The sequence below is a fragment of the Pseudomonas sp. PDM04 genome (assembly GCF_014851765.1).
Taxonomy (GTDB): Bacteria; Pseudomonadota; Gammaproteobacteria; order Pseudomonadales; family Pseudomonadaceae; genus Aquipseudomonas.
The window spans coordinates 629,667-685,419 of sequence record NZ_JACVAI010000003.1 but is presented as its reverse complement, the minus strand read 5'-3'; the positions used below and the strand labels follow the sequence as shown (position 1 = coordinate 685,419).

Annotated in this window: 56 protein-coding genes, 4 tRNA genes and 1 pseudogene (2 of these 61 only partly in view); 16 read left to right on the top strand and 45 right to left on the bottom strand. The window is 62.0% G+C overall.

Annotation, left to right across the window (positions count from 1 at the left end):
- The 7 genes from fabF to IB249_RS15140 all read right to left on the bottom strand — a co-directional run.
- Positions 1-299 carry the 5' portion of a beta-ketoacyl-ACP synthase II gene (gene fabF, locus IB249_RS15170; protein WP_192306030.1) on the bottom strand. Its footprint begins 946 nt before the window's first position, so 299 of the gene's 1,245 nt are visible here — the first part of the coding sequence; the start codon lies at positions 297-299; its stop codon lies beyond the left edge, outside the window.
- A gap of 108 nt (positions 300-407) precedes the next feature.
- Positions 408-644: an acyl carrier protein gene (gene acpP / locus IB249_RS15165; RefSeq protein ID WP_192306028.1), complete on the bottom strand. Its 237-nt coding sequence runs from the start codon at positions 642-644 to the stop codon at positions 408-410.
- Positions 645-840: 196 nt separating this feature from the next.
- Entirely contained in the window at positions 841-1,581 is a 741-nt protein-coding gene (fabG, locus tag IB249_RS15160; protein ID WP_192306026.1) for a 3-oxoacyl-ACP reductase FabG, read from the bottom strand.
- Positions 1,582-1,597: 16 nt separating this feature from the next.
- Positions 1,598-2,536, bottom strand: a complete 939-nt coding sequence (gene fabD, locus IB249_RS15155) for an ACP S-malonyltransferase (RefSeq protein WP_192306024.1) — start codon at positions 2,534-2,536, stop codon at positions 1,598-1,600.
- A 125-nt stretch (positions 2,537-2,661) separates the two neighbouring features.
- On the bottom strand, positions 2,662-3,672 hold the full coding sequence (gene plsX, locus IB249_RS15150) for a phosphate acyltransferase PlsX (protein WP_192306022.1): 1,011 nt from the start codon (positions 3,670-3,672) through the stop codon (positions 2,662-2,664).
- A 4-nt stretch (positions 3,673-3,676) separates the two neighbouring features.
- Positions 3,677-3,859, bottom strand: a complete 183-nt coding sequence (gene rpmF / locus IB249_RS15145) for a 50S ribosomal protein L32 (protein ID WP_003179396.1) — start codon at positions 3,857-3,859, stop codon at positions 3,677-3,679.
- A gap of 13 nt (positions 3,860-3,872) precedes the next feature.
- On the bottom strand, positions 3,873-4,400 hold the full coding sequence (locus IB249_RS15140) for a YceD family protein (protein WP_192306020.1): 528 nt from the start codon (positions 4,398-4,400) through the stop codon (positions 3,873-3,875).
- Between the two features lie 105 nt (positions 4,401-4,505).
- Here IB249_RS15140 and IB249_RS15135 point away from each other — a divergent pair, with 105 nt between their 5' ends.
- Positions 4,506-5,084, top strand: a complete 579-nt coding sequence (locus IB249_RS15135; RefSeq protein WP_192306018.1) for a Maf family protein — start codon at positions 4,506-4,508, stop codon at positions 5,082-5,084.
- 64 nt (positions 5,085-5,148) lie between these two features.
- Here the strand turns inward: IB249_RS15135 and IB249_RS15130 are convergent, their stop codons facing one another.
- Genes IB249_RS15130 through rluC form a run of 3 tightly spaced genes read right to left on the bottom strand, consistent with a single transcriptional unit; the run spans position 5,149 to position 7,771 of the window.
- Complete coding sequence (locus IB249_RS15130) at positions 5,149-6,138, bottom strand: S49 family peptidase (protein ID WP_192306016.1); 990 nt, start codon at positions 6,136-6,138, stop codon at positions 5,149-5,151.
- Positions 6,139-6,162: 24 nt separating this feature from the next.
- Entirely contained in the window at positions 6,163-6,825 is a 663-nt protein-coding gene (locus IB249_RS15125; protein WP_192306014.1) for an HAD-IA family hydrolase, read from the bottom strand.
- The gene (gene rluC / locus IB249_RS15120; RefSeq protein WP_192306012.1) at positions 6,812-7,771 is read right to left on the bottom strand and encodes a 23S rRNA pseudouridine(955/2504/2580) synthase RluC; all 960 of its coding nucleotides are present in this window, start codon (positions 7,769-7,771) and stop codon (positions 6,812-6,814) included. The genes IB249_RS15125 and rluC overlap by 14 nt, the downstream gene beginning before the upstream one ends.
- A 701-nt stretch (positions 7,772-8,472) precedes the next feature.
- Here rluC and rne point away from each other — a divergent pair.
- Positions 8,473-11,694: a ribonuclease E gene (gene rne, locus IB249_RS15115; RefSeq protein WP_192306010.1), complete on the top strand. Its 3,222-nt coding sequence runs from the start codon at positions 8,473-8,475 to the stop codon at positions 11,692-11,694.
- Between the two features lie 173 nt (positions 11,695-11,867).
- Here the strand turns inward: rne and IB249_RS15110 are convergent, their stop codons facing one another.
- The 12 genes from IB249_RS15110 to IB249_RS15055 all read right to left on the bottom strand — a co-directional run bounded on the left by IB249_RS15110 (position 11,868) and on the right by IB249_RS15055 (position 23,308).
- The gene (locus IB249_RS15110) at positions 11,868-12,458 is read right to left on the bottom strand and encodes an NTP transferase domain-containing protein (protein ID WP_192306008.1); all 591 of its coding nucleotides are present in this window, start codon (positions 12,456-12,458) and stop codon (positions 11,868-11,870) included.
- Positions 12,455-13,429, bottom strand: a complete 975-nt coding sequence (locus tag IB249_RS15105) for an XdhC family protein (protein WP_192306006.1) — start codon at positions 13,427-13,429, stop codon at positions 12,455-12,457. Before IB249_RS15105 ends, IB249_RS15110 begins: the two co-directional genes overlap by 4 nt.
- On the bottom strand, positions 13,429-15,750 hold the full coding sequence (locus tag IB249_RS15100) for a xanthine dehydrogenase family protein molybdopterin-binding subunit (RefSeq protein WP_192306004.1): 2,322 nt from the start codon (positions 15,748-15,750) through the stop codon (positions 13,429-13,431). Before IB249_RS15100 ends, IB249_RS15105 begins: the two co-directional genes overlap by 1 nt.
- Complete coding sequence (locus IB249_RS15095; RefSeq protein ID WP_192306002.1) at positions 15,747-16,217, bottom strand: (2Fe-2S)-binding protein; 471 nt, start codon at positions 16,215-16,217, stop codon at positions 15,747-15,749. Before IB249_RS15095 ends, IB249_RS15100 begins: the two co-directional genes overlap by 4 nt.
- Before the next feature lie 248 nt (positions 16,218-16,465).
- A complete protein-coding gene (gene murB, locus IB249_RS15090) occupies positions 16,466-17,485 on the bottom strand; it encodes a UDP-N-acetylmuramate dehydrogenase (RefSeq protein WP_192306000.1) in 1,020 nt (339 codons plus the stop codon).
- Positions 17,482-17,943 (bottom strand): low molecular weight protein-tyrosine-phosphatase, encoded by a 462-nt coding sequence (locus IB249_RS15085; RefSeq protein WP_192305998.1) that lies wholly within the window; start codon positions 17,941-17,943, stop codon positions 17,482-17,484. Before IB249_RS15085 ends, murB begins: the two co-directional genes overlap by 4 nt.
- Positions 17,943-18,707, bottom strand: a complete 765-nt coding sequence (gene kdsB / locus IB249_RS15080; protein WP_192305996.1) for a 3-deoxy-manno-octulosonate cytidylyltransferase — start codon at positions 18,705-18,707, stop codon at positions 17,943-17,945. Before kdsB ends, IB249_RS15085 begins: the two co-directional genes overlap by 1 nt.
- A complete protein-coding gene (locus tag IB249_RS15075) occupies positions 18,704-18,889 on the bottom strand; it encodes a Trm112 family protein (protein ID WP_187677807.1) in 186 nt (61 codons plus the stop codon). The genes kdsB and IB249_RS15075 overlap by 4 nt, the downstream gene beginning before the upstream one ends.
- Positions 18,890-18,913: 24 nt before the next feature.
- Positions 18,914-19,924 carry a tetraacyldisaccharide 4'-kinase gene (gene lpxK, locus IB249_RS15070; protein ID WP_192305994.1) on the bottom strand — a complete coding sequence of 337 codons (1,011 nt, stop codon included), beginning with the start codon at positions 19,922-19,924 and terminating at the stop codon, positions 18,914-18,916.
- The gene (locus tag IB249_RS15065; protein WP_192305992.1) at positions 19,924-20,352 is read right to left on the bottom strand and encodes an ExbD/TolR family protein; all 429 of its coding nucleotides are present in this window, start codon (positions 20,350-20,352) and stop codon (positions 19,924-19,926) included. Before IB249_RS15065 ends, lpxK begins: the two co-directional genes overlap by 1 nt.
- Positions 20,349-20,987 (bottom strand): MotA/TolQ/ExbB proton channel family protein, encoded by a 639-nt coding sequence (locus IB249_RS15060; RefSeq protein WP_192305990.1) that lies wholly within the window; start codon positions 20,985-20,987, stop codon positions 20,349-20,351. Before IB249_RS15060 ends, IB249_RS15065 begins: the two co-directional genes overlap by 4 nt.
- A gap of 98 nt (positions 20,988-21,085) precedes the next feature.
- Positions 21,086-23,308: a DNA internalization-related competence protein ComEC/Rec2 gene (locus tag IB249_RS15055; protein ID WP_192305988.1), complete on the bottom strand. Its 2,223-nt coding sequence runs from the start codon at positions 23,306-23,308 to the stop codon at positions 21,086-21,088.
- A gap of 135 nt (positions 23,309-23,443) precedes the next feature.
- Between IB249_RS15055 and IB249_RS15050 the strand changes: the two genes are divergently transcribed.
- Entirely contained in the window at positions 23,444-23,962 is a 519-nt protein-coding gene (locus IB249_RS15050; protein WP_192305986.1) for a DUF2062 domain-containing protein, read from the top strand.
- Between the two features lie 144 nt (positions 23,963-24,106).
- On the opposite strand, the gene IB249_RS15045 is transcribed toward IB249_RS15050, so the two are convergent.
- From IB249_RS15045 to IB249_RS15030, 4 genes are all read right to left on the bottom strand, one after another.
- Positions 24,107-24,886 carry an ABC transporter permease gene (locus IB249_RS15045; RefSeq protein ID WP_192305983.1) on the bottom strand — a complete coding sequence of 260 codons (780 nt, stop codon included), beginning with the start codon at positions 24,884-24,886 and terminating at the stop codon, positions 24,107-24,109.
- Entirely contained in the window at positions 24,883-25,815 is a 933-nt protein-coding gene (locus tag IB249_RS15040; RefSeq protein ID WP_192305981.1) for an ABC transporter ATP-binding protein, read from the bottom strand. Before IB249_RS15040 ends, IB249_RS15045 begins: the two co-directional genes overlap by 4 nt.
- Before the next feature lie 132 nt (positions 25,816-25,947).
- On the bottom strand, positions 25,948-26,571 hold the full coding sequence (locus IB249_RS15035; protein ID WP_192305979.1) for a glutathione S-transferase family protein: 624 nt from the start codon (positions 26,569-26,571) through the stop codon (positions 25,948-25,950).
- 43 nt (positions 26,572-26,614) lie between these two features.
- Positions 26,615-27,274 (bottom strand): transglutaminase-like domain-containing protein, encoded by a 660-nt coding sequence (locus IB249_RS15030; protein ID WP_192305977.1) that lies wholly within the window; start codon positions 27,272-27,274, stop codon positions 26,615-26,617.
- A 248-nt stretch (positions 27,275-27,522) separates the two neighbouring features.
- On the opposite strand from IB249_RS15030, the gene IB249_RS15025 reads away from it, so the two are divergent.
- Together IB249_RS15025 and IB249_RS15020 are read left to right on the top strand one after the other, a co-directional pair.
- A complete protein-coding gene (locus tag IB249_RS15025) occupies positions 27,523-29,970 on the top strand; it encodes an acyl-CoA dehydrogenase (protein WP_192305975.1) in 2,448 nt (815 codons plus the stop codon).
- Between the two features lie 74 nt (positions 29,971-30,044).
- Complete coding sequence (locus tag IB249_RS15020; protein WP_192305973.1) at positions 30,045-30,452, top strand: PA2817 family protein; 408 nt, start codon at positions 30,045-30,047, stop codon at positions 30,450-30,452.
- Positions 30,453-30,599: 147 nt separating this feature from the next.
- On the opposite strand, the gene IB249_RS15015 is transcribed toward IB249_RS15020, so the two are convergent.
- Complete coding sequence (locus tag IB249_RS15015) at positions 30,600-31,601, bottom strand: LysR family transcriptional regulator (RefSeq protein ID WP_192305970.1); 1,002 nt, start codon at positions 31,599-31,601, stop codon at positions 30,600-30,602.
- 91 nt (positions 31,602-31,692) lie between these two features.
- Between IB249_RS15015 and IB249_RS15010 the strand changes: the two genes are divergently transcribed.
- The 3 genes from IB249_RS15010 (at position 31,693) to IB249_RS15000 (ending at position 33,825) form a co-directional block, all read left to right on the top strand.
- Positions 31,693-32,319, top strand: coding sequence for an alanyl-tRNA editing protein (locus IB249_RS15010; RefSeq protein WP_192305968.1), 627 nt, complete (start codon positions 31,693-31,695; stop codon positions 32,317-32,319).
- A 92-nt stretch (positions 32,320-32,411) separates the two neighbouring features.
- Positions 32,412-33,182, top strand: coding sequence for a 2OG-Fe(II) oxygenase (locus tag IB249_RS15005; RefSeq protein ID WP_192305966.1), 771 nt, complete (start codon positions 32,412-32,414; stop codon positions 33,180-33,182).
- A 1-nt stretch (position 33,183) separates the two neighbouring features.
- The gene (locus IB249_RS15000; RefSeq protein ID WP_192305964.1) at positions 33,184-33,825 is read left to right on the top strand and encodes a LysE family translocator; all 642 of its coding nucleotides are present in this window, start codon (positions 33,184-33,186) and stop codon (positions 33,823-33,825) included.
- A gap of 113 nt (positions 33,826-33,938) precedes the next feature.
- On the opposite strand, the gene IB249_RS14995 is transcribed toward IB249_RS15000, so the two are convergent.
- From IB249_RS14995 to IB249_RS14980, 4 genes are all read right to left on the bottom strand, one after another.
- Positions 33,939-34,014: transfer RNA gene (locus IB249_RS14995), tRNA-Gly, on the bottom strand.
- 3 nt (positions 34,015-34,017) lie between these two features.
- A tRNA-Glu gene (locus tag IB249_RS14990) sits at positions 34,018-34,093 on the bottom strand.
- 104 nt (positions 34,094-34,197) lie between these two features.
- Positions 34,198-34,273: transfer RNA gene (locus tag IB249_RS14985), tRNA-Gly, on the bottom strand.
- A 2-nt stretch (positions 34,274-34,275) separates the two neighbouring features.
- A tRNA-Glu gene (locus tag IB249_RS14980) sits at positions 34,276-34,351 on the bottom strand.
- A gap of 393 nt (positions 34,352-34,744) precedes the next feature.
- Here IB249_RS14980 and IB249_RS14975 point away from each other — a divergent pair.
- Complete coding sequence (locus tag IB249_RS14975) at positions 34,745-35,497, top strand: hypothetical protein (RefSeq protein ID WP_192305962.1); 753 nt, start codon at positions 34,745-34,747, stop codon at positions 35,495-35,497.
- Positions 35,498-35,625: 128 nt separating this feature from the next.
- On the opposite strand, the gene IB249_RS30210 is transcribed toward IB249_RS14975, so the two are convergent.
- The 4 genes and pseudogenes from IB249_RS30210 to IB249_RS14960 all read right to left on the bottom strand — a co-directional run bounded on the left by IB249_RS30210 (position 35,626) and on the right by IB249_RS14960 (position 40,071).
- Complete coding sequence (locus tag IB249_RS30210) at positions 35,626-36,330, bottom strand: methyl-accepting chemotaxis protein (protein ID WP_412548013.1); 705 nt, start codon at positions 36,328-36,330, stop codon at positions 35,626-35,628.
- Between the two features lie 204 nt (positions 36,331-36,534).
- Positions 36,535-36,711 (bottom strand): annotated as a pseudogene (locus IB249_RS30205) (HAMP domain-containing protein); the annotation flags it as partial.
- A gap of 987 nt (positions 36,712-37,698) precedes the next feature.
- Positions 37,699-39,075 (bottom strand): PLP-dependent aminotransferase family protein, encoded by a 1,377-nt coding sequence (locus tag IB249_RS14965; protein WP_192305958.1) that lies wholly within the window; start codon positions 39,073-39,075, stop codon positions 37,699-37,701.
- 234 nt (positions 39,076-39,309) lie between these two features.
- Positions 39,310-40,071, bottom strand: coding sequence for an SDR family oxidoreductase (locus tag IB249_RS14960; protein WP_077749218.1), 762 nt, complete (start codon positions 40,069-40,071; stop codon positions 39,310-39,312).
- A 101-nt stretch (positions 40,072-40,172) separates the two neighbouring features.
- Between IB249_RS14960 and IB249_RS14955 the strand changes: the two genes are divergently transcribed.
- Positions 40,173-40,310: a hypothetical protein gene (locus IB249_RS14955; protein ID WP_192305956.1), complete on the top strand. Its 138-nt coding sequence runs from the start codon at positions 40,173-40,175 to the stop codon at positions 40,308-40,310.
- On the top strand, positions 40,307-41,311 hold the full coding sequence (locus IB249_RS14950) for an NADP-dependent oxidoreductase (RefSeq protein ID WP_192305954.1): 1,005 nt from the start codon (positions 40,307-40,309) through the stop codon (positions 41,309-41,311). Before IB249_RS14955 ends, IB249_RS14950 begins: the two co-directional genes overlap by 4 nt.
- A gap of 71 nt (positions 41,312-41,382) precedes the next feature.
- Here the strand turns inward: IB249_RS14950 and pyrF are convergent, their stop codons facing one another.
- Positions 41,383-42,081 (bottom strand): orotidine-5'-phosphate decarboxylase, encoded by a 699-nt coding sequence (pyrF, locus tag IB249_RS14945; protein ID WP_192305952.1) that lies wholly within the window; start codon positions 42,079-42,081, stop codon positions 41,383-41,385.
- Between the two features lie 294 nt (positions 42,082-42,375).
- Between pyrF and IB249_RS14940 the strand changes: the two genes are divergently transcribed.
- The 3 genes from IB249_RS14940 (at position 42,376) to xopAW (ending at position 45,169) form a co-directional block, all read left to right on the top strand.
- A complete protein-coding gene (locus IB249_RS14940) occupies positions 42,376-43,134 on the top strand; it encodes a response regulator (RefSeq protein ID WP_192305950.1) in 759 nt (252 codons plus the stop codon).
- Positions 43,134-44,183, top strand: a complete 1,050-nt coding sequence (locus tag IB249_RS14935) for a sensor histidine kinase (protein ID WP_192305947.1) — start codon at positions 43,134-43,136, stop codon at positions 44,181-44,183. The genes IB249_RS14940 and IB249_RS14935 overlap by 1 nt, the downstream gene beginning before the upstream one ends.
- Before the next feature lie 137 nt (positions 44,184-44,320).
- On the top strand, positions 44,321-45,169 hold the full coding sequence (gene xopAW, locus IB249_RS14930) for a XopAW family type III secretion system calcium-binding effector (RefSeq protein ID WP_192305945.1): 849 nt from the start codon (positions 44,321-44,323) through the stop codon (positions 45,167-45,169).
- Positions 45,170-45,236: 67 nt separating this feature from the next.
- On the opposite strand, the gene IB249_RS14925 is transcribed toward xopAW, so the two are convergent.
- The 9 genes from IB249_RS14925 to IB249_RS14885 form a co-directional block, all read right to left on the bottom strand.
- Complete coding sequence (locus IB249_RS14925; protein ID WP_192305943.1) at positions 45,237-46,292, bottom strand: AI-2E family transporter; 1,056 nt, start codon at positions 46,290-46,292, stop codon at positions 45,237-45,239.
- A gap of 70 nt (positions 46,293-46,362) precedes the next feature.
- A complete protein-coding gene (locus IB249_RS14920) occupies positions 46,363-47,169 on the bottom strand; it encodes a DUF4892 domain-containing protein (protein ID WP_192306407.1) in 807 nt (268 codons plus the stop codon).
- A gap of 106 nt (positions 47,170-47,275) precedes the next feature.
- Positions 47,276-48,130 (bottom strand): alpha/beta hydrolase, encoded by an 855-nt coding sequence (locus IB249_RS14915; protein WP_192305941.1) that lies wholly within the window; start codon positions 48,128-48,130, stop codon positions 47,276-47,278.
- Positions 48,127-48,933: an alpha/beta fold hydrolase gene (locus IB249_RS14910; protein WP_192305939.1), complete on the bottom strand. Its 807-nt coding sequence runs from the start codon at positions 48,931-48,933 to the stop codon at positions 48,127-48,129. The genes IB249_RS14915 and IB249_RS14910 overlap by 4 nt, the downstream gene beginning before the upstream one ends.
- A gap of 120 nt (positions 48,934-49,053) precedes the next feature.
- The gene (locus tag IB249_RS14905; protein WP_192305937.1) at positions 49,054-49,497 is read right to left on the bottom strand and encodes a hotdog fold thioesterase; all 444 of its coding nucleotides are present in this window, start codon (positions 49,495-49,497) and stop codon (positions 49,054-49,056) included.
- Positions 49,498-49,529: 32 nt separating this feature from the next.
- Positions 49,530-51,197, bottom strand: coding sequence for an AMP-binding protein (locus IB249_RS14900; RefSeq protein WP_192305935.1), 1,668 nt, complete (start codon positions 51,195-51,197; stop codon positions 49,530-49,532).
- A 145-nt stretch (positions 51,198-51,342) separates the two neighbouring features.
- Positions 51,343-51,798: a phosphohistidine phosphatase SixA gene (gene sixA, locus IB249_RS14895; protein ID WP_192305933.1), complete on the bottom strand. Its 456-nt coding sequence runs from the start codon at positions 51,796-51,798 to the stop codon at positions 51,343-51,345.
- Positions 51,795-52,142 carry a DUF4389 domain-containing protein gene (locus tag IB249_RS14890; RefSeq protein WP_192305931.1) on the bottom strand — a complete coding sequence of 116 codons (348 nt, stop codon included), beginning with the start codon at positions 52,140-52,142 and terminating at the stop codon, positions 51,795-51,797. The genes sixA and IB249_RS14890 overlap by 4 nt, the downstream gene beginning before the upstream one ends.
- A gap of 26 nt (positions 52,143-52,168) precedes the next feature.
- Entirely contained in the window at positions 52,169-53,194 is a 1,026-nt protein-coding gene (locus IB249_RS14885) for an NAD(P)H-dependent glycerol-3-phosphate dehydrogenase (RefSeq protein WP_192305929.1), read from the bottom strand.
- Positions 53,195-53,390: 196 nt separating this feature from the next.
- Between IB249_RS14885 and IB249_RS14880 the strand changes: the two genes are divergently transcribed.
- Together IB249_RS14880 and IB249_RS14875 are read left to right on the top strand one after the other, a co-directional pair.
- Positions 53,391-55,514 (top strand): TonB-dependent receptor plug domain-containing protein, encoded by a 2,124-nt coding sequence (locus IB249_RS14880; RefSeq protein WP_192305927.1) that lies wholly within the window; start codon positions 53,391-53,393, stop codon positions 55,512-55,514.
- A protein-coding gene (locus tag IB249_RS14875) for an ABC transporter substrate-binding protein (protein ID WP_192305925.1) crosses the window boundary here: on the top strand, positions 55,515-55,753 show its start. 694 nt of this gene lie beyond the right edge of the window; 239 of the gene's 933 nt are visible here — the first part of the coding sequence; it begins with the start codon at positions 55,515-55,517; its stop codon lies beyond the right edge, outside the window.

The window sequence follows — 55,753 nt, the reverse complement described above, 5'->3', positions numbered from 1 at the left end:
CGTTCACGGTTGGCGTCGGTGACTTCAAGACCGGCATTGCGTACCGCCTGGAAACCGGCGGCCAGGCCGTATTGAATGAACAGGTCAAGCTTGCGAGCTTCCTTGACCGACAGGTATTCCTCGACATTGAAGCCCTTTACCGAGCCGCCAAAACGGGTGGAATAGGCAGAAAGGTCGGTGTGTTCGATCAGACCAATGCCACTGCGGCCAGCCAGAATGCCCTGCCAACTGCTCGGCACATCTGTGCCCAGTGGCGACAGCATACCCATACCGGTGACTACGACGCGTCTACGCGACACAACACTCTCCTTTTTCAAATGACGACTTTGCATCAGGCCTAAAGAAAAAACCGCACGCCGTGACGGCAGTGCGGTTTTTCCACGACAGCGAGCAACGATTACAAACTATTACGCCTGGTGGGCAGTAACGTAGTCGATTGCAGCTTGTACAGTAGTGATCTTTTCAGCTTCTTCGTCAGGGATTTCGGTCTCGAATTCCTCTTCCAGAGCCATCACCAGCTCAACGGTGTCAAGGGAGTCGGCACCCAGGTCTTCAACGAAGGAAGCAGTGTTGATCACTTCTTCTTCTTTAACACCCAGTTGCTCGGCAACGATTTTCTTGACGCGCTCTTCGATGGTGCTCATACCTTGTTTTCACTCCTAATGGACAAATTCAGGCAGCTGGCCAGTGGATAAGTGTATAGAAAGACTTTTCAGCTTTTCAACTGAAAGCTTCACTCCTCAGATCCGGCGACCCTCTGCCTATAAATAGATTGCAGCTTTATAACGGATTTTAGACAGCTCGTATGACATTTTTTTGAAGCAATCCGTCACATTTAACCTACATATACATCCCGCCGTTCACCGGGATTGTAGCCCCAGTCACGTATGCCGCACCGTCGGATGCAAGAAAAGCGACCACAGACGCGATCTCTTGTGCTTGTCCCAGACGGCCCAGCGGAATTTGCGCCTGCAAGGCTTCACGCTGTGCCTCGGGCAGTTCACGGGTCATATCGGTGTCGATGAACCCAGGGGTTACCGAGTTTACCGTAATCGAACGCGAACCGACTTCACGCGCCATGGCACGGCTGAAACCTTCCAGACCTGCCTTGGCGGCGGCATAGTTTACTTGGCCTGCGTTGCCCATGGCACCCACAACCGAACCAATACTGATAATTCGACCCCAACGGGCCTTGGTCATGCCGCGCAAAACGCCCTTGGACAGGCGATATAGACTGTTCAGGTTGGTATCGATGACGTCATACCACTCGTCGTCTTTCATGCGCATCATCAGGTTATCGCGGGTGATACCGGCATTGTTGACCAGAATCGCCGGCGCACCGAACTGTTCCTGGATGCTCGCCAGTACCTTTGCCACGGATTCATCGTTGGTGACGTTGAGTTCCAGGCCAGTGCCCTGGATACCGTTTTCCTTCAGGGTCGCAGCGATGCGCTCGGCGCCCGAAGCAGAGGTCGCGGTGCCGACAACGATGGCCCCCTGACGACCCAGTTCCAGGGCGATAGCCTGACCGATACCGCGGCTGGCACCGGTGACCAGTGCAACTTTACCTTGCAGACTCATGCAAGCTTCTCCTGATTCAGGCCAACGCTGCGCGGGCGGCAGCGAAAGCATCTGGGGTATTGAGGTTGGATGTCGATACGCCTTCGGCGCAACGTTTGTTGAGGCCAGCCAGGACTTTGCCGGGACCGCACTCGACCAGTTGGGTCGCGCCCTTGGCAGCCAGTGTCTGCACCGATTCTACCCAGCGCACAGGCTTGTAGAGCTGCTCGAGCAGATCGCGCTTGAGGGTTTCCAGATCGGCGGGCACCTGGGCACTGACATTTTGCACCAGGGGAATTTGTGGCGCCTGCCAGTCGATCGCGGCGATCGACTCGGCGAAACGCTCGGCCGCAGGACGCATCAGCTCGCAGTGGGACGGCACGCTGACCGGCAACGGCATGGCACGCTTGGCGCCACGGGCCTTGCAGCCTTCGATGGCGCGCTCGACCGCCGCCTTGGCGCCGGCGATGACCACCTGGCCCGGGGAGTTGAAGTTGACGGCGCTGACCACTTCGCCTTGCGCCGCTTCGGCACAGGCTGCCAGCACGTCAGCGTCTTCCAGGCCGAGGATGGCCGCCATGCCGCCCTGCCCGGCCGGAACGGCTTCCTGCATCAACTGGCCACGACGTTCGACCAGTTTCACCGCGTCGCCCAGGCTCAGGCTGCCTGCCGCGACCAGTGCGCTGTACTCGCCCAGGCTGTGACCGGCGACGTACGCTGGACGCGCGCCACCTTCGGCCAGCCACAGACGCCACAAGGCGATCGAGGCCGTCAGAATGGCCGGCTGGGTCTTGTCGGTTTGATTGAGTTGCTCTTCCGGCCCTTGTTGGGTCAGTGCCCACAGGTCATAGCCGAGCGCATCGGATGCTTCTTTGAAGGTTTCGAGGACCACTGGATGTTGCGCGCCCAACTCGGCCAGCATGCCGAGGGACTGCGAACCCTGTCCTGGAAAGACGAATGCGAGGGAAGCAGACATGTAACAAGCCCCTAATGATCTTGTCGTCGAAGAATTGGCGCCCCACCGGGGGACGCAAGAAACTGACAGTTTGGATGGCCAATGGAACCAAGCGGTCACATTTAAGCATTGTCCGACGAAAACGCCTAAAGCAACAAATCCTCCAGCCGACCGTGAATGCGCTCCGGCAGGTTTTCCTGAATCTCTATAAGCGCCCGTGAAATGGCACTCTGAAAGCCCAGAACACCGGCAGATCCATGACTTTTCACCACAATTCCCTGCAAACCGAGGAAACTTGCGCCGTTATGCCGCGCAGGAGCGAGATCCTCTTGCAGGCGCTTCATCAACGGCAACGCCAGTGCGCCGACGACTTTTGATGCAAAGTTTTTTTTGAACAGGGCTTCGATGCGCCCTGCAATCATGGTCGCCAGGCCTTCGCTGGACTTGAGCAGGATATTGCCGACGAAGCCGTCGCACACCACCACATCCGCTTCGCCACGGTACAGACCGTCACCCTCGACAAAACCGATGTAGTTGATGCCCCGAGCGCTCTGCAACAAGGTCGCCGCCAACTTGACCTGCTGATTGCCCTTGATGTCTTCGGTGCCAATGTTGAGCAATGCCACCCGGGGACGAACGATACCCAGGGTTTCAGCGGCTACCGACCCCATCACGGCGAACTGCAGCAGGTGCTCGGCACTGCAATCGACATTGGCCCCCAGGTCGAGCAACTGGCAATAGCCCTTCTGCGTCGGAATCGCTGCCACCATGGCCGGCCGGTCGATACCTGGCAGCGTCTTGAGCACGAACCGCGACAACGCCATCAGCGCGCCAGTATTACCGGCACTGACGCACGCCTGGACCTTGTCATCGCGCAGCAACTCCAGGGCCACGCGCATCGACGAATCCGGCTTGCCACGCAGGGCCTGGGCGGGCTTTTCGTCCATGGTGATGACTTCGGACGCCGGTGCAATCGACAGACGCGAGCGATCCACAGCCGAATGGCCAGCGATCAATTCTTCAAGAAGGGAGGGTTGACCGACGAGGGTCAGGTGCAGCGAGGGTGTAGCAGACAGGCAAGCGAGGCTGGCCTGGACAATGCTGCGGGGACCGAAGTCCCCGCCCATTGCGTCAATCGCGATGACTTGAGCAGACAAGTGATTACTCGTCAGCGCCCTTGTCGATCACTTTACGACCACGGTATACGCCTTCTGGCGATACGTGGTGACGCAGGTGAACTTCACCGGTGGTTTTTTCTACAGACAGGGTGCTAGCCTCGAGAGCATCGTGCGAACGACGCATGTCACGGGCAGAGCGGGATTTTTTGTTCTGCTGAACAGCCATAATTGATTAACTCCTAAACGTTTGGGTCACGCTTTAACTGCGCCAATACACTGAACGGGTTGGACCGCGTTACCTCGTCCTCGCTCGGTTCGGGTTCATCTGCTCCCGCCGGCTGCTGGCATTCTTCCGGATGATGAGCAGGCACAATGGGCAAGGCGAGCAGAAGCTCCTCCTCGATCAGTGACTGCAGATCCAAAGGATCTTCGCCCAGTTCCAGCACGTCATAACCTTTCGGCAACGACTGGGTATTCGCACCCTCCTTCACCACAGCATAACTGCATTCGCTATGGATCGGCAGGGTGACCAGCTCAAGACAACGCTGGCAAACCATTTTGACTTCGGTGTCGATAAAGCTGTGAATTACCACAGACTTACGTTCATCTCGTTCAAAAACGAATTTAGCCTGCACCGTACCGACAGTGTCGGAAAGCGGGTCGCAGAGTCTCTTCAAATCGGCCAGCAGCATTTCACCTTGAAGGGTGGTGCCACGGTCAGCCAATTTGCGCGGGTCAACGTGAGGTGGAATCGGGTCATTCAACATAGGCGCAGCATTATAGGGATGCCCCCGGCCATGTCAAAGGAAATTCCGCCCTGTCCGTCACCTGGAAGCCTCGCTAGAATTCGCACCTGTAATCCGGAGATGCACATGCTGCCTTTATTACTCGCTTCAAGCTCGGCCTATCGCCGGGAATTGCTGGCCCGCCTGCAACTGCCGTTCATCTGCAGCTCGCCGGATATCGACGAAAGCCGCCGGCCGGACGAGCCTGCGATCGAACTGGTCAAACGCCTCGCCCGGAAAAAAGCGCAGGCCCTTGCCGGCAGCCATCCCGCTCATCTGATTATCGGCTCCGACCAGGTGGCGGTGCTCGGCGAACGTATTATCGGCAAGCCCCATACGTTCGAGAAGGCCCGCGAACAACTGCTCGCCTCCAGCGGCGCCAGCGTGACCTTCCTCACCGGTGTGGCCCTGCTCAACAGCCAGACCGGCCATTGCCAGGTCGACTGCGTGCCATTCACCGTACACATGCGCACACTCGACACCGCACGCATCGAACGCTACCTGCTGGCCGAGCAGCCTTACGATTGCGCTGGCAGCTTCAAGGCCGAGGGCCTGGGCGTGAGCCTGTTTCAACGCACCGAAGGCGCGGATGCCACCAGCCTGATCGGCCTGCCGCTGATTCGCCTGATCGACATGCTGCTGGTCGAAGGTGTTGCAATACCCTGAGCGCCCGCCCTCCTCCATGAAAAAACCGGCCACGAGAGCCGGTTTTTTTCATGCCGCCCGCCAGTCAGCGCAGCGAAGGGCCATGGAAACCCATCCACATCGCCAATTGCTCAGCCACGCTGGCGCCGAGTTTTTTCGAGAAGCGATCGAACGGCGATTCCTGGACAGTGAAATCCACCAGCTCTTTCTCGCCAATCACATCACGCGCCACCGAACTCGCATTGCCCAGGCCATCGATCAAGCCCAGCGGCAGCGCCTGCTCACCGGACCAGACCAGCCCAGAGAACAGCTCCGGATGCTCTTTGTCCTTCAGGCGGTCGCCACGCCCCTGCTTGACGCTGTTGATGAACTGTTTGTGGGTGGTATCGAGCACACCCTGCCAGAACGCAGTCTCTTCAGGCTTCTGCGGCTGGAACGGATCGAGAAACGACTTGTGCTCGCCGGAGGTGTAGGTACGACGCTCGACACCGAGCTTTTCCATGGTGCCAACGAAACCGTAGCCGGCGGCGGTCACACCGATGGAGCCCACCAGGCTCGCCTTGTCGGCGTAGATCTGATCGGCGGCACTGGCGATGTAGTAGGCACCGGACGCGCCCAAGTCGGAAATCACCGCATACAACTTGGTATCGGGGTGCAAACCGCGCAGACGGCGAATCTCGTCATAGACATAGCCCGACTGCACCGGACTGCCGCCCGGGCTGTTGATCCGCAGGATCACGCCCTTGACCTTGTTATCCTCAAAGGCCGCCCGCAGGCTGCCGACGATATTGTCCGCACTGGCGGGCTCCTTGTCGGCGATCATGCCATTCACATCGATCAGCGCCGTGTAGCTGCCGCCGCGGCTGGCAGCCTTCTCCATGTCCATCAACGGCGTGAACAAGGCCAGCGCGACGAACAGGTACACGAAGGTCAGGAGCTTGAAGAAAATCCCCCAGCGACGGGATCGACGCTGCTCCTGCACCCCGGCCAGCAAGGTTTTTTCCAGCAGCTTCCAGCTTTTCTCGTCACCGCTTTGCGCACTCGACTTCTCGGGCGCCTTCCATTCGTCGGTCATGCCATTCACCCCAGCAAAAACGTATTAAGCCCGCTGATTCAGCCAGGCATGCAACTGTGAAAAACGATCAATGGACAACCGTGGCTCAAACGCTTTCAACGCCTCGATCGACTGAGCGCCATAGCTGACCGCCACCGACCCCATGCCGGCGTTGCGCGCCATCTGCAGATCGAACGACGAATCACCCACCATCAACGCCTGCTCCGGACGCACCTCGCAATGAGCAAGGATCTGCTCGAGCATCAACGGATGAGGCTTGCTGGCGGTTTCGTCTGCCGCGCGAGTGATATCGAAATAGTTTTCCCAACCGTGGGACTTCAGCACCCGATCCAGACCGCGACGCGCCTTGCCTGTCGCGACCGCCAGGTGATAGCCCTCGGCGCGAAACGCCTCCATCGACTCCACCACGCCTTCGAACAAGGGCGAAGGCACGGCTTCCGAAGCGATGTAGTGATCCGCGTAATGCTGGCGGAACGCCTCCATCTCTCTGTCATCGATCTCGGGATACAAGGTGCGAATCGCTTCTGGCAGACCCAGGCCGATGATGCCCTTGACCGCAAAGTCATCACGCAACTCGAACCCCATGCGGCCGGAGGCAACGTGCATCGCTTCAACAATCCGACCGATGGAATCGGCCAACGTGCCGTCCCAGTCGAAAATCAACAATTTGTAATCAGATGGGTGCACTCAGGCGCTCCACAGTTTGGGACCACATGTCATCAACCGGCGCCTGAAGCTTCAGCTCACCGCCATCGGGCAGCGGCACGGTCAGCATGTAGGCATGCAGGAACAGGCGTTTGCCGCCCAGATCACGGATTTCCCGGGTGAAATCGTCATCGCCGTACTTGCTGTCGCCAGCGATGCAGTGCCCGGCGTGCAAGGTGTGCACGCGAATCTGGTGGGTCCGACCGGTGACTGGCTTGGCCTCGACCATGGTGGCGAAATCGCCGAAGCGGCGCAGCACCTTGAACACGGTCAACGCGTCCTTGCCCTCTTCATTGACCTCCACCATGCGCTCGCCCGAACGCAGATTGCTCTTGAGCAGCGGCGCGCGCACCTGCTTGATCGATGTCGCCCAATTGCCCCGCACCAGCGCCATGTAGCGCTTGTCGACGCCATCGCCGCGCAGCGCTTCATGCAAATGGCGCAACATGCTGCGCTTTTTGGCAATCATCAGCAGGCCGGAGGTGTCCCGGTCCAGGCGATGGACCAGTTCCAGCTCCTTGGCTTCGGGGCGCAGCTGTCGGAAGGCTTCGATCACGCCGAAGCTCAGGCCGCTGCCGCCGTGGACCGCGATCCCGGCCGGCTTGTTGATCACGATCAGCGCCTTGTCTTCGTAGACAATCGAGGCTTCCAGGCGCTGCAACAGCCCCTGGGCCACTGGCACCGGCTCGTCACGCTCGGGCACGCGAACCGGCGGGACGCGCACGATATCGCCCGCCTGCAGCTTGTATTCGGGCTTGATCCGACCTTTGTTCACCCGCACTTCGCCCTTGCGCAAAATGCGGTAAATCAAGGTCTTGGGCACGCCTTTGAGCCGAGCGAGAAGGAAGTTATCAATACGTTGGCCGGCATATTCCGGCGAGACCTCAAGCAGTTGTACGCCTGGAGTCGAGGGGGCAGTAGTCGTCATGGCGCGGATGATATCAATTTTTTATGGAATTGAAGCACTTAATCATTACTGCTATAGTCGCGAACGCCGCCAAAAGCGGCCTGGACAGCGGATTAACGGTCAAAAACCGGCCCTGACCAAAGCAATTCACCAGGACGCGAGGCCGTCCTACGGGGCTTTCGCTACGTAACGGTGGAGTTTGCAGTTGTAACGAGCGCAGGTGACATGAGGCCTGAATCACGCCGCAAAGCAGAGTTTCAACTCGCCACGCGAGCTCATATTCACGGCCAGTTCACAAAGTGCAGTCAGCAGCGAATGACCCCGAGCGCAGGCTTCGGAAACAACGCCTAAATTAGCCATGATGCGTGATTTCCCCTTTCGGAGCTCACGGTAAATGCCAACCCGCTGCGGATTCTGCGCGCGGCAGCACCCGAATTATCAGGGATACGTGTAGGGTGGAGATGCACAACCGCTGGACTGTGTAGCAATAGGCTTTATCTAGACGCTTCATCTCGTCCACAGCCGCCGGTTGATTCCTCCTCCTGACTGAGTGCTTAAGTAGCCACAGCAAGCAGGACGCGTACGTCGCGACGAAGGCCCACATTGGCCGGACCTCGCTGGACACGGGACTGGCCAACCATTCCCGACGCACCTGACACCGACCGTGAGAAGTCGTGTGTGCCGAACGCCGTTTCCGGCAGCCCGGAAACCGACGGTACTACATGAAAAGAATGCTGATTAACGCAACTCAACCCGAAGAGTTGCGTGTTGCACTGGTAGATGGCCAACGCCTCTACGACCTGGACATCGAATCCGGTGCACGCGAGCAGAAGAAGGCCAACATCTACAAAGGCCGGATTACTCGCATCGAACCGAGCCTTGAGGCTGCCTTTGTCGATTTCGGCTCCGAGCGCCACGGCTTCCTGCCCCTCAAGGAAATCTCCCGCGAATACTTCAGGAAAGCGCCTGAAGGCCGCGTCAACATCAAGGACGTCCTGAGCGAAGGCCAGGAAGTCATCGTTCAAGTCGAAAAAGAAGAACGTGGCAACAAGGGCGCCGCCCTGACCACCTTCATCAGCTTGGCCGGTCGTTACCTGGTCCTGATGCCGAACAACCCGCGTGCCGGCGGTATCTCCCGTCGCATCGAAGGCGAAGAGCGCAACGAACTGCGTGAAGCCCTGAACGGCCTGGTTGCACCTGCCGACATGGGCCTGATCGTGCGCACTGCCGGCCTGGGCCGCAGCAGCGAAGAAATGCAGTGGGACCTCGACTACCTGCTGCAACTCTGGACCGCCATCAAGGAAGCCTCGCTGGATCGCTCCGCTCCGTTCCTGATCTATCAGGAAAGCAACGTGATCATCCGCGCCATCCGCGATTACCTGCGCCAGGACATCGGCGAAGTGCTGATCGACAGCGTTGAAGCCCAGGACGAAGCCCTGACCTTCATTCGCCAGGTGATGCCGCAATACGCGAGCAAGATCAAGCTGTACGAGGACAGCGTCCCGCTGTTCAACCGTTTCCAGATCGAAAGCCAGATCGAGACCGCTTTCCAGCGCGTCGTCGAACTGCCTTCCGGCGGTTCCATCGTCATCGATCCGACCGAAGCCCTGGTGTCCATCGACATCAACTCGGCGCGCGCCACCAAAGGCAGCGACATCGAAGAAACCGCCCTGCAGACCAACCTTGAAGCCGCCGAAGAAATCGCCCGTCAGTTGCGCCTGCGCGACATCGGCGGCCTGATCGTCATCGACTTCATCGACATGACCCCTGCCAAGAACCAGCGCGCCGTGGAAGAGAAAGTCCGCGAATGCCTGGAAGCCGACCGCGCTCGCGTGCAAGTCGGTCGCATCTCGCGCTTCGGCCTGCTGGAAATGTCCCGTCAGCGCCTGCGTCCATCGCTGGGCGAAAGCAGCGGCATCGTCTGCCCTCGCTGCAGCGGCACCGGCATCATCCGTGACGTTGAGTCGCTGTCCCTGGCGATCCTGCGCCTGATCGAAGAAGAAGCCCTGAAAGACCGCACCGCCGAAGTTCGCGCCCAGGTGCCGATTCCGGTGGCAGCCTTCCTGCTCAACGAAAAACGCAACTCGATCACCAAGATCGAACTGCGCACCCGTGCCCGTATCGTCATTCTGCCGAACGATCACCTCGAGACCCCGCACTTCGAAGTGCAGCGTCTGCGCGATGACAGCCCGGAAGCGGCCAACAACCAGTCCAGCTACGAAATCGCTGCGGCCGCCGCCGAAGTCGAAGAAGTCCAGCCAGCTGCCGCAACCCGCACCCTGGTTCGCCAGGAAGCCGCGGTCAAGACTGCGCCGGCCCGCGCCAACGCTCCGGTTCCAACCGACGTTCCCGCCGCACCGGTGGCTGCGCCGGCCGCCGCGCCAGAGCCAAGCCTGTTCAAAGGCCTGGTGAAGTCGCTGGTCAGCCTGTTTGCAACCAAGGAAGAACCTGCCGCGCCAGCCGTGGTAGAAAAACCGGCCGCTTCCGAACGTCCGGCACGCAACGAAGAACGTCGCAACGGTCGTCAGCAGAGCCGCAACCGTAACGGTCGCCGCGATGAAGAACGCAAACCTCGCGAAGAGCGTGCACCGCGTGAAGAGCGCGCACCACGCGAGCCACGTGAAGTCCGTGAAGTCCGCGAAGAAGCCCCGGCCGCTCGCGAAGAACGTGCTCCGCGCGCCCCGCGTGAAGAACGTGCTCCACGCGCGCCTCGCGAAGATCGCAAGCCACGTGGCGAGCGTGAAGAGCGGGTTCGTGTACTGCGCGAGCCTCTGGATGCTGCTGCGCCGGAAACCGCTGCTGCCGTGACCGCTGAAGAGCGTCCAGCCCGCCAGCCACGCGAAGAGCGTGCTCCGCGCCCACCGCGTGAAGAACGTCAACCGCGTGCCGAGCAAGCGGCTGCCGTGGCCGAAGAAGAACTGACCGGCAACGAAGAGCAACTGTCGGAAGACGGCCAGGAGAACGCCGAGGGCGATCGTCCACGCCGCCGTTCCCGTGGCCAGCGTCGTCGCAGCAACCGCCGCGAGCGTCAGCGCGATGCCAACGGCAACGTGATCGAGGGTTCGGAAGAAGCGGAATCCGCTGAAGGCAGCGAAGCACCAAGCGCCGCCGACCTGGCCGCGGGCCTGGCAGTGACCGCCGCCGTTGCCAGCACCGTGATCAGCGCTCCAGCCGAAGCTCAGGCCAACGAGCAAGCTGAACGCGCCACTGCTGCCACGCTGGAAACCGCTCCAGTCGAAGCACCAGCCGTCGAAGCACCGGTCGTCGAAGCGACCACTGCGGTGGAAGTGACGTCCGCTCCGGAAATCGAAGTGGCACCGGTTCAGGAAGCACAGCCTGAAGTGGAAGCCGCTGCCGAACCGGCCGTAGTGGTTGAAGCGCCCGCCGTGGTTGCCGAACCTGCCGCTGAAATCACTGCAGAAACAGTGACCGAACCGGTTCGCGAAGTTCGCGAAGAGCAAACCGCGTTCAACTGGGTGGCCGAACCGGCTGCTGTCGAAATCCCAGCCCCTGCGCCCGTCGCTGAGCCTGAACCCGTGGTTTCCGAACCGGTCGTGGCAGCTGCCGAACCGGCTCCAGTGGTTGAAGCGCCGGTCGTTGCCGAAGCCCCCGCTCCAGTGGTCGAAGCGGCTCCTGTCAGCGCCCTGACGCCAAGCGGCCGTGCGCCGAACGATCCACGTGAAGTGCGTCGCCGCAAGCGTGAGGAAGAGCGCCTGCAGAAGGAAGCCGAACTGGCCGCCGCTGCCGCTCCAGCTGAAGCCGTAGTCGCCGACGAGCCTGCCCCGGTGGTTGCCGAAGTGGTCGAGGCAGCCCCTGCCCCGGTCGTCGAGGCCCCCGCTGAATCGGCTGAATCGGTGATCCACGAAGCACCGCGCTCCGTACAGGAAGCGGTCGTGCAACACGAAGCCCAGGAAAAAGAACACGAGCCTAAACCGCTCGTCTGATTCTGCGGCGACTAAAAAGCCCCGCCTGGCGATGCCAGGCGGGGCTTTTTTATGCCTTTGCGAAAGGTCTGCGGCGTTTCAGGCTTCCCGTATCACCGCTGCCTGCCATCGCGAGCAGGTTCGCTCCCACATGGACAGTGTGCAGCGAATCCGCTCGCGATGGCAGGCACCGCCTATTGGAAGACGAGCGCCTCAGGCACATCGACATCCCACAGCGCCCCGGGATCCTCCACCGTCACCTCGACCACCTTGGCCGAGGCAAACAACGACCTGGCACCGCGATCCCCCGATAGCGCCATCAAACCCGGCCCGAACACGCGTCCAAATCCCACGGGATGACCGTACTCGCCATTGATCAGCGGAACACTGATCCCCTCCTCCGTCAGCCCGGCCAGCACCCGCTCGACGGTGGACGGCAGGATGAACGGCATGTCACCCAACATGATCAACCATCCCCCCAACTGCGGACACGCCGCCACCCCGGCGGCGAGGCTGTCGCCCATGCCGGTCGATTCGATCAGCACGATGTCGAAACCGTAGGCCTGGGCCATGCGAATCACCTGCGGGCGATCCTCGGTGGTCACCAGTACGCGCTTCGCCAGGTTCGCCGGTACGCTGAGCAGCACCTGCTCGATCACCGAACGAACGGCACCATCGCGCCCGGTGCAGTCGGCCAGTAATTTGTCCCTGTCGGCACCCGCGACCTGCCTGAACCGGGCGCCCTGCCCCGCGGCCAGAACGATGACACCCACAGGCTCGCTCATACGTTCTCCTTCTTCTGTTTCAACGCGACGCCATTCTTGATCGCCACGATCTCGGCCAGCAGCGACAAGGCAATCTCGGCCGGTGAATGGCTGCCGATGTGCAAACCGATCGGACCGTGCAAACGGTCGATGGCCGCTTGAGACAAGCCTAGCTGAGCCAGATTTTCCCGACGCTTCCTGCTGTTGACCCGCGAGCCCAGTGCACCGACATAAAAGGCCCTGGAGTCGAGGGCCGTGAGCAGCGCCATGTCATCCAGGCGTGGATCGTGGGTCAACGCGACGATGGCCGTGCGCTCGTCGGTCTGTATGTTCAGCACGGCTTCGTCCGGCATACCGGAGACAAAGCGGCCATGCTGTTCCTCCCAGCCGTAGACGAACTCCGTGCGCGGGTCGCAGATCAGCACTTCGAAATCCAGCAACCGCGCCATCTCGGCCACATACCGGGACAATTGCCCCGCGCCGATCAGCAACAAGCGCCAGCGCGGACCGTAGATCGCCCGCAGTGTGTGGCCGTCGAAGCTCAGTACGTCGCCCTTGGCCGCAGGCTGCAACCGGACTTCGCCGGTGGCAATCTGCAGCGTGCGCGCAACGATTTCATGGGCCTCGCAGCGCGCCAGCAGTTCAGCGACCCAGGCCGGGTCGCCGACGCGCTCCTCGGTCAGGCGCAAGGTGCCGCCGCACGGCAAGCCAAACCGTGCAGCCTCCTCGAGGGAGACGCCATAGGTGATCAGTTGCACCGGCGGCCCGTCAGGCGGAATTCGCCCGTCGTGCAGCCGGGCAATCAGGTCATCCTCGATACAGCCACCGGACACCGAGCCAATCACCACGCCATCTTCGCGCAATGCCAGCATGGCGCCAGGCGCCCGGGGCGCCGTGCCCCAGGTCTGGACCACGCTGTACAACATCACTCGCTGACCGGCCTGGCGCCATTGCAACACGCTGCGCAAGACGTTCAGATCGACGCTGTCCATTACGCTTGCGCCTTCTGCCAACCCTGCAGCTGAAAGCGAACCGGCAGGTTGCGGATGCGCTGACCCGTCGCGGCGAAGATCGCGTTGCACAGTGCCGGCGCAATCGGCGGCACACCTGGCTCACCGACACCGCCCAGCGGCACGACGCCCGGCGGCGTGACCAGGTGCACCGCGACTTCCTTCGGCGCAAGCGACATGCGCGCCACTTCATACATGTGGAAGTTGTCCTGCTGGACCTTGCCGTCCTTGAAGCTGATTTCACCCAGCACCGCGTTGCCCAGGCCCATCACGCAAGCGCCTTCGAACTGCGAGCGAATCCGCTCGGGGTTGATCTGCGGACCGCAATCCACCGCGATGTCGGCCTTGTGCACGATCAGCGTGCCGTCGTCCTTGACCTCGACTTCAATCACCGCCGCCACGTAGGTGACGAAGCTGTAGTGCACCGCCAGGCCCAGGCCTCGCCCCTTCGGCAGCTTGCGCCCCCAACCGGCGGCTTTCGCGGCGGTTTCCAGGACGGTGCGCATGCGCCCGGTGTCGATCGGATAGCGCTCGGGCGACTCGCCGTAGTTCCATTCTTCACTCAAGGTGCGTGGGTCGATCTGACGATCGGGACCGAGCAACTTGATCTGGTACTTGAGCGGGTCCTCGCCGGCCTTGTGCGCCAGTTCATCGACAAAGCTCTGCACCGCAAAACCATGGGGAATGTTCGACACCGAGCGATACCAGCCCACCCGCGTGTGCACCACGGCTTCCGGATTCTCCAGGCGCACGTTGGGAATCGCGTAGGCCATGTTGGTGAACCCCATGCCCAACTCGAAGGCGGCCTCGTGGTTCATGCCCGGGGCGAACAACGCGGTAATGCTCGGGGCCACGGTGCGGTGCAGCCAACCGGACGGCAGGCCCTCCTTGTTCAGGCCGGCCTTCAGGTATTCCGCCGAGACCGTATGGAAGTAGGAGTTATGGATGTCGTCTTCACGGGTCCATTGCACCCGCACGGCCTTGCCGGGAAACTCCTTGGCGAGTACGGCCGCTTCGATGATGAAGTCCGGCTTGGATTTGCGCCCGAAGCCACCGCCGAGCAAGGTGACATTGAAGGTGACGTTGTCGAAGGGAAGGCCAAGGCGTTCGCCGATCCGCTCGCGGGTGACCTGAGGCGCCTGGCTCGGTGCCCAGGCTTCGCAGACGCCGTCCTTGAAGCGGGCGATGGCGACCATCGGCTCCATCGGCGATTGCGACAGATGGGGCAGGTAGTAGGACGCTTCCAGGGTACTGTCGGCGCTGCTGAGCGCCTTGTCGATGTCGCCGGTGTTGCGGACCACCTTGCCTGGCTTCAGCGACGCCGCTTCCAGCTCCTTGCGGTAGGCGATCGAGTCGTAACTGGCATTGGGGCCGTCGTCCCACTCGATCTTCAGCGCCTCGCGCCCCTTGATGGCGGCCCAGGTGTTGCTGGCCACCACCGCCACGCCGCCCAGCGGCTGGAACTCCGAGGGCAATGGCCGGCTTTCGATCTGCAGGACCTTGATCACCCCGGGGACCTTCAGCGCAGCACTGTCGTCCACCGACTTCACTTTGCCGCCGTAGACCGCCGGACGGGCGATCGTGGCATAGAGCATGCCGTCGAAATGCACGTCGGCACCGTAGATCGCGCGGCCGTTGACGATGTCCGCGCCGTCGATGGCCCGGGCGCTCTCTTTGCCGATGTAGCGGAACTCCGACGGTTGCTTGAGTCGCAGGCTGTCACGGGCGGGGACGGGCAATGCGGCGGCAGCTGCGGCCAGGTCGCCGTAGCCCAGCTCTCGGCCGCTCGGTTCATGAATGACTTTATGCAGCTGTGCGTGGCATTCGCCGACCGGGACTTTCCACTGGTCGGCCGCCGCCTGCTCCAACAGGGTCCGCGCAGCGGCACCGCAACGACGCATCGGTTCGTACCAATGGCGCATGCTGCGCGAGCCGTCGGTGTCCTGATTGCCGAAGCGCACTTCATCGCCCGGAGCCTGCTGGACCTTGACCCGCGCCCAGTCGGCTTCCAGCTCATCAGCGACGACCATGGTCAGGCTGGTACGCACGCCCTGGCCCATTTCCGAACGGTTGCACATCACCGTCACCGTGCCGTCCGTCGCGATGCTGACGTAGACCTTCGGATCATCGATCCAGCCGTTGGGCATGCCGTCGGCACCGAACTTTTTCTCTTTGTCGGCGGCGAATGCGTCCTGCCAGCCCCAACTGGCGGCAATCACCAAGGCACCGGTGGCACCGACACCCTTGAGAAAGCCACGGCGGCTGAGGTTGCTCAGGGCAAAATCATTGGGTAACTGGCTCATGCCTTGGCCTCCTTCAGGTGAGTGGATGCCTGGCGGATCGCGGTCTTGATCCGGTTGTAGGTGCCACACCGGCAGATGTTGCCGACCATTGCCTCTTCGATCTGTTCATCGCTGGGGTCCGGGTTGGTCTTGAGCAGCGCCGTCGCCGACATGATTTGCCCGCCCTGGCAATAACCACACTGCGCCACGGCGCTGTCGAGCCAGGCCTGCTGGACGACTTGCCCGACGGGATCGGCATGCAGGTTATCGATGGTGGTGACATTCTGACCGGTCACCGAGCCAATCGGGGTGATGCAACTGCGCGCCGGTGAACCGTCGATATGGATGGTGCAGGCGCCGCACAGGCCCATGCCGCAACCGAATTTGGTACCGTTGTAACCCGCCACGTCGCGGATCGCCCAGAGCAGCGGCATGTCCTCGGTGACATCGAGTTGATGGTCTTGACCATTGAGTTTCAGGGTAATCATGGGCACGCCCGCATAGTGATGAAGGTTATGGGGTCGAGCAATCTGCCGCCGGGTTTTCAGCGGGTGCAATCACGCAGATCGGCTCAGGCTAATCGGGCTCTCTTGTACAGACGCGAGCGTCTGCACCGGGCCTTTGGTGGAGCAAATGGGCTGTATCGTTAGCTGACTAAGTTAACCCAGCATTAACAAAAAAGCCCTGCACAATGGAAGTTGTGCAGGGCTTACCAATCAACCCTGAAAGCTTAGCTTCAATAGCGGTTTGGCTCCATTTCCAGCTCGACATGGAAGCGTTCTGAAATGTCTTTCTGAATGCGTTGTGCCAGGTCGAGCAGTTGCAGCCCGGTGGCGTCACCATAATTGACCAGCACCAGCGCCTGGGCCTTGTGCACACCGGCGTCGGCGTCGCGGAAACCTTTCCACCCGGCGCGCTCGATCAGCCAGCCGGCGGCCAGTTTCATCTGCCCATCGGGTTGTGCGTAAGCCACCAGGTCCGGGTACTCGCCCTTGAGCTGCGCAACCAGCGTGGCCGACACCAGCGGATTCTTGAAAAAACTGCCGGCATTGCCGAGCACGGCGGGGTCGGGCAGTTTTTCGCTGCGGATGCTGCAAATCGCCCGGCTGACGTCGGTGGCGGTTGGCTGGTCGATGCCCTGTTCGGTCAGGCGCTGACGCACCGGGCCGTATTCCAGGTGCAGGTGCGCGATGCGGCTCAGGGCAAAACGCACCCGCAGGATCAACCAGCGGCCTGGCTGCTGTTTGAACAGGCTGTCGCGGTAGGCAAAATTGCACTCGTCCAGGGTGAAGTCGCGCAGCTCGCCGGTCTGGCGATCCAGCGCGGTCAGGCCGGCGAACACGTCCTTGATTTCCACGCCATAGGCGCCGATGTTCTGCATCGGTGCGGCGCCAACCGTGCCTGGGATGAGGCTGAGGTTTTCCAGCCCCGACAACCCCTGCGCCAAGGTGTGCAGCACAAACGGATGCCAGGGCTCGCCTGCTTCGGCTTCAATGACGACGCGGCGGCCGTCATCCTCAAGAATGCGAATGCCACGGCTGGCCATGCGCAGCACCAGCGACGGGATATCGGCCGTCAGCAACAGGTTGCTGCCACCGCCGATCACCAACAGCGGCACGCCCTGTTCCTCGGCGTAGGCCAGCGCCTGGCGTACGTCGGCGTCGCTATGGGCCTGGGCGAACAAACGGGCCCGGACATCCACGCCAAAGGTATTGAACGGCTTGAGGGAAACCTCGCGCTGTACCTGCAAACTCATAACCGGCCCTTCAATTCGATCAGCAACTGATCGCTGGCACGCTCGATCAAGTCGAGCACCTGATCAAAACCCTGATCGTCGTAATACGGATCCGGGACCTCGTCGATCTCCGATTGATATCGACGCAGGAACAGGTCCAGCTCGGCCTTGCCCGTGGCAGGCTGCAGAGCCTTGAGGTGGCGCAAGTTGCTGTGGTCCATGGCCAGGATCAGGTCATAGGTGGCGAAATCGGCACGGGTCACTTGCTGCGCACGCTGGGCAGACAGGTCGTAGCCACGACGCCTGGCCGCAGCCTGGCTGCGCTTGTCCGGCGCTTTGCCGACATGCCAGTCACCGGTGCCGGCCGAAGCCACTTCAACCCGATCGGCCAACCCTGCTTCACGCAGCTTGTGGCGCAACACGCCTTCGGCCGTGGGTGAACGGCAGATATTTCCCAGGCAGACGAACAGAACCCGCATCAGGCCTCCAGCAGGCGACGAACGCGCTCGAGGTCTTCGACGGTATCGACGCCGGCAGGCGGAGCGATCAGCGCATCGGCAACGTGGATCCGCACGCCGTGCCACAAGGCACGCAACTGCTCCAGCGATTCGGTGTTTTCCAGCCAGCACGGGCCCCAGCTGACGAAGTCATGCAGGAAACCGGCACGGTAGGCGTAGATACCGATATGACGGCGATACGGCACGCCTTCAGGCAGTTGCTCGCGAGTTTTGGCAAACGCATCGCGGGCCCAGGGCAAGGTCGCGCGGCTGAAGGTCAGCGCCAGGCCGTCAAGGTCGCTGACCACCTTCACCACGTTGGGGTTGAAGAGGGTTTCCACGTCTTCGATCGGCTCGGCCAGGGTGGCCATGCGCGCTTCGGCGTGGGCCGCCAGATTGACGGCGACCTGGTCGATCACGCTCGGCGGGATCAGCGGTTCGTCCCCCTGAACGTTGACCACGATGGCGTCCGGCGCCAGGCCGAGCTGGGCGGCGACTTCGGCCAAACGGTCGGTGCCGGAATTGTGATCTTCGCGAGTCAGCACCACTTCGGCGCCAAAGCCCTTGCAAGCTTCGACAATGCGCGCATCGTCGGTGGCCACCACCACGCGCTGGGCACTGCTCTTGCTCGCCTGCTCCCAGACATGCTGGATCATCGGCTTGCCGGCGATCAGCAGCAGCGGCTTGCCCGGCAAGCGGGTGGAGGCATAACGCGATGGAATGACAACGGTAAAGGCAGCGGTCATTTATCCAGGCGCTCGTCGGTCGTCAGGGTGCGGGCTTCGGTTTCGAGCATCACCGGGATTCCGTCGCGGATCGGGTACGCCAGGCCGGCGCCCTTGCTGATCAGTTCGGTTTTGTCGGCGCTGAGCTTGAGCGGGCCTTTGCAGATCGGGCAAGCGAGGATGTCGAGCAGTTTGGTGTCCATGAGCATTCCCTGGAGAACAACGGTTTAAGGCAAAAGACGAGCCGGCAACAGACGCATCAACTGCGTATCGAACCAGGCCACGAAGGCCGGCGATGGCGCAGCATCGACCGTCAGGTACCACCAATCGGCGGCGGCGAAGGCGCGGCACTTGACCGCGTCCTTTTCAGTCATCACCACGGGCAATGACGGTGTGAAATTCAAGGCCTGCACGCTGTATTCGGCGTGATCGGCAAACGCATGGGGAACAGGCTGCCAGTGTAGCGTTTCGAGGGTGGTGAAGAAACGCTGCGGATTGCCGATTCCGGCGACCGCATGCAGCGCCTGGCCTGCGGGGAAGTGATCCAGGGCACGCCGTTCGCCGCTCTGCAGGTTGACCAGTGCGCCGGGTTGCAAGGTAAAGGCAAAACCGTCCGCACGGTCATCGGTGGCGCCGTTGTACAACACCGCGTCAACGCTGTGCAGGCGCTCGACCGGCTCGCGCAGGGGGCCGGCGGGCAGGCAACGTCCATTGCCCAGGCCACGGGCCGCGTCGATCAGCACCAGTTCGAGGTCCCGCGCCAAGCGGTAATGCTGCATGCCGTCATCGGACAGGATCAGGTCCAGCGGCTCGCTCGCCAGCAGCGCCTTGACCGCGCGGCTGCGATCCGGATCGATCATCAGTGGCACGCCGGTACGCTGGACGATCAGCAACGGTTCGTCGCCCGCCACTGCGGCGTCCTGGTCGGCTTCGACGCGCCATGGCAGCTGTGGCGGTTGGGCACCGTAACCGCGACTGACCACGCCGACCCGCAGGCCGCTGCGCTGGCAATGCTGGATCATCCACAGAATCAGCGGGGTCTTGCCGGTGCCGCCCACGGTGATGTTACCCACCACGATCAGGGGCACCGGCGGCTGATAGATTTCACCCTCTCCCGCCAGAAAGCGTTCGCGCTTGCGGGTGACCACGCGCCGATACAACCATTCCAGCGGCTGCAACAATTTCAGGGCCGGATGCCCCTGATACCACGCGGCGAGCAAACGATCGGACATGGCCATCAGGGCGCGGGCGGCGCCGCCTCGACTGTGGTCATGCGCAGATGGCTGAAGCCCAGTTTGCCGGCGGCATCCATGGCCGTGATGACCGACTGGTGCTGGGTCTTGCCGTCGGCGCTGATGGACAATGGCAGGTTGGTATCGCCACCGGACTCCTTCTGCAAGGCGTCCATCAGGGTGGCGAGATCGTTCTTTGGCAGGATCTGGTTATTCACCGAGAACACGCCATCGGCACTGATGGTCACATCCAGGTGCCTGGCCTGGTCTTCGGCAGGCGAACCGCTGACCGCCTCCGGCAGGTCCACGCGCAACTGGGTTTCACGGGTGAAGGTGGTGGTCACGACGAAAAACAGCAGCAGGATAAACACCACGTCGATCAGCGACGCGAGGTTGATGTCCACGTTCTCCCGTTGCTTGCGACGGAATTTCACGCTTTTTTGCCCTCTTGCAGGTCCACGTCGCGGTCACCCTGCACCACCTCGACCAACTTGATCGCTTCCTGCTCCATGCCCACCACCAGTTCATCGATGCGGCGTTGCAGGAACCGGTGGAAGAACACCGAAGGAATACCCACCATCAAACCCGCCGCCGTGGTGATCAATGCCTTGGAAATACCCCCGGCCAGTACGGCGGCGTTGGTGGTCATGCCCGTGCCCATGAAGGCGCTGAAAATGTCGATCATGCCCAGCACCGTGCCGAGCAGGCCCAGCAACGGCGCCATCGCAGCGATGGTGCCCAGCGCATTGATGTAACGTTCGAGTTCATGAATCACCCGCGCCGCGGCTTCCTCGATGCACTCTTTCATGATCTCGCGACCATGCTTGGAATTGGCCAGGCCCGCCGCCAGAATCTCGCCCAAGGGTGAGTTGGCCCGCAGTTCCTTGAGCTTGTCCTTGTTGAGCTGCTTGTCCTTGATCCACACCCAGACCTGGCCGAGCAGATGCTCCGGGGTCACGCGGCTGGCTCGCAGGGTCCACAGACGCTCGGCGACGATCGCCATGGCAGCGATGGAACTCAGAATGATCGGCAGCATCATCCAGCCGCCGGATTTGACCAATTCCCACACAGTGTCAGCCCCCTCGAAAAAGTGCGCCACTCTAACATAGGGGGTCGGCTCACCGAAGACCGTGATGTCGCATCCGGTCGGGCGTTGACAGGCGGCCCTCATGGCACGACACGCCAGAAACGCCGCTGCTGACGCATCGTCCAGGCCGGCTCGAATCGCCCCAGGCGCAGACGAATGGCACCCTGCTCGGCGCTGTCATGCACGGACATGCCCCGTTTGCGATACCGGGCCATGACCGTGGGATGCGGGTGGCCGAACGAATTGCCGTGGCCTCGGGAAATCAGCACCGCTTTGGGTTGCAGCGTCGCCAGCAAGGCCATCGAGGACGCACTGCGGCTGCCGTGGTGCGGCGCCTGCAACCACTCGGTGGGCACGCCCAGCGGACTGTCGAGAAGGGCGCGCTCGGCTGCGCTGTCGATGTCGCCGCTCAGCAGCAAGCGTTCACCCTTGGCCTCGACCTGCAGGACACAGGACTTCTGGTTGCTGTCCGATGCCTGGGGCCATTGCCAGAGCTGGAACCTCACGCCGTCCCAGGTCCATTGCTGCCCGCTTTCGCAAGGCTGCGCGTGCAACTCGTCGGGCAATGCCTCGGGGTCGCCGCTGATGACCCGCGTCACCGGCAGCCCCCCGGCAATCGCCCGCGCGCCGCCGGCGTGATCGGCGTCCGCATGGCTGATCAGCATCAGGTCGAGCCCGTCCACGCCGAGCTTGCGCAACGCAGGCAGGACGACGCGCTCGCCGAGGTCGACGCCACGCAAGCGCGGGCCGCTGTCGTACAGCAGGGTGTGATGGCGGGTTCGCACCAGGATCGCCAGCCCCTGGCCGACGTCCAGTTGCCAGACTTCGGCGATGCCTTCGGCCAACGGAGGCCTGGGCGCAAACACCAACATCAGCAACAGCGGCCAGCCCAACGGACGCAGCGGTACGCCACGGGGCAGTAACAGGAGCAGTGCGCCAAGGCTTCCCAGCGCCCACGCCCAGAATGGAATCGCCACCGGCACCCACGCAGGCATTTGCCCGGCCAGCCATGCCAGGCCTTTGAACAGCCCGTCGATCAGCCCGCCGGCCAGCCACAGCAAGCCTTCACCCACATAAGGCAGCGGCAGCAACAGCGTGCCCGACAGGGCCAGCGGCAACACCAGCAGGCTGATCCAGGGCACCGCCAGCAGATTGGCGAGCGGGCCGCTGAGGCTGATCGGCAATCCCAGCACCAGCAACAAAGGGCACAGGCCGATTGCGATCAACCATTGCGCACGGGTCCAGGTCTGCCACCATCGCCAGGGGCCGAGGCGACCGCCGAAGGTGAAGATCAGCACCGCCACCGCCGCGAAGGACAGCCAGAACCCCGGCTGCAGGCTCACCAGCGGATCGAACAGCAGCACCGCATTCAGGGCCAGCAACAGGGGCCACCAGCTGCCGAGGTGGCGAAAGCGCAGGCGCCACAACAACACCAGGCCGATCATCACGCAGGCTCGTCGCACCGGCACTTCGAACCCCGCCAGCAGCCCGTAGCCAAGCGCCGAGGTGAATGCCAGCCCGCACGCCCAGGGCAACCACGGCAAACGGTGCGGCCACAGGCCGTAGCGAGCCAGCCCGGCGATCATCAGGTACACCACACCGGCCAGCAGGCCGATGTGCTGTCCGGAAATCACCAGCAGGTGCACGGTGCCCGTGTCTTGCAGCACCTGCCAATCGTCGCGACCGAGTCCGGCACCGTCGCCCAGCACCAGCGCCGCCAAAGCCCCGGCCCGGCCCTGGGCGTCCACCGCCTGCAAGCGTTTGCGCACGCCGTCGCGCCAGGCCCAACGGGCTTCGGCGAGGCGCTGGCCATCCTTGATGGTACCGGTGGCACCGATGCGTTGCGCCAGCAGCCAGGCGTCGTAGTCGAAGGCATGGGGATTGAGCAACCCGGCCGGACGTTTCAACTTCACCGCCAGCCGCCATTGTTCGCCACTGTTGACCGGCGGCCCGCCATACCAGGCCAGGCGCATGCGCTGGGGCACCTGTGCCTGCCGCGCGCGAATGTCGGTCAATTCGAACCGCACCACCCCTTCGCTGTCCTGGGGCAAACCCACCACCCGTCCGTCGAGCCAACGGGTTTCCCCATCGAGATCGATCGGCAGACGATCATCCAGCGCCCATTGCGCATTCGCGCAGGCCCAACTGAGGCCGAACAGGAAAAACGCCAATGGATAAGCCCTGAACGGCATCAACATCAAACCCGCCAGGGGCAACACCAGCCACAACCAGACCGGCGGTAATACCGGTACAAAACCCAGGGCCAGCAAACCCAACGCCAGCGCCATCATCCCTGTGCGCATAAGCCCGTCCTTGAGAGTCCCCTCCTAGTCATAGCCGGCTGACGGCACGAGCGTGGTCAATAATTGTCACAAACTCTGAATAGGCGACTCATAGAATCCAGACATACTTGCCGCCTTAACCGACCGAGAAGCCTTATGCCCCGGCGATTATTCAAACGCTACATGCCAGACCCGACGAGCATCAGGGAACATCAATCCTTACGCTTTCTCGGCACACTGCTGCATGACCCGAACCTCTGGCACCTCAATCGACACTCGGTGGCGCGGGCCATGGCGGTGGGGTTGTTCGCGGCGTTCCTGCCGATTCCCATGCAGATGCTGGTGGCCGCCGCCCTGGCCATCGTGGTACGCGGCAATATGCCCATCGCCGTCAGCCTGGTCTGGCTGACCAACCCGATCACCATGCCTGCGGTGTTTTTCTGTACCTACCAGATGGGCGCTTGGCTGATGAACGTGCCCGCCCGGACCTTGCCTGACGAACTGACCTGGGAATGGATCAGCGGCGAGTTATCGACGTTGTGGCAACCCTTCCTGCTGGGGTCGGTGGTGACAGGCCTGCTGCTGGGCGCACTCGCCTATTGCCTGGTGATGGTGTACTGGCGATGGTGGGTCAGCCGGCAGTGGGCACGGCGCAAGAAAAGGCGGATGGGGTGACCTCGGTTCTGTTTTGGACTGGGTGAATATCCGTTTTTTGGGTGATGGCGGATTATGGTTCCGCCAGCCGCCCTCACAAATAAAATGGATCTACACCCGTGAAATGGATACGCGCACAGACCCATAGCCCCCCGAAGAAATCCCTTAAGTCCGCATCCCCCGCCCACTCACCAGCAACCGCGCGCAGCCGATATAAAGCACCACCGTGGCCACCAGCATGAAGGTGATCGCCACGCTGATCCTGATGTCCGACACCCCCAGGATCCCGAAGCGGAAGGCATTGACCATGTGCAAGACCGGGTTCGCCAGGGAGACGGTCTGCCAGAACGGTGACAACAACGAGATCGAATAGAACACACCGCCCAGGTAAGTCAGTGGCGTCAGCACGAAGGTCGGGATGATCGAAATGTCATCGAAGTTGCGCGCAAATACCGCGTTGATAAAGCCCAGCAACGAAAAGATCGTCGCCGTCAGCACCACGACCAGAATGGTGATGCCCAGGTGATGCACCTGCAGGTGGGTGAAGAACATCGATAACAGCGTGACAATCAGCCCGACCATCAACCCGCGCAGCACACCGCCAAGGGTGAAGCCGATCAGGATGGTGTGCGGCGACACCGGCGACACCATCAATTCCTCGATGGAGCGCTGGAACTTGCTGCCGAAGAAGCTCGACACCACGTTGCCATAGGAGTTGGTGATCACCGACATCATGATCAGCCCCGGCACGATGTATTCCATGTAGGTGAAACCACCCATGTCACCGATCTGCCGGCCAATCAGGTTACCGAAAATAACAAAGTACAGAACCATCGTGATGGCCGGTGGCAGCAAGGTCTGCGGCCAGATCCGGGTGAAGCGCCTGACCTCACGGTAAACGATGGTGTTGAGGGCGACGAGGTTGGGTCGCAGCTCGGAATTCATACGGCCACCTTCGACAGATTTTTCTCCACCAGGGACACGAACAACTCCTCGAGGCGATTGGTTTTGTTACGCAGGCTCAATACTTCGATGTTCTGCTGCGCCAGCTGGGTGAACAGCGCGGTGATGCCCATGGTCTTCTCGACCTGGACCTCAAGGGTATGCGCATCGAGCAATCGGCACGGGTAACCGAGCAACTGCGGCGCGACACTCAGTGCGTTGCGGGTGTCGAGCAGGAAAGTTTCCACATGCAGCTGGCCCAGCAGCTGTTTCATGCTGGTGTTCTCGACGATGGTGCCGTGGTCGATGATCCCGATATGACGGCACAACTGCTCAGCCTCCTCCAGGTAATGCGTGGTGAGGATGATGGTGATGCCTTTCTGGTTCAGTTCGGTGAGGAAGGTCCACATCGAACGACGCAGTTCGATATCCACCCCCGCCGTCGGCTCGTCGAGGATCAGCAGGCGCGGTTCGTGGACCAGCGCACGGGCGATCATCAGGCGACGCTTCATGCCGCCAGACAGCGAACGTGAAGGTACATCGCGCTTGTCCCACAGACCGAGCTGGGTCAGGTACTGCTCGGCGCGTTGCTTGGCGACTTTCGGCGGGATGCCGTAGTAACCCGCCTGGGTCACGACGATGTCGAAGGTCTTTTCGAACTGGTTGAAGTTGAATTCCTGCGGCACGACGCCGATGGAGCGCTTGAGCTGCGCAGGATTCTTGTCCAGGTCGTGGCCAAAGATATTCACCGTGCCGCTGGTCTTGTTCACCAGGGTCGAGAGAATGCCGATGGTCGTGGATTTGCCGGCACCGTTGGGGCCGAGCAAGGCGAAAAAGTCACCTTCGGCGACGTCCAGATCGATACCACTCAGGGCCTGGAAACCGTTGCCGTAGGTTTTGGTTAGCTGCCGGATGGACAGAGCGGAACTCATATCGGATCTACGCACCAAGAAGGGAAAAAAGAATCGATGAGGGCGGGCGGCGCACAACGCAACCGCGGCGCATGAGCGCAATGGTGCTTGTCGCCGCCACACAAGTACAGTGAAGTGTGTCGATAGTAAGTATTAAGTCAACGCAGTCATGACAGCTTTCCGATACGCCGGACGCTGCTTCAACCGTGCGTACCAGGCTTGCAGATGGGGCTGCGGGGCACGCTCGATCGGCATCTCGAACCAGGCATAAATGAAACTGCCGAGAGGGATGTCGCCCATGCCGATTTCATCACCCGACAGGTACGGCTTGACCGCCAGCGCCTGATCGGCCATCGATAAAAGTGTGTCGCATTCCTTGATCGCCGCGTGGATGGCGGGCCAGTCCTGCTGATCGGCCGGCGTGCGCAAAACGCCCCAGAACACGGTGCGGAACGGGCCGGCAAAACTGGAGGTGGTCCAGTCCATCCACTTGTCGGCAATGGCGCGCGCCTTCAGGTCGTCCGGATACCACGCGGTTCCGGCGGCATGCAGGGCCAGCAGGTAGCGCACGATCGCATTGGACTCCCACAGCACGAAACCATCGTCTTCGATCACAGGCACCCGACCATTGGGGTTCATCGCCCGGTACTGTGGCGTGTCGACGACACCAAAGGCACCGCCCGCATCGATGGCTTCATAGGCCAGGTTCAGTTCCTCGGCCGCCCACAAGGGCTTCCTGACATTCGACGAATTTTTTCGACCCCAGATCTTCAGCATGGCTGCCTCTTTATGGATGAGTGCGCAGGCAGCATACGCCGGATCAGGCGCGACTCAAATCGCTCTGCATGTCACCCAGCAGCGGCGGTAACGCGTCGCCGAACAGATGCGGGTAGCATTTTTCCAGGTGCTCGAAAAAGAAGGTTTCCGGGACGTCGGCGAACTGACCGTGATCGATCAAATACTCCATCAACGGCGCGCCCTCGCGATTGAAGGGGTGGAACACGCTGTCATGGATGCCATCGAATTCCAGCGGCGCCACATTGAACAGTTCACACAGCTGCTGGTTGAACGCTGGCGTGGCCTTGACCCAGCGGCCGTTCAGGAACAGTTCGGTATAACCATGCATGGCGAACACATCGCTCTTGAGCAGCGCCAGCAAACGTGGGGTCGACAAATGATTGCGCACGTCCGCCAGGCCGATCCGTGCGGCAATCCCGCAATGTCGAGCCGCACCGGCCAGCAACGTGGCCTTGGGCACACAGTAACTTTCACCGGCCGCCAGTGCATGGCTGCCACGCAGGGTGTCAGGGTCGCGACTGAAGGTGTAGGGGTTGTAACGCACGGCCTCGCGCACCGCGTGATAGAGATTGATCGCCTGCTCGAGTGGATCGCGACGATTGCCACGGTGTTTTTCGGCGAACTCCACTACCGACGGGTGGTCACTATCGATGAAGCGACCGGGACTCAAATACTCGTGCATGCGAACAATCTCCTGGAGAAGCCACGAGTCTAGCGACAGGTTCAGCACGAAGATAACGACGTTTCGGCCAAACATGGACGCTTTGCCGCCCGCCCCTCGAACGTTTTGTACGGTCCGCTGCCAACCGGTCCTACACACTTTTGGAATGTTTCCCACGATTTCATTCAAACCGCTCTGACCAACCTGTTTTGTGGATGCCGTCTAAGCTCTGAAGGTTGTTTTTGCCCTTGATTCACGGAGGATTAAATATGCTGCTGTTGTGGATACTGGTTCTGGTTGTCGGGATAGCGTATTTAGCCCACCGCCGTATCGCCCCTCTGCCCGCCCTGTGCATCGTTGCCGTCTATGTGGTGGCGATGGGTGCCTTCAGTCGCGCGCCTGGCGGGTTGCTGCTGGTCCTGTGGCTGTTGATCGCCGCCGTCGCCCTGCCGCTGTTGCTGCCCGACCTGCGCCGCAAATACTTCAGCGCGCCGCTGTTCGACTGGTTCCAGAAAACCCTGCCGCCGATGTCGGAAACCGAGCGCGACGCCATCGACGCCGGCACGGTATGGTGGGACGGTGAACTGTTCAGCGGCCGTCCGGATTGGGACAAGTTGCTGTCCTACCCCAAGGTTCAATTGACCGAAGAGGAACAGGCCTTCATCGATGGCCCGACCGACGAACTCTGTGCAATGGTCACCGACTGGCAGATCGGCCAGGACATGGACCTGCCCGCCGAGGCCTGGGCGCACATCAAAGACAACGGCTTCTTTGCTCTGATCATTCCCAAGGAATATGGCGGCAAGGGTTTTTCCGCCTACGCCCACTCCCAGGTGGCGATGAAACTGGCGACCCGCAGCGGCGACCTCGCGTCCACCGTGATGGTCCCCAACTCCCTCGGCCCCGCCGAGCTGCTGTTGCACTACGGCACCGACGAACAACGCAACCATTACCTGCCACGACTGGCCCGGGGCGATGACATCCCGTGCTTCGCCCTGACCGGACCACTGGCCGGCTCCGACGCCGGTTCAATGCCCGACACCGGCGTGATCTGCAAAGGTCAATGGGAAGGCCAGGAAACCCTCGGCCTGCGCCTGAACTGGGAAAAGCGCTACATCACCCTGGGTCCGGTCGCCACCCTCCTCGGCCTGGCATTCAAAGCCTACGACCCGGATCACTTGCTGGGCGAGGAAGAAGACCTGGGCATCAGCCTGGCGCTGATTCCGACCGATACCCCCGGCGTGGAAATCGGCCGGCGCCACCTGCCCCTGGGCGCAGCCTTCATGAACGGCCCGAACGCCGGCAAGGACGTGTTCATCCCGCTGGACTTCCTGATCGGCGGCCAGGACATGCTCGGCAAAGGCTGGATGATGCTGATGAATTGCCTGTCGGTGGGGCGTTCGATTTCGCTGCCGGCGGTCGGTACCGGCGCAGCGAAGTTCACCAGCCTGGTGACCGGTCAATACGCGCAGATCCGTGAACAGTTCAACGTGCCACTGTCGGCCTTCGAGGGCATCCAGGAAGCGATGGCGCGCATCGGCGGCAACGCCTGGATGATGGACGCGGCGCGGATGCTGACCGCCAACGCGGTGGACCTGGGCGAGAAACCGTCGGTGCTGTCGGCGATTCTCAAGTATCACCTCACCGAACGCGGCCGCGAATGCATCAGCCACGCCATGGATGTTCACGGCGGCAAGGCGATCATCATGGGGCCGAACAATTACCTGGGCCGCAGCTGGAACGGCGCGCCGATCTTCATCACCGTGGAAGGCGCGAACATCCTTTCGCGCAACCTGATGATCTTCGGCCAGGGCGCCATTCGCTGCCATCCATTCGTGCTCAAGGAAATGGCCCTCGCCGGGCGTGAGGACAAGGAGCAGGCGCTCATCGAGTTCGATGGCCTGTTGCTCAAGCACATCGGATTTGCCATCAGCAACGCAGCCAGCACCCTGGTGCTCAACCTCGGCCTGGGCCATTTCGAGAAGGCGCCGGGCGACAAGCTCAGCCAGGGCTACTTCCGCGCGCTCAACCGTCAGGCGGCCGCATTCGCCCTGCTCGCCGACCTGAGCATGATGCTGCTCGGTGGCGAGCTGAAACGCCGCGAACGCCTGTCGGCGCGCCTGGGGGATATGCTGAGCAACCTGTACCTCGCTTCCGCCGCGCTCAAGCGCTATCACGACCTCGACTCTGCGGCGCACATCGCACCGCTGTTCAACTGGGCGATGGAAGAAAGCCTTGGCCAGTCGGAACGCGCGCTGGACGAACTGCTGACCAACTTCCCGAACAGGGTGCTGGGCTGCCTGCTGCGGGTCATCGTGTTTCCGTTCGGTCGTCGGCACAAAGGGCCGTCGGACAAGCTCGACGCCGAAGTCGCGGCGGTGATTGGCCGGGCCAAAGGCGATCCGGCCCTGGAGGAACTGCTCGGGGGCTGCTTCCGCCCACAATCGGCCGATGACGCCGTCGGCGCCCTGCAACACGCCTTCGACGCGCTGGAGGCGGTGAAACCTGCGCAGAAAAAACTGCATGTGGCGCTCAAGAGCGGTCAGGTCAAACCGGCGGCCGGGGAAAACGTCATCGATGCCGCGCTCGAGGCTGGTGTGTTGCAGCCCCTGGAAGCACACAGCCTGCAGGCCGCCGAAGTGGCGCGACGCAAGGTGATAGACGTCGATGATTTCGACAAGGAGGAACTGACGCTGGCGCCGGGCAAAGTCCGCTGATCCCGCCAGCCATGTAAAAACGGGCGCGGGCGCTTTATACTCCCGCGCCCGTTTTGCTCTTGAGGACTTATCTCGTGTCCAACGTCGTTGCCGACCATCTCGTCTTGCTTGACCACTTGCGCAGCATCCTGGTCGCCGTGGGTGAGGCCGAACAGGTTCCTGAAGAAAGCCATGCCTTGTTTCTGGAGCGTTTCGACGAACTGCGCGCCTTGCTGCCGGTCGACCCGATCGAAAGCCAGTACCTGGGCCAGGACATTCTGTGCCAGGTGATGACCCGTTACCCGCAAATCGCTCACCTGGTCCCTCGCGACCTGTTGTGGTACTTCGCCGGCGACTGCCTGCACTACATGCCCGATGAAGAAATCGACCTGTACCAGGCCCTGGAAGATCGTCGCTTCGAAGCCGAACAGAACGACGAACCGTTCGACTGGCATCAGGAAAAACAGCTGCTGGCGATGTCGAACGACGACAGCAAGCACTGAGTAATCCCGGTAGGAGCGAGGGGGACGCCGAGTCCTTGCTCGCGAAGATCCAGAGGACACCGCCGGGTGTCAGGCAACCAGCGTTATCGTTGACGATCATCGCGAGCGAGGACTCGGCGCCCCCCTCGCGCCGACAGTCATCGTGCATCAGAACAACCCATCACTCTCCGGCAACTCGTACGCCGTCGCAACCTGGCTCGACGCGCCGGCCTTGCCCGGCTTGCTCAAGGTCGGCTCCTTCGCCAGGCACTCGACCAGGTAATCGATCAACACCCGCAGTTTCGGCGGCAGGTATCGGGTTGGCGAATGCAGCAGCCAGGCTCCGCCGTGGTAAGAGGACGCTAGAAACGTCCAGTCCGGCAACACCTGCACAATCAGGCCTTGCTCCAGCGCATGACGCGCCGTGAAGTATGGCAGGCTGCCAATCCCGATGTGCTGCAACACCGCGCCCAGTCGTACACCGGTGTGATTGGCGGCATAGCGCCCACGCACGCCAACGGTGACCGCCTTGGTGCCTTTCTTGAATTTCCAGCGTGCATCGCTCGGTGTTTCGCCCAGGTAGATGCAGCTGTGGTTGAGCAGATCATGGGGATGAGTCGGGGTGCCATGTTCCGCCAGGTACTGCGGCGTCGCGCAGAGCATATGGTCGATGGTCAGCAATTGCCGCCCCACCAGGCCGGCGGGTGGCTGATCGGTGATGCGGATCGCCAGGTCGACGTGGTCGTCGATCAGATCCACCTGGCGGTCCTCGAGCAACAACTCCACGTCCACCTTGGGGTATCGCCGCAGAAACTCTGGCATATGCGGATGAATCACGAATCGCCCGACCGCCTTGGGAACACTGACGCGCACCAGCCCCTGCGCTTCATCGGTGAACTGGCCACTGATCTCCATGACCGACTTGGCAGCGCTGACCATCTCCCGGCAGCGCTTGAAGACCTCCTCCCCCGCGTCGCTCAGGCGCAACTTGCGCGTGGTGCGTTGCAGCAGGCGCGTGGCCAAGGCCTTCTCCAGGCGCGATAGGCTGCGACTGATCGCCGACGGCGAAGCGCCCAGTTGACGCGCGGCCTCGGAGAAGCTTCCGGTCTCGACAACCTTGACGAAAATCGCCATTTCGCCGAGCAACGGCAGGGGAAGATTTATGCTCACGAAGCAACAGTCCTTTGATGTTTGAACGGATTATCACGCAATTCCACGCTTCATATAATGAAATACATAACCGTTGACGATGGCATGGACTATGACGCTCCGCCTGTTTTTCCATAGTGATGACCTCAAGGCCAACGTGGAAGTACTGCAATGCACGCCCCACGAGCAAGAATTCGCCGTGGAGTTGCGCGCCACACTGTTTCACCCCCAGGGCGGCGGACAGCCTTTCGACACCGGCTGGATCGGCGACAGCCAGGTCCTGCGCGTGGTGCAGGATCCGGAGCGGATCCTGCATTTCGTCGACCGTCCGATAGCGCCCGGCATGACCCAGATTCGCGTCGATGAGCCGCGTCGCCGGTTCAATACGCGGATGCATTCGGCAGGTCATCTGATCGGTCACTTCGTGCAAGCCATGGGCTGGATGCCGATCAAGGCGCATCACTGGCCGGGCGAAGGACGAGTGCAGTTCAAACCGACGGATTCGGCGCAAGAGGCGGATGCCCGGACCATCGAGTTCGGCCTCGAACAATGGATCGCCCATGACCTGCCACGCTTGACCTCGTTGCGCGAAGGCGCCCGGGAAATCGGTTTCGGTGAACTGCCGGCCTACGGCTGTGGCGGCACCCATGTACGTAGCCTGAAGGATTTGGGCAAAGTCACGATCACTGCCGTTTCGCAGAAGAAGGGCACGCTGTCAGTCCACTACACCGTGGATTGAGCCTGCGGGCGATGGCGGATCCGCTCTCGCCCGACGCCGGGAATGCCTGCATTCACCGGTTCCGTTGACTATCAGATAGATGGACCTTGACCATGATGCTTGACGTCGAGCGTCTCGATGAGACGTGCATACAAAAACTGGCCAACGAAGAAGTCCTCGCCATCCGCGTCAAAAGCTTCCTGGCCCCGCCGCTGGCGCAAAAGATCGGCGACAGGATTCTTGCCCCGGGTTTCGAGGGCTATATCAACGCACCGAGCATCGGTCGCATCGGCATGGCGTTTTATGAAGCGGAAAACCAGCCACTGCTGATCGAGGACTACTTCGATCGGGCGACCCGCAACATCGCGGATTTGCGCGACCGTTGCGCGCCCTACGCCTCTCCGGTCGACACCCTGCGCTGCATGCTCGACGAATCCTGGCCCGCCGGCGCCCACCTGGAAAGCCTCTACGGACGCAAGATGTATGTCGGGTTGTCCCGGGTGGTGAAGCCCGGGGTCTGCTTCCTGGCCCATCACGACATCTTCGCCAAGGACGCGCCTGACAGCTATCAGGCACGAAGCCTCGACGCCCAGTTCGCCTGCAACGTGTACCTGAACATGCCCGTGGAGGGCGGCGCATTGCAGATGTGGGACCAGGACATTTCCCCGGACCAGTTCGACGACATGCGCGGCGACAGCTACGGCATCGACCCGGCGTTGCTGGGCGCCCCCGCCCTGGAAGTTCGTCCCGAGCCCGGTGATTTCATCATGTTCAATTCGCGTTGCATGCACGCAGTCACACCCGGCGTGGCGGATCCACGCCTGAGCCTTTCATTCTTTGTCGGCTATCGCGGCAATGCTTCACCCCTGACGTTCTGGAGTTGAGATGCAGTATTCGAATTACCTGGGTGAATTCCTGGCGCTGGCGACCATTCATTTTCTGGCCGTGGTGGCCCCTGGGCCGGACTTCGCGGTCACCATCCGCCAGAGCGTGCGTTTCGGTCGCGGCGTGGGCATCTGCACCGCCCTGGGCATCGGCGCAGGCATTTCCGTGCACGTGATTTACACCCTGCTGGGTGTCGGCGCCCTGATGCACACCCTGCCCTGGCTGTTGACCGTGGCCAAGATCATCGGCGGTGCCTACATCCTGTACCTCGGCATCAGCCTGTTGCGCAGCCAACCCAAGACGACGCTCGACGTTGCAAGGCACACGGATGAACCGCTGGTCGAACAAACGCTGACCAAGGCGTTCACCACCGGATTCCTGACCAATGCCACCAACCCCAAGGCGACGCTGTTTTTCCTGGCGATTTTTACCACCCTCATCAACACCGCGACCCCGCTGGGTATCCAGGCGCTGTACGGGGCCTGGATGTGTTTCGTGAATGCCCTGTGGTTTGTGATCGTTGCGCTGTTCTTTTCCAGCCACCGGGTGCGTGTGCTGTTCATGCGCATGGGGCACTGGTTTGAACGCACCATGGGGGTGATCCTGATTCTGTTCGCAGGGCGCCTGATTCTGTCGATGTGAAAACAGCCCACACACAAAAGGCCCGCTCAGTCTGACTGGCGGGCCTTTGGGTGGTCTGGAGACAAATCGAAAGCAAAAAAAACGCCGCTCAATGAGCGGCGTTTTTCTGAATTTGGAGCGGGAAACGAGACTCGAACTCGCGACCCCGACCTTGGCAAGGTCGTGCTCTACCAACTGAGCTATTCCCGCAAATGGCGTCCCCTAGGGGACTCGAACCCCTGTTACCGCCGTGAAAGGGCGGTGTCCTAGGCCACTAGACGAAGGGGACACGCTACCCGGAACACATGGTGTGTGTTTCGGTGTCCAGATCCGCATCCGAAAATGAGGTTCTGGTTTCACTCAGCCCTGCCCGAAAGCAACGCCGTTTAAAATTGGAGCGGGAAACGAGACTCGAACTCGCGACCCCGACCTTGGCAAGGTCGTGCTCTACCAACTGAGCTATTCCCGCATTGGCGTCCCCTAGGGGACTCGAACCCCTGTTACCGCCGTGAAAGGGCGGTGTCCTAGGCCACTAGACGAAGGGGACACACGTACTGCATTCACTCCCCGCAGCGTTTCGCTGTGTGCTTTACGCTGCAAGTGGCGCGCATTCTATGGATGGATTGAAGGGTCGTCAACCCCCAGATATAAATTTATTTAAATCAATGACTTCGCCCTGCTTTGCGCAAGGAATGGGGCTTTTTGATCGCCCGCTGTTTGACGCCTATATTCTGACACTCGCCAAGACGTTATAGTCCACCCACGCCAAAGATGATGGCAATGTGCAATTCGATGGTCATTGCTTATATAAGCAGCGTTGCGGTCGATACAGTGATAAGCGCGTTCGATCCAACCCGTCGGGCGGCCCTATGCGGCCCCATGCCAAGCCACTAAACTCGCTCGCGAATCCCATAAAGAGGTCTTACCGTTGACTCCACTCATGATCACCCTGCTCGTCGTAGCCGGGATCGCACTTTTGATCGCCATTGGGTACATGAACCATGTGGTGGAAGCCAATAAACTGGAAAGGGCCCGTACCCAGGTCGAACTCAATGACCGCTTGCGTCGTTGCGGCGAAATCACCGAAACCTTCCCCGGCCAACTGATGACACCGGCCCTCAAGCTGCTGTTGACTCGCCTGGAGCTGAACGTCTGCCAGCGCCTGTTGAACCTGGAGAAATCCAGCGCCAACCTCAAGGCGCGAATCAGTGAACTGAACACGCTGATCGGCCAGGGCGAATCGATTCCGGTCAACAATCCGCCCGCACCGATCCAGACCGAAGCCAAGGCCAAGGATGTGCGCTTCCTGCTCGAAGCCCTGCATGGCCAGATCACCCGCGCAGCGCAAGACGGTTTCCTGATGCCCAACGAGGCCAAACGCTGGATCCGCGAAGTTCGCCACATCCTGGTCCTGCTGCACATCGAGTTCTTCAATAACCTCGGCCAGCACTCCCTGCAACAGAACCAGCCAGGCCAGGCCCGTCTGGCCTTCGAGCGCGGCGTGCAATACCTGCGCAAACAGCAGGAACCGCAGGTCTATGCCGAACAACTCGAATATCTGGAAAAACTCCTGGCCCGCGCCAACGCACAGGTCATGGACGAGAATGCGCCGGCTGAAGACGAAGTGAACCCGCTGACCGAAGGCCTCAAGGACGTCGATGCAGACTGGAAGAAGCGCGTGATCTACGACTGATCGCCTAAACTGCGGCGGGAGCCAGCAGGCTCTCGATGAGGGCGAGGTCACCGCCGGGTGTCAGGTGGCCAACGTCGTTGTTGACCACCCTCGCGAGCAAACTCGCGCCTACCGTTACCGATTCAGCTTCAAAGCCTGAAATGCCCCACCATTCCCTTCAGCTCACTGCCCAACTGTGCCAGCTCGATACTGGACGCGGCGTTACCCTGCATCGCCAACGACGATTGATCCGCACTGGCGCGAATACTGGTCACGCTGCGGTTGATCTCCTCGGCCACGGAGCTCTGCTCTTCGGCGGCCGCGGCGATCTGCTGGTTCATCTGCTGGATCAACGACACCGCCGAGGCAATGCTGCCCAAGGCGCTTTCGGTCAGTAAGGCATCACTGACCGCCAGCTTCACCAACTCGCCACTGCTCTGAATCTGCTGCACCGACGACTGCGCCGCCGACCGCAAGGCACTGACCAGCCGCTCGATTTCCTCGGTTGATTGCTGGGTCCGCCGGGCCAGCGCCCGCACTTCATCGGCGACCACCGCAAAGCCCCTGCCCTGCTCACCGGCGCGCGCCGCCTCGATGGCCGCGTTGAGCGCCAACAGGTTGGTCTGCTCGGCCACACTCTTGATGACGCTGAGTACGGTGCCGATGTTCTGGATTTCCGCGCTCAGGCTCTCGATGCTGGAACTGGCCGAAGAAGCCGAATCTGCCAGTTGCTCGATCCGCGTCATGCTCTGGCGCACCACCGCCTGGCCACTTTCGACCTTGTCGTCTGCGGTTTGCGCGGCTAACGCTGCCTCCTCCGCGTTACGCGCCACATCGTGCACGGTGGCGGTCATCTGGTTCATCGCCGTGGCGACCTGTTCGGTTTCCTCTTTCTGACTGCTGACCTCCAGATTGGTCTGCTCGGTGACTGCCGACAGCGACTGCGCCGAACTGGCCAGTTGCTCGATGCCCGCCTGCAAACCGCTGACAATACTGCTGAGCCCCTCGCCCATCTGCTGCATGGCCTGCATCAACTGGCCGATTTCGTCCCGGCGAGTCACTTCAACCGTGGCGCTCAAGTCGCCCGCCGCGATCTGCTGCGCCACGCCGATCACTTTGCGCAGCGGCCCGACGATCAGGCGAGTGATCACCCACGCAGCAATCAGTCCGACCAGCAGAGCCAGCGCCGACGAACCGATGATCAGCAGCGAATTCTTCTTCAGTTCGGTCTGCATCGACTGGTCTTCAGCGACGTAGGCCTGGTCGACCCGCTCCATCACCTGGGCGGCGCGCTGGTTCAACTGCCCGTAGACGGTTTTCTCCTGAGCCAGCAGGTCGGTGTATTCCGTGAGTTTCTCACTGAAACCGCCGATGTGCCCGACCACTTCATTGAGAACCGTCAGGTAACCCTCGTCCTTGACCGTGGTTTTCAGTTGTTCAGCCTGGGCCAGGGCCTGATCGGCCTGTTCGATCTTGCCCTGCCCGGCACTGTCGTCGCCCTTGCGACTTTGATCCAGGCGCACGCGCGCTTCGTTCATGGCCTGCAGCATCAACCGCGACACCTGGCTGACCTGGCTGGCCTGTTCGATGAACTGGGCGCCATCCTTGCCTTCGGAGTCTTTCAGGGTGTAGGCGCCATCGTCAGCAAGCCCGGATTGCAGCACATCCAGATTATTGGCCACGCTGGACACCGACCAACTGGCCATTTCCAGCGCCAGGTCCTTGGCCTGACTCAACGAGACGAACTCGTCAAAGGCTTTGCGGTAAGCCCCAAGGGACTGCTCGACATCGCTCATGACCGGCACATTGGCCGGCGACTGGGCCTTGAGCTCATTGGCCAGGGCAATCAGGCCATCGACCCCTTCGCGCAAGGCCGTGGCGACTTTCGGGTTGCCGTGCAAGGCGTACTCCTGCTCCAGCAGTCGCACCTTGAGCAGGCCGCTGTTGAGCGACGACATCTGTTTGAGCCCGTCGAAGCGCTGGCTGATGGTTTGCAGGGACCATACGCCGATGGCCGCGACCAGCGCGGTCAACAGCAGCACCAGCACAAACCCGACACCCAGTTTTTTCGCCATACCGAGGTTGGCAAAACGTCCTTGCACGGCCGAAATCATTGCACTTAGTCCCCTGACATAGTCTGTTGACGCAGATTCGCAACGGGCCTTTGCCAGCACAAGTCTCTGGCGTCGGAATAATGGCAAAAAGCTACGGCAACGTCGTTTTCAGAACGCTTGAGGTCGATCCGAAGCGGTGGCTTGAAAGAACGCCCGGGCGCGTGGATCGCAGGCACATGCGACATTGATCCGCTGCCAGTCACTGACCTCGCCGGCTGGACTGAAGGCCGTCGGGGAAGACAACAGCACACCGAAGCGCCGGGCATGCAGCCGCAGTCGAGCGTAGTCGGTGTTGCGCGGGCGTGCCCAGATGAACAGGCCGCCGACGGGTTTGCCGAAAACCTCCCACTCGGCGTCCTCCAGTAGTTGCAACGCGGCCTCGCGGTCGTGACGCAAACGCTGGCGCAGACGCAGCACCAGTTTGCGATAGGCACCACTGGCGAGCAGGCAGGCCACTACCGCTTCGCAAAACCCGGAAGCCCCCAGGCTGCTCACCCGCTTGACCTCGGCCAGGCGCGAAATCACTTCGGCACTGGCTGCCACGAAGCCAACGCGCAATGAGCTGCTGAGGGTCTTGGAGAAACTGCCCAGATAAATGACATCGCCATCCAGAGCCGCCAGCCGCGTACCGGGACCGCCATGCAGATCGGCGTAGACGTCGTCTTCGATGACCAGCACACCATGGTGCTTGCTCAATTGCATCAGTTGTTGCGCCACCATCGGCGCCAGGTTGGTACCCGTCGGGTTGTGATAGAAGCTGTTGATGACCATCGCGCGCGGCTTCTTTTCCAGCAGCAATGCCTCAAGCACCTGGATATCAGGTCCGCGAGGCGTGCGCGGCACTTCGATCATCGACACCCCTTGCAGCCTGAGCAACTCGAACAGCGGCGAATAACCGGGGTTTTCGACCACGACGCAATCACCCGGCCGGAGCAGGGTCCGTGCGATCAGGTCGAGGCCCTGGCTGGCCCCGGCGGTCGTCATGATCTGCGAGTCGTCTGCGGTGATATCCAGCAGTTTCAGGCGCTTGCCGATCTGTCGGCGCAACGCGGGCAACCCCAGCGCCGCGCTGTAGTTGAACAGGCTCGCCATGTCGGTGCGGCTGACTTCGCGGATCGCGTACGTCAGGTCATCCGTCTCGCGCCAGCTTTCGGGGAGCCCACCGCCTCCCAAGGTCAATTCGCCCGAAGCGCAAACCGGCTGCCATTCCACCCCCTCGAACCAGGGGGTGTCTGCAACGGCCGCCGAGGGGGAGGCCACAATGAAGCCGGAGCCATGACGCGACGCCAGCACCCCTTGGGCCACCAGGCGATCGCACGCTTCGACAACGCTGGATTGGCTGAGCAAATTGGTCCGCGCGATTTGCCGGGCGGACGGCAGGCGTGTTCCCGGTTCGATGTCGCTCTGGCGCAGCCAGCATGCCAGCGCGTCGACGATTTGTTGCACGACCGGCACCAAAGCCTGTCGATCGATTCTCAATTCCATGAGCAAGCAAACTCCTGTTCGTTTGGCCGAAACAGTTAATCACAGGCGCGCTCAATGGGTTGTGCGACAACGCCGCCAAAACTCCCGGTTCTAACCATTTGAAACACATTGCCGGGTGTTTGACGAAGCAGGAGAACCGCTCAAGACGGTATTCCGATCGGTCTGGACAGGAGGGTGAGCCAGGTCTTGCGGGAGCGAGCAATGTCGCCCCCGCAGGTGGAACCCGGGACTGTTTCAGAACGCGGTGACGCCCCCATCCACCGCCAGCGAGTGCCCGGTGGTGAAGGCCGCACCGTCGCTGCACAGATACAGCACGGCGCTGGCGATTTCTTCGACCTTGCCGATCCGGCCCACCGGGTGCATGGCGTTGGCGAACTCGCCTTTTTTCGGGTCCGCTTCATAGGCGCGGCGGAACATGTCGGTGTCGATGACCGCCGGGCACACGGCGTTCACACGGATTTTCTTCTTGGCGTATTCGATTGCCGCCGATTTGGTCAGGCCGATCACGGCGTGTTTCGACGCCGCATAAATGCTCATCTTCGGTGCGGCGCCCAGGCCGGCGACCGAGGCGGTATTGACGATCGCCCCGCCCCCCTGGGCCAGCAACAACGGCAACTGATACTTCATGCACAGCCAGACGCCTTTGACGTTGACGCCCATGATCGCATCGAACTCATCGAGGGTGCCCTCGGCCAGTTTGCCTTTTTCGATCTCGATGCCGGCATTGTTGAACGCGTAGTCGAGGCGGCCGTAGGTATTCACCACTTCGTCCATCAGGTTTTTCACATCGCTTTCCAGGGTGACATTGCAGCGTACGAAGGTCGCTTCGCCACCGGCCGTGCGAATCAGCGCCACGGTGCCTTCGCCACCGGCCGTGTCCATGTCGGCCACCACCACTTTCAAGCCTTCGGCGGCGAACGCCTGCGCAGTTGCGCGCCCGATACCGTTGGCGGCGCCCGTTACGACAGCAACCTGGCCGGAAAACGTCATGCTCATTGTTTTGTCCTCGAAGAGATGAATGCGCGGCTTGCGTGCCCCCAGTCTAGCCACAGGCATCATCCTCGCGGCAGCACTATCAGAAGGCCGGTTGGGTGCCCATGAGTGGCAGTGATGAAACCACCAACGCGACTATCACCGCACTGGATCAGGCTGCATTCGCCGCATCAGCCCAACTTGCGGCATTGGCCCTGAAGGTCTATCAACAAGGCTTCATTCACCTTGAGTGCCTGTCATGACTTCCCAGACCAATCGTCAGTTCCTGCTCGCCAAACGTCCGGTGGGCGCGGCGACTCGTGAGACGTTCACCTATCAGGAGGTACCGGTCGGCGAGCCGGCCGCGGGCCAGATCCTGGTCAAAAACGAATACCTGTCCCTCGACCCGGCCATGCGTGGCTGGATGAATGAAGGCAAGTCCTACATTCCGCCAGTGGGTCTTGGCGAGGTCATGCGCGCATTGGGTGTCGGTAAGGTCGTGGCGTCGAACAACCCGGGGTTTGCGGTCGGGGACTACGTCAACGGCGCCTTGGGCGTGCAGGATTATTTCCTCGGCGAGCCGCGCGGTTTCTACAAGGTCGATCCGAAACTGGCACCGCTGCCGCGTTATCTGTCCGCACTGGGCATGACCGGGATGACCGCCTACTTCGCCCTGCTCGACGTCGGTGCGCCCAAGGCGGGCGAGACCGTGGTGCTGTCAGGGGCTGCGGGTGCGGTCGGCAGCATTGCCGGACAGATTGCCAAAATCAAAGGCTGCCGGGTGATCGGCATCGCCGGCGGTGCAGACAAGTGCAAGTTCCTGGTCGAGGAGCTGGGTTTTGACGGCGCCATCGATTACAAGAGCGAAGACGTCCACGCCGGCCTGAAGCGCGAGTGTCCGAAAGGTGTCGACGTGTATTTCGATAACGTCGGTGGCGATATCCTCGACGCGGTACTCAGCCGCCTGAACATGAAGGCCCGCGTGGTGATTTGCGGCGCCATCAGCCAGTACAACAACAAGGAAGCGGTCAAGGGGCCGGCCAACTACCTGTCGCTGTTGGTGAACCGCGCACGGATGGAAGGTTTCGTGGTGATGGACTACGCCGCCCAGTTCGCCGCTGCCGGCCAGGAAATGGCGGGCTGGATGGCCAAGGGGCAGCTCAAGAGCAAGGAAGATATCGTCGAAGGGCTGGAAACATTCCCTGAGACACTGATGAAGTTGTTCAGCGGGGAGAACTTCGGGAAGTTGGTGCTGAAGGTTTAACCAAACGTCTGAAACCTACCACCCATCAACCGCAGGAGCGGGCTTGCCCGCTCCCACAGGTTGAGCGGTGTTCACGCGATTTCGGCGACCACCGCTGCCAACGCCTTCGCCGGGTCTGCGGCCTGGCTGATCGGACGGCCGATCACCAGGTAATCGGAACCGGCATCCAGCGCCTGACGCGGGGTCAGGATGCGGCGCTGATCGTCCTGGGCGCTGCCCGCCGGACGAATCCCCGGGGTCACCAGTTGCAGCGACGGGTGCGCCGATTTGAGGGCCTGGGCTTCCAGCGCCGAGCAGACCAGGCCGTCCATCCCGGCTTTTTCCGCCAACGCCGCCAGACGCAGTACCTGCTCCTGTGGCTCGATATCCAGGCCGATGCCTGCCAAGTCTTCGCGCTCCATGCTGGTCAGCACGGTCACGCCGATCAGCAGCGGTTTCGGCCCGGTGCGCTTGTCCAGCACTTCACGGCAGGCCGCCATCATGCGCAAACCGCCGGAGCAATGCACGTTGACCATCCACACGCCCATTTCCGCCGCGGCCTTGACCGCCATCGCGGTGGTGTTCGGAATGTCGTGGAACTTGAGGTCCAGGAACACTTCGAAACCCTTGTCGCGCAGGGTGCCGACGATTTCTGCGGCGCAGCTGGTGAACAGCTCCTTGCCGACCTTGACCCGGCACAGTTTGGGATCCAACTGGTCGGCCAGCTTCAGCGCGGCGTCACGGGTGGGGAAATCCAGGGCGACGATGATAGGAGTCTGGCAAGCGGACATGTGCGGGCTCTCAGGCAGGACGAAATCGGCGCGCATTGTAGCGGAACCAGCGCGACTGCGGGACCCGATGATCGGTAAATCGTCGGCGGCGCCCAGCCAGGATCGGCCCTTTGGCCAATTGTGTCGAGACCGATACACTCACGACACGCCCGCAACACCCTTGCCCGCTACCCTCGACAGCCGCAACCCGTCCTTTACAGCACTTCCCGCCTTCGGGCCGGACGCCTATGCTGAAACCACAACCTCGCAGCCCATCTTTGTGGTTGGCAGCCTACCTGGCAGATGAACGCACGCATGCACAGTACCCAAGCCCCCTTGAACGACGATCAAAAAGCGCCCGGCGACGACAAGCGCTGGAGCATTCGCGCACTGATCGTCGACGATGACGTTCCGATCCGTGAACTGATGATCGATTACCTGGCACGTTTCAACATCCAGGCCACCGGCGTCACCGATGGCGCCGCCATGCGCCAGGCCCTTCAGGCCGAACATTTCGATGTGGTGGTGCTCGACCTGATGCTGCCCGGCGAAGACGGCTTGTCGTTGTGCCGCTGGCTGCGCGCCGAATCGGACATCCCGATCCTGATGCTCACCGCGCGTTGCGAGCCCACCGACCGGATCATCGGCCTGGAACTGGGCGCCGACGATTACATGGCCAAGCCATTCGAACCGCGGGAACTGGTGGCGCGGATCCAGACCATTCTGCGGCGGGTGCGTGACGATCGAACCGAACAACGGGCAAATGTACGCTTCGACAACTGGCGCCTGAACAGCGTGCTGCGCCAGTTGATCGCCGCAGACGGACTGGTGGTGCCGTTGTCCAACGCCGAGTTTCGTTTGCTGTGGGTGTTCATCGAACGCCCGCGCCGGGTGCTCAGCCGGGAACAACTGCTGGACGCCGCCCGGGGACGATCGATCGAAGCCTTCGATCGCAGCATTGATTTGCTGGTCTCGCGCCTGCGCCAGAAACTCGGTGACGATCCCAAGGCGCCACAACTGATCAAGACCGTTCGCGGTGAAGGCTATCTGTTCGACGCCCGGGATATCGGCTGATGCGTGCGCGCTTCGATACGCTGTTCGGCCGCCTGTTCGGCGTGCTGTTGGTGGCGATCATCCTGGCGCACCTGCTGGCCTTTGCCTGGTTCCATCACTACGGTCCTCCGCCCCCGCCACCGCCACCCGAGTTCGCCGAAGGCTTCGACGGCCAACGCCCACCGCCCGATCCGCGCTTCGAAAACCGCCCACCGCGTCCGTGGTTCGGCGGGCCACTGGTGCCGCTGACGTTCCAACTGGTCTCGCTGATCATTGCCGCCTGGTACGGCGCCAAACTGCTGAGCCGGCCGATCCAGCGCCTGAGCGATGCCGCCGAACGCCTGAGCGAGAACCTCGACAGCCCGCCGCTGGACGAATCCGGCCCTCGGGAGGCCAGGCAAGCGGCGTTCGCCTTCAACCTGATGCAGAAACGCATCATCGAGCAGGTCCAGCAGCGTTCGCGAATGCTGGGGGCGGTCTCCCACGACCTGCGCACCCCGTTGTCGCGGCTCAAGTTGCGCCTGGAACAGATCGATGACGAGAAGCTGCAGGGCCAGATGCGCCAGGACCTGGACGACATGATCGGCATGCTCGATGCCACCCTGACTTACCTGCACGAGCAACGCACCAGCGAGGCTGTGCAATGGATGGACGTGCAGGCACTGGTCGAATCCCTCAGTGAAAACGCCCAGGACCAGGGCGCCGATGTCCAGGCCAGTGGACATTGCGCACCGCTGCAGGTCCAGCCGATGGCATTGCGCTCATGCCTCAACAACCTGATGGATAACGCCCTGCGCTATGCCGGGCAGGCGCGGATCGAGCTGCAAGACAGCCGTGAACAGCTGGTGATCCGGGTCGTCGACCATGGGCCAGGGATCGCTGCGGACAAGCGCGAAGCCGTGTTCGAACCGTTCTTTCGTCTGGAAGGCTCGCGCAACCGCAACTCCGGCGGTGTCGGCCTGGGCATGACCATTGCCCGGGAGGCGGCCGAACGCCTGGGCGGGCAATTGACGCTGCAAGAGACCCCCGGCGGCGGCCTGACCGCCGTCATCCGCCTGCCCCGCGCCTGAAACGGACTCAGTCCGTCAGGCACGCGAGTGCGCTTGTGTGACAAACGGTACAAACCCCACATACCCACGACAAACAGCTCCCCGAGGCTGCATAAGCCGGTGCACCCGCCGGTTTTCCATTCCAGGGAGTGAGCCCAATGATCGGTAGCGTCAGCCACTACACGAGCTATACCAGCAGTGTCAGCAGCACCAGCAATACCCGCAGCCAGCAGTTCCAGAAAGAACTGCTGAGCAAACTCGACACCAACAGCGACGGTTCGGTGGATCAGGACGAGCTCGACAGCGCCCTGTCGCAGAAGTCCGATGACGGTCTGCTGGTCAGCCTGAGCAAAAATTTTGCTGACCTGGACAGCGACGAGAGCGGCAGCCTGAGCAGTGAAGAAATGGCCGCGATGGCGCCACCGCCACCGCCGCCCCGTGATCAGGCACCGGAGACCGAGTTGGCCGACGCGCTGATCAGCGCCCTGGATACTGACGGTGATGGCGCCATCAGCAGCGACGAACTGAGCACCGGCCTCACCAGTGCCGGCAGCAGCGCCGACAGCAGCGAGATCTTTTCCTCCCTGGACAAGAACGAGGATGGCGTCGTCAGCCAGGACGAGCTGATGGCCAGCCTCGCCCCGCCACCGCCGCCGCCTCAGCAGGCCGCCGACGAAGCGCTGTTCAGCCAGCTCGACACCGACAGCGATGGCAGCATCAGTGCCAGCGAACTGAGCAGCGCGTTGCAGGCCAGCGAAAGCACGTCATCGACCAGTACCGACACCAGCGCCGCGTTGCTCAAGGTTCTGGACAGCGACAGCAGTGGCGGCGTCAGTAGCGACGAATTGAAGGCTGCGCTGCAGGCCGGGCGCGAGCAGGACAACGACAGCTCCACCGATCAGGCGAGTGTGGCCCAGGCATTGGAGAAAATGATCGCCAACCTGAGCAAACAGTATTCGCTGGACAACGTGGCGACCGTGGGCAAATACCTCAACGTGGCGACCTGAGGCGAACACTTCGCGAGCAGGGCGGACGTCGCACCGGCTCGCGAAGACGCCCCCTCGGTGGAAGACCTCAGGGGCGGCGATCCTCCACCCGGGCCTGACTCTTGCTCCAGTCGGTCAACAAGCTGTAGGCCACGGCCAGCAAGGTCGGACCGATGAACAGACCGATGAAGCCGAATGCAATCAAGCCGCCAAACACCCCCAACAACACGATCACCAATGGCAGGTTGCCGCCTCGACTGATCAGGTAGGGTTTGAGCACGTTGTCGACCCCGCTGATGATGAACGTGCCCCAGATCCCGAGGAATATCGCCATTCCGTAGTCGCCTTTCCAGGCCAGCCAGGCCGTTGCCGGAATCCACACCAGGGGTGGCCCCATCGGAATCAGGCTGAGCAGGAAGGTCACGATACCCAGGACCAGCGCCCCGGGCACACCGGCGATCAGGAAGCCGATCAGCGCCAGTACCGCCTGGGCAGCCGCCGTGCCGATCACTCCGTTCACCACCCGTTGTACGGTCCCCGCCACCAGCTCGATGTAATAACCGGCGCGATCACCGATCAACCGCTGCAGCAGCCCGTGGACGAAAGCCGCCAGGCGTGGCCCGTCGCGGTAGAAGAAGAACACGAACACGATGCTCAGCGTCAATTCGAGAATGCCGCCGCCAATCTGCGCGCTGCGTGCCAGCAGCCAGTTGCCGACCTGCCCCAGATAAGGCTTGAGCGACACCATCAGGGCAGCCCCCTGCTGATCGATGCTGTTCCAGATCACCACCAGCCGCTCGCCCACCAGGGGAATGCCGCCCAGCCAGCTCGGCGCCTCGGGCAGGCCGTCCATCTGCACATCCTTGATGAAGGCCGTGGCATCGCGCACATGATCGGCCAGGTTGAAACCCAGCCACACCAGCGGCACCGCCACCAGCAGCATCCAGCCGAGGGTCAGCAAAGCCGCCGCCAGGGATTCGCGGCCGTTGAGCCAACGGGTCAGCAACAGCATCAGTGGCCAACTGGCAAACGCCAGTACCGCGCCCCAGAACAATGCCGACCAGAACGGCGCCATCACCCAGAGGCTCGCGCCAAACAGCACCAGGAGCAGGATCTGCACCAACAGCCGATCGTTATTGATCATCCGATTCTCGAAAAAAGGCAGTCTGCAATTAGAGTAGGCGAACGCAGCCCGCGCGTTCGCCTGGCACCGCTTATCGTAACAGCTCGATGTGCAGACCAGAGCCTTCGACGCTGCCTGTCTCCATGCGCGCCGCGCGCACGCCCTGCCCCATCAACGCTTGGCGCCAGGCTTCGGCGTTCGGCCCGGACAGGCTCACCCGCAGGGTGGTGTCCAGGTTCAGGCCACGGGAAAGCAGTCGCAGCCAGGTTTCGTCGGGGGTATCGGTCAGTTTCGGAAAGTCGAGTTCGCCGGTGCTTTTCAACTCGCGCAGCAAGGTCGCGGAGGTCGGCAGCAACGCCCCCAAAGGCGCGCTCGCGTCGAATTGCTCGACGTGCAGGTAGGCCTTGCGATTGCCACGGGTGATGCCGTACAGCGCCACCAGGGTGTTGTCGTTGGGCGCCGCCAGTCGCAACAGCAGGTAGGCCTGCTGATCGTCAGCGCCATAGAGCTTGGCGTTGCCGAAGACATCATTGGCCCACAGGCTGCTCGCTCCGCAATCACGGGCCTGGCACCAGAACAGCAACTGGGCGTCCTGTTTTTGCAAGGCTTCGCGGGCGGCGGTAAACGCGGCGTTGGAGGTTTGCTCCGGTGGCAGTTCGTAAGTGACCGACGTGGCGTGCCCACGGGCACTGACTTGACCGTCGAAGCGCAGTTGGCCACTGATCCTGCGAATCGACCCCATCGGATAGATCCGCTCGAGTTCGACCGCAGGGCGATAATCGACGATCTGCGAATCCACCATGCGCGGCACGATCGGCAGGTCCTGACTGCCTGGCACATCCGCAGCGAATGACAGAGGACTGAAACAGCACAGCGCCAGCAAACTGAGTGAACGTATGGACAGGTTCATCGGATCAGCATCGCCCGGGCACCTACGGTGTAGAGATCTATCATTGGTTGTCTCCCTTTCAACCCGCCCAGCCTCGACAGTTGACCGGCGCAAGTCAAGGCATGGCGAAGAACCGATTGAAACAGTCTGCGACAAGATCGGCGCCGAGCTCATCGTTCAGGTGCAAATGATGGCCGCCTGGCAACTGCTCACGACTGAAGGGTAGACGCTCCAGCAACTCCGGATGCTTGGCCAGCATGCCGTCGGCCGCGACCACCAGGCGCGCAGGACAACTGACCCGCTGGACAAAGGCCATGGCCTGTTCGGTGGTCAGGCGCAGTGGCGATGGCAGCGTCAGACGGCTATCGGTGCGCCAGGTGTAGCCGCCCGGCACCGGCACCAGGCCACGCTGGGCGAGCAGCTCGGCGGCTTCGCGACTGACCGCCACCAGACCCTTCATGCGGGCCTCGATGGCGCGGTCGAGGGTGGTATAGACCGGCTTGCGTTTCTCCCGCAGATCCAACTGTGCCTGCAGGGCCATGCCCATGCGCTCGGCGGCGTTTTCGCCCTTGTCGGTCGGAGGAATGACGCCGTCGATCAGGGCCAGATGGCTTACGCGCTCCGGCAAGGAGCCGGCGATGATCAGCGCCGCGATCGCGCCCATGGAGTGCCCCATCAGGGCAAAGCGCCTGAGCCCAAGCTGTTCGGCAACTTGCAGCACGTCATGGGCATAGTCCCACATGGCGTAGCCGGACCCCGTCGGCCGATGCCCGGAGTGGCCATGGCCGGCCATGTCCAGTGCGATGATGCGCAGCCCTTTGAGTTTCGGCGCCAGGCGCGCAAAGCTGTTGGCGTTGTCCAGCCAGCCATGCAAGGCGATGACTGGCAACCCGTCTTCGGGGCCGAACAGGTGCGCCGCCAGCTCGATGTGCGGCAGGCTCAGGCGAACCTCCTCGACGATCGGACTCATGCGCAGTCCTGCTGCTGACGACCGTCCCAGCGGCTGAACAGGTTCTTCAGCAGCGTGGCGGTGTCCTGCGGGCGCTCGAGGGGAAACATGTGCCCACCCGGCATGCTCAGGGACTCACCCAGCGGCAGGCGTCGAACAGAGCTGGCGTGATGACGCATCACCACGCGGCTGTCGCGACCACGGACCACGGCCAGCGGCACTTTCAGGTGGCGTGCCTGGCCGGGGCTCGTATGGGGCACACCCCGGTAGATGCTGATTTCCGTGGCGGGATCGAAACGCAGGCGCAGCTTGTCACCCACCCTGTGCAGACCGTGCTGCAGGTAAGCGTCGAAGCATTCCGGATCGAAACCGCGAAACAGGGTTTTGCCGGCGAAGTAACGACGGGCACTTTCGAGGTCGGCAAATTCTTCGCGCCGCCCCAACGTGCGCCCCGCCGGCGTCAGCCGGTCGATGAAGCCGAACCGCTTGGCGGCCCGGATCACCCACCGATCGGCGCGGGTCAGCACCGGCGAATCGAGCATCACCACGCCTCGGTACAGTTCGGGACAACGCAACGCGGCATGCAAATGCAGCACGCCCCCCAGCGAATGGCCGACGCCCCACACCGGCTGCGCCTGCTGCTCGAGGTGGTGGATGAGTTCATCCACCAGGTTGTGCCAGTTGTCATCCGCCGGGAAACGCGGGTCATGGGCATGCTGCTGCAAATGGGCGACCTGGTACTCGGGCGCCAACGCCGCGAACAACTTGCCGTAGGTTCCCGAGGGGAAACCATTGGCGTGGGCGAAAAATATCTGCTGCGACATACCGGCAAATCCATAAGCGAGGACAGGCGTTGATTGTCCGCAAGACGGCGCCCGCCAGCAATGACCGTAACGGCCAGGAATGATGACAGTCCGGTCAGACGCATAACCCGGCTTGCGCCATCAGCGCACGGGCGGTGTCTCGCCCAGTGGCACCACCGCCATGGTCAGGCGCGACACGCAACTGGCTTTGCCCTCGTCACTGGTCAGGCGGATATCCCAGACATGGGTGGTGCGTCCGATGTGGATGGCCCTGGCCACTGCGGTGACCCGCCCACTGCGCAGTCCGCGCAAATGGTTGGCGTTGATTTCCAGGCCTACGCAGTAGAACTTGCTCGCGTCGATGCACAGGTAACTGGCCATGGAGCCGACGGACTCGGCCAGCACCACCGAGGCGCCGCCGTGCAGCAGTCCGTAAGGCTGATGCGTGCGGTGGTCGATCACCATGCTGGCGGTCAGGGACTCTTCGTCGAAGGCTTCGAAGCGGATATCCAGCACTTCGCCAATGGTGTTTTTCTGAATCGCGTTCAACTGCTCGATGTTCGGAGTGGTACGCCACAAACTCATTGCTGACATCCTTTATGGGTTTTGTTCGTGACTCAATCCTGCCACAGCACCGCGTCGCTGTGCTCACTCCATTCTTCGAACCGCGCCCCGTAAGCCGCTTCGATCACGTTGCGCTTGATCTTCAGAGTCGGCGTCAGGAAACCGTTTTCCACGGCCCAGCTGTCCTTGACCACCACCAGCCGGCGCAGACGCTCATGTTTGTCGAGGGCCGCATTGACCTCCTCCAGCAGCTTTTCCAGGCTCGAATGCAGACCGGCACGCGCGGTGCCGCCGGCGTCCTGTTGCCCGACCGCCGACAGCACGCACAACCCCATGGGGGCGATCAAACCGTCACCGACCACACACACCTGCTCGATCCGCGAATGCACGGCCAGACGGTTTTCAATCGGAGCCGGAGCCACGTATTTGCCTTTGCTGGTCTTGAAGATTTCCTTCAGCCGCCCGGTCAGACGCAGGTTGCCCTCGGCGTCCTGCTCGCCCTTGTCCCCGGTGCGCAGGAAACCGTCCTCGGTGAGGGTGTCGGCGGTTTTCTCCGGCTCCTTGAAATAGCCGAGCATGGTCGCGCCGCTGCGCACCAGGACCTCGCCCGATTCGGCGATCCGCACTTCCACTTCCGGGCAAGGCTTGCCGATCCAGCCGCTCTTGTGCTCGCCGGGCCGACCGATATGGGAATAACCGCAGCTTTCGGTCATGCCGTACACCTCCAGCACGTCCAGCCCGAGCTTGCGATACCACAACAGCAAGGTCTGCGGCACCGGGGCGGCGCCCGACAGGGCCACCCGCAACGCATCCAGCCCCAGCCCGGCGAGCACCTTGTGCCCGACCCGCTTGCCAATGAAGGGCAACCCGAGCAGGAAATCCAGGCGCTTGGCCGGGATCTTGCCGTACACCCCCATCTGGAACTTGGTCCAGATGCGCGGCACGCCGAACAACGCCGTGGGCCGCGCACGCTGCATATCGGTGAGGAAGGTGTCGAGACTCTCGGCAAAAAATACCGTTTGCCCGGTATAGATCGAGGCCAGTTCGACGAACATGCGTTCGGCAACGTGGCACAGCGGCAGGTACGACAGCAGCCGATCGGCCTCGTTGAGGCCGAACAACTCCGTACCGCGACTGGTGGCGAAACCCAGGTTGCCAAAGGTGTGCATCACGCCCTTGGGCAAACCCGTGGTGCCAGAGGTGTAAATGATGGTTGCCAATTGATCGGCGGCGGGCGTCGGATTGTCCTGGATCGGGGAGCTGGCCTGCAGGTCGGCCCAGCTGAAATCGAAGGTGCCCGGCGGATGCAGCGGCAGGCTGATGGTAGGCAGGTCGGCGCTGACCCCACGGGACATGCCGGGCCAGTCATCGAGCTTGCCGATGAACACCAGTGCCGCTTCGGAATGTTGCAGCACTTGTGCCACGGAGTCGGCGGTGAGGTTGGGGTACAACGGCACCGACACGTGTCCGGCCATCCAGATTGCCAGGTCGGCGATGATCCAGTGCGCGCAGTTTTTCGATATCAGGGCGATGTGGCTGCCCTGCGGCAATTCGCGTGCCCGCAGCCAGTGCGCGGCGCAACGGGCCTGATGGCCGACGTCTTCCCAGGTCAGGGTCTGCACCTGACCGCCGCCCACCGGCTGAACCAGGTAGCGCTGACGGGGATGGCGGGCTTCACGCTCGTAGAAGACGTCCAGCGGCAAACGGAAAGCAGCAGACATGCGAATCGCTCCTTTGTTTTTTTTGGTCTGGAGCAAGCGTAGCCAACCAAGCGGTTGCTTGGTTGACTATTTCACATAAAGATACACATCCCGACGGGCCCTTCGTGGGAACGAGCCTGCTCGCCCCAACAGGGGTCGGGTCTTTTCAGCCTGGGTGCTTGATCCCGTTGAGCTTCATCGCTCCGGCCAGCGGCAAGTCGCCCTCCAGCTCGGCCAGGCCCGCGGTCTTGACCGTTTCGGGGTCCTGCACATGACCGTTTTGCAGGTAGCCCAGCAGGTTACCCACCAGCGGGTTGTGGCTGACCAGCAGCGCGTTGTCGACCGACACCAACTGCTCGGCCACCGCTTGCGGGCGGTTGTCGGGGGTCAGCCATTCGACGGTGCGAATGTCCGGAGCGAAGCCCAGGGCCGTCCTCACGATCTCGGCGGTTTGTTGTGCGCGCAGGTAAGGGCTGGCGTAGATGGCCGTGATCGGTGTGCCCATCAACTCGGCAGCCGAACGCAACACTTCCTCTCGACCGTGGGCTGTCAACGCCCGTTCCGAGTCTGGACGACTGCCGTAGGGTTCGGCTTCACCGTGACGCAATACCCAGAGTTTCATAGCTTGGGTTCCTCATCTCGGACCGGATGCGGTGCAGGCGCCACGGTGTGCGGTGCTTCACCCTCCGGCGTACGCGGCGCCGGCCAGTCGGCGAACGGCCAGGGCTTCTGGTCGCTGTGAAACGTGCCGAAACGACCGATCTGGGCCAGGAACTGGCTCAGGCTGTCGCCGATATTCATCAGGCTGGCGTTCGGGGCGCCATAGAACAATCGATAGACCAGTTGCACCAGCACCACGGCGCCGAGGATGAACTGCGCCACCTGCCAGACCAGCAGGAAGACGATCATCCACAACACCCGCAGCAGGATGGATTCGTACTTGGCTTCTACTTTCGGATCGTTCATGTGCAATGCCCTTGTCTGAAACGTGATCAGTTGAAACCACTGGTGGAAATGAAATCTACGTCGGTCTTCGGTTCGCCACGCATCAGCAGTTCAATCACCTGGTTGAGCGTGCGCCCTTCGAACAGGATTGCGTGCAGTCCGGCGACCAGCGGCATGTACACACCGACTTCCTGGGCCTTGGCCTTGAGCACTTTCAGGGTGTTCACCCCCTCGGCAACTTCGCCCAGGCGCGTCACCGCTTCGTCCAGGCTCAAGCCCTGTCCGAGGGCAAACCCGACCTGATAGTTACGGCTCTTGGGTGAAGAGCAGGTCACGATCAGGTCACCCACGCCCGCCAGCCCGAGGAACGTCATCGGGTTGGCCCCCTGATTCACCGCGAAACGGGTCATTTCCGCCAGAGCACGGGTGATCAGCATGCTCTTGGTGTTTTCGCCCATGCCCAGCGCCACCGCCATGCCGGCGATGATCGCATAGACGTTTTTCAGCGCCCCGCCCAACTCCACGCCGAACCGGTCGGCGCTGGCGTACACGCGAAAGGTGCGACCGTGCAAGGCGGCCTGGACCTGCTGGCAGAGTTCTTCGTCTTCACTGGCGACCACCGTGGCGGTCAACGCATGCTCGGCAACTTCACGGGCCAGGTTCGGCCCGGACAAGACGCCGATGCGTGACTGCGGCGCGATCTCTTCGAGGATCTCGCTCATCAGCTTGAATGTGTGGGCTTCGATGCCTTTGGTCAGGCTCACCAGCATCTTGCCGCTCAGGCGTTGCGCATGGGGCGCGAGCACCGAACGCAACGCACTGGACGGCAACGCAACGAAACACAGCTCGCACGCGTCGAGCGTTGCCAGCAGGTCCGTGGTCGGGTCTACGGCCGCCAGCACCTTGATGCCCTTGAGGTAGCGCGGGTTCTCGCGATTGACTCGAATGGCCTCGGCCTGTTCGGGGTCACGCATCCACAAGCGGACCTGATGCCCGTTTTCGGCCAACAGGTTAGCCACGGCGGTACCAAAACTTCCGCCTCCCAGAACCGCAATCGGGCGCTGTTCAGTCATATGCAATCCGTTAATCCATACCAGTGGCGATGCCGGCATTATACGGAGCGGCCCAGTGACGGACAGCCCCCGCATCAATTACCGGCTCTTGTCAGAAGAAGATCACTTATTGCGAGGAAAATGCGGTCATCGTGACTGAAAAAGCCGATCGGCTCGGTTAACATGCGCGCCAGTGATTCGCTATCAAGGATGTGTCGTGTCGTTTGGCCCTGCTTCGCCTCGTTCGCCGCTGGTTCTGGCGTTGATCTTCAGCCCGCCATTGCTGGCCGACGACCTGTTTCTCGACAGCGAACCGCTGCCACAGGTGCTGACCGCGACGCGCCTGAAGCAGTCGCCGGCCGCGGTGCCCGGCAGCATGACAGTGATCGACAGTGAACTGATCACCAGCAGCGGCGCCCGTGACATCAGCGAATTGTTGCGCCTGGTGCCGGGCATGATGGTCGGCAATGTCACGGGCAACCAGCCCACGGTGAATTACCATGGCACCAACGCCAGCGATGCCCGGCGCCTGCAGGTGCTGATCGACGGCCGCTCGGTGTACCGCGCCGGCCTGGCCACGGTGGACTGGAGCGATATTCCGGTGGCCATGGAAGACATCGAGCGCATCGAAGTCTTCCGCGGCCCGAATACCGTCAGCTATGGCGCCAATGCCCTGATGGCGGTGGTCAACGTCATCACCCGCAACCCGGCCGACAGCCACGGCACGCGACTCAAGGTCAGCCGCGGCCAGCGTGGCATCGACGACTTCTATGCCAGCCAGGGTGTGGATTGGGACACCGGGGATTTGCGCCTGTCGCTGTCCGGCCAGCAGGACGACGGCTTCGATTCCGATCGGCGCGGCGCCGATTACCGCGACAGCCGTCGTCTCAATCGCTTCAATCTCGCGGTCAGCCAGATGCTCGACGAACGGCAGAGCCTCGATTGGCAACTCAATGCCAAGGAAGGAAGCAATCAACGACCTTATACCTATCGCCCGGTGTTCTCGGGGATTACCGCCGCCGGGAACGATTCCGATGTGGTCGCCAACGACTACGCCGGCTCCCTGCGCTGGAACCTGGACATCAACCCTGAGCACAGCCTTTACATCCAGGGCTCGGCCCAGCATTGGGATCGCCAGCAGACATGGCGTGCCTGCGATGCCGAGGTTTCGTTCAGCCCCGAGCTGACCTCGCTCTGGCAACTCGACCCGAACTACACCGAGCGCCTGGCGCGTAATATCGAGCGCTACCTGGGTCCCGGTGCGCCGGCCGGCACGGCGGCGGAACAGGCCCTGGCCAATAAAGTGCTGGATCAGTGGCGCGCCGGCGCCAGCCAGACCCTGTGCGGCGACATCGACCAGAGCATCCGCGAGACGCGCTACGACCTCGAACTGCAGGACACCCTCAGCCTGTCCGACAGCCTGCGGCTGGTCAGCGGCATGAACTATCGTTACGACCTAGCCGATTCCGAGACCTACTTCAATGGCAAGTTCGATGACACAACCTGGCGTGTCTTCGGCCAGCTCGAATGGCGGGCGACCGAGCACTGGTTGTTGCAGGGCGGTGCGATGTTCGAGGACACGCAATTGACCGGCAGTTCGTTGACCCCGCGAATGGCGGTCAACTACCTGATCAACCCGCGACACGGATTGCGCGCGGTGTATTCGCAAGCCATCCGCTCGCCGGACATGTTCGAGAACAACGTCAACTGGAGCTACCGCGTCACCAACCTGCAACCCGCTGCCTACGGCCAGAGCAGCGCCCGTTATTTCGTCAGGACCCGCGGCCCCGGCGACCTCGACAAGGAACGCATGCGTTCAAGGGAAGTGGGCTATAACGGCTTTTTCGCCGATTGGGGGCTGACCGTGGACGTGAAGGCGTTCCACGACGAAATCACCGGCATGGTCAGCGAACCCCTGCGCAACAACCAGTACATCGCCAGCAATGCCAACAGCTCGCGTTTTACCGGGGCAGAAACCCAGCTCGACTGGCGCCTGGGCAGCGCCGACCGGCTGCGCCTGAGCTACGCCTATGTCGATGCCCAGGCGAGCAATCCGCTGGATGCCCGGCAGACCGCCCGCAACAGTGGCTCCGCCGGCTGGCTGCGCAACTGGGGCCAGGGCTGGAACAGTGCGCTCTTCTATTATGGTGACGATGCGCTCAACGGTTATCGCTTCGAGCGGGTCGATACGCGCATCGCCAGGCGCATTGGCCTGGGCAAGGCCAGCCTGGAACTGGCGGGCGTGCTGCAGCAGCGCCTCGATCATCAACCCACCACGTTCATCGATAACCGTTATGACCAGCGCCGAGTGATGTACTTCAGCGCGGAGCTGATGTTCTAGATGGGCCCGCGTGCGTCGCGCAAGATGGCAAACCTTGGCCACCTGCTGGCCGGGGTCTGCCTGCTATTGGCCAGTTGGCTGGTGAGCCTGTCGGCCTGCGCCGAGGACATCCTGCTCATCGGCGCCGACGACAGCCCCGGCATACAGGACTTCGCGACCGCCTTGGGCGAACTGCGTCCCGATGACACCATCCGTTTTCAATCGGTGGCCAGTCTGCCGACGCCGAGTCAGTTGCCCGG

Excerpts from the sequence above, each read along its gene's own strand:
- acpP (WP_192306028.1), bottom strand. The coding sequence starts at position 644 with ATGAGCACCATCGAAGAGCGCGTCAAGAAAATCGTTGCCGAGCAACTG.
- fabG (WP_192306026.1), bottom strand. The coding sequence starts at position 1,581 with ATGAGTCTGCAAGGTAAAGTTGCACTGGTCACCGGTGCCAGCCGCGGT.
- fabD (WP_192306024.1), bottom strand. The coding sequence starts at position 2,536 with ATGTCTGCTTCCCTCGCATTCGTCTTTCCAGGACAGGGTTCGCAGTCC.
- rpmF (WP_003179396.1), bottom strand. The coding sequence starts at position 3,859 with ATGGCTGTTCAGCAGAACAAAAAATCCCGCTCTGCCCGTGACATGCGT.
- IB249_RS15140 (WP_192306020.1), bottom strand. The coding sequence starts at position 4,400 with ATGTTGAATGACCCGATTCCACCTCACGTTGACCCGCGCAAATTGGCT.
- IB249_RS15135 (WP_192306018.1), top strand. The coding sequence starts at position 4,506 with ATGCTGCCTTTATTACTCGCTTCAAGCTCGGCCTATCGCCGGGAATTG.
- IB249_RS15130 (WP_192306016.1), bottom strand. The coding sequence starts at position 6,138 with ATGACCGACGAATGGAAGGCGCCCGAGAAGTCGAGTGCGCAAAGCGGT.
- rluC (WP_192306012.1), bottom strand. The coding sequence starts at position 7,771 with ATGACGACTACTGCCCCCTCGACTCCAGGCGTACAACTGCTTGAGGTC.
- rne (WP_192306010.1), top strand. The coding sequence starts at position 8,473 with ATGAAAAGAATGCTGATTAACGCAACTCAACCCGAAGAGTTGCGTGTT.
- IB249_RS15110 (WP_192306008.1), bottom strand. The coding sequence starts at position 12,458 with ATGAGCGAGCCTGTGGGTGTCATCGTTCTGGCCGCGGGGCAGGGCGCC.
- IB249_RS15105 (WP_192306006.1), bottom strand. The coding sequence starts at position 13,429 with ATGGACAGCGTCGATCTGAACGTCTTGCGCAGCGTGTTGCAATGGCGC.
- IB249_RS15100 (WP_192306004.1), bottom strand. The coding sequence starts at position 15,750 with ATGAGCCAGTTACCCAATGATTTTGCCCTGAGCAACCTCAGCCGCCGT.
- IB249_RS15095 (WP_192306002.1), bottom strand. The coding sequence starts at position 16,217 with ATGATTACCCTGAAACTCAATGGTCAAGACCATCAACTCGATGTCACC.
- murB (WP_192306000.1), bottom strand. The coding sequence starts at position 17,485 with ATGAGTTTGCAGGTACAGCGCGAGGTTTCCCTCAAGCCGTTCAATACC.
- IB249_RS15085 (WP_192305998.1), bottom strand. The coding sequence starts at position 17,943 with ATGCGGGTTCTGTTCGTCTGCCTGGGAAATATCTGCCGTTCACCCACG.
- kdsB (WP_192305996.1), bottom strand. The coding sequence starts at position 18,707 with ATGACCGCTGCCTTTACCGTTGTCATTCCATCGCGTTATGCCTCCACC.
- IB249_RS15075 (WP_187677807.1), bottom strand. The coding sequence starts at position 18,889 with ATGGACACCAAACTGCTCGACATCCTCGCTTGCCCGATCTGCAAAGGC.
- lpxK (WP_192305994.1), bottom strand. The coding sequence starts at position 19,924 with ATGGCCATGTCCGATCGTTTGCTCGCCGCGTGGTATCAGGGGCATCCG.
- IB249_RS15055 (WP_192305988.1), bottom strand. The coding sequence starts at position 23,308 with ATGCGCACAGGGATGATGGCGCTGGCGTTGGGTTTGCTGGCCCTGGGT.
- IB249_RS15050 (WP_192305986.1), top strand. The coding sequence starts at position 23,444 with ATGCCCCGGCGATTATTCAAACGCTACATGCCAGACCCGACGAGCATC.
- IB249_RS15045 (WP_192305983.1), bottom strand. The coding sequence starts at position 24,886 with ATGAATTCCGAGCTGCGACCCAACCTCGTCGCCCTCAACACCATCGTT.
- IB249_RS15040 (WP_192305981.1), bottom strand. The coding sequence starts at position 25,815 with ATGAGTTCCGCTCTGTCCATCCGGCAGCTAACCAAAACCTACGGCAAC.
- IB249_RS15035 (WP_192305979.1), bottom strand. The coding sequence starts at position 26,571 with ATGCTGAAGATCTGGGGTCGAAAAAATTCGTCGAATGTCAGGAAGCCC.
- IB249_RS15030 (WP_192305977.1), bottom strand. The coding sequence starts at position 27,274 with ATGCACGAGTATTTGAGTCCCGGTCGCTTCATCGATAGTGACCACCCG.
- IB249_RS15025 (WP_192305975.1), top strand. The coding sequence starts at position 27,523 with ATGCTGCTGTTGTGGATACTGGTTCTGGTTGTCGGGATAGCGTATTTA.
- IB249_RS15010 (WP_192305968.1), top strand. The coding sequence starts at position 31,693 with ATGACGCTCCGCCTGTTTTTCCATAGTGATGACCTCAAGGCCAACGTG.
- IB249_RS15005 (WP_192305966.1), top strand. The coding sequence starts at position 32,412 with ATGATGCTTGACGTCGAGCGTCTCGATGAGACGTGCATACAAAAACTG.
- IB249_RS15000 (WP_192305964.1), top strand. The coding sequence starts at position 33,184 with ATGCAGTATTCGAATTACCTGGGTGAATTCCTGGCGCTGGCGACCATT.
- IB249_RS14975 (WP_192305962.1), top strand. The coding sequence starts at position 34,745 with ATGATCACCCTGCTCGTCGTAGCCGGGATCGCACTTTTGATCGCCATT.
- IB249_RS30210 (WP_412548013.1), bottom strand. The coding sequence starts at position 36,330 with ATGACCGCCACCGTGCACGATGTGGCGCGTAACGCGGAGGAGGCAGCG.
- IB249_RS14965 (WP_192305958.1), bottom strand. The coding sequence starts at position 39,075 with ATGGAATTGAGAATCGATCGACAGGCTTTGGTGCCGGTCGTGCAACAA.
- IB249_RS14960 (WP_077749218.1), bottom strand. The coding sequence starts at position 40,071 with ATGAGCATGACGTTTTCCGGCCAGGTTGCTGTCGTAACGGGCGCCGCC.
- IB249_RS14955 (WP_192305956.1), top strand. The coding sequence starts at position 40,173 with ATGAGTGGCAGTGATGAAACCACCAACGCGACTATCACCGCACTGGAT.
- IB249_RS14950 (WP_192305954.1), top strand. The coding sequence starts at position 40,307 with ATGACTTCCCAGACCAATCGTCAGTTCCTGCTCGCCAAACGTCCGGTG.
- pyrF (WP_192305952.1), bottom strand. The coding sequence starts at position 42,081 with ATGTCCGCTTGCCAGACTCCTATCATCGTCGCCCTGGATTTCCCCACC.
- IB249_RS14940 (WP_192305950.1), top strand. The coding sequence starts at position 42,376 with ATGCACAGTACCCAAGCCCCCTTGAACGACGATCAAAAAGCGCCCGGC.
- IB249_RS14935 (WP_192305947.1), top strand. The coding sequence starts at position 43,134 with ATGCGTGCGCGCTTCGATACGCTGTTCGGCCGCCTGTTCGGCGTGCTG.
- xopAW (WP_192305945.1), top strand. The coding sequence starts at position 44,321 with ATGATCGGTAGCGTCAGCCACTACACGAGCTATACCAGCAGTGTCAGC.
- IB249_RS14925 (WP_192305943.1), bottom strand. The coding sequence starts at position 46,292 with ATGATCAATAACGATCGGCTGTTGGTGCAGATCCTGCTCCTGGTGCTG.
- IB249_RS14915 (WP_192305941.1), bottom strand. The coding sequence starts at position 48,130 with ATGAGTCCGATCGTCGAGGAGGTTCGCCTGAGCCTGCCGCACATCGAG.
- IB249_RS14910 (WP_192305939.1), bottom strand. The coding sequence starts at position 48,933 with ATGTCGCAGCAGATATTTTTCGCCCACGCCAATGGTTTCCCCTCGGGA.
- IB249_RS14905 (WP_192305937.1), bottom strand. The coding sequence starts at position 49,497 with ATGAGTTTGTGGCGTACCACTCCGAACATCGAGCAGTTGAACGCGATT.
- IB249_RS14900 (WP_192305935.1), bottom strand. The coding sequence starts at position 51,197 with ATGTCTGCTGCTTTCCGTTTGCCGCTGGACGTCTTCTACGAGCGTGAA.
- sixA (WP_192305933.1), bottom strand. The coding sequence starts at position 51,798 with ATGAAACTCTGGGTATTGCGTCACGGTGAAGCCGAACCCTACGGCAGT.
- IB249_RS14890 (WP_192305931.1), bottom strand. The coding sequence starts at position 52,142 with ATGAACGATCCGAAAGTAGAAGCCAAGTACGAATCCATCCTGCTGCGG.
- IB249_RS14885 (WP_192305929.1), bottom strand. The coding sequence starts at position 53,194 with ATGACTGAACAGCGCCCGATTGCGGTTCTGGGAGGCGGAAGTTTTGGT.